Origin of the sequence: Evansella sp. AB-P1, assembly GCF_029688925.1 — a bacterium.
Lineage (GTDB): Bacteria > Bacillota > Bacilli > Bacillales > Salisediminibacteriaceae > Evansella.
Window position 1 is genome coordinate 1 of record NZ_JARUKY010000016.1, and the last position, 57,671, is coordinate 57,671.

The 57,671-nt window shown below is 35.5% G+C and carries 51 protein-coding genes (1 of these 51 running past the window's edge); 50 read left to right on the forward strand and 1 reads right to left on the reverse strand.

The genetic code is table 11. The features are described from left to right. Positions 1–197: 197 nt before the first annotated feature. From rimP to hfq, 48 genes are all read left to right on the forward strand, one after another. Positions 198–668, forward strand: coding sequence for a ribosome maturation factor RimP (gene rimP, locus QA612_RS16140; RefSeq protein WP_278284845.1), 471 nt, complete (start codon positions 198–200; stop codon positions 666–668). Between the two features lie 256 nt (positions 669–924). Beyond that, positions 925–2,061 (forward strand): transcription termination factor NusA, encoded by a 1,137-nt coding sequence (gene nusA, locus QA612_RS16145; RefSeq protein WP_278284846.1) that lies wholly within the window; start codon positions 925–927, stop codon positions 2,059–2,061. 14 nt (positions 2,062–2,075) lie between these two features. Next, entirely contained in the window at positions 2,076–2,354 is a 279-nt protein-coding gene (gene rnpM / locus QA612_RS16150; protein WP_278284847.1) for an RNase P modulator RnpM, read from the forward strand. Continuing rightward, positions 2,351–2,662: a YlxQ family RNA-binding protein gene (locus QA612_RS16155; RefSeq protein ID WP_278284848.1), complete on the forward strand. Its 312-nt coding sequence runs from the start codon at positions 2,351–2,353 to the stop codon at positions 2,660–2,662. Before rnpM ends, QA612_RS16155 begins: the two co-directional genes overlap by 4 nt. Positions 2,663–2,810: 148 nt before the next feature. Beyond that, the gene (infB, locus tag QA612_RS16160; RefSeq protein ID WP_278284849.1) at positions 2,811–4,958 is read left to right on the forward strand and encodes a translation initiation factor IF-2; all 2,148 of its coding nucleotides are present in this window, start codon (positions 2,811–2,813) and stop codon (positions 4,956–4,958) included. Beyond that, positions 4,958–5,236: a DUF503 domain-containing protein gene (locus tag QA612_RS16165; RefSeq protein WP_278284947.1), complete on the forward strand. Its 279-nt coding sequence runs from the start codon at positions 4,958–4,960 to the stop codon at positions 5,234–5,236. Before infB ends, QA612_RS16165 begins: the two co-directional genes overlap by 1 nt. Positions 5,237–5,270: 34 nt before the next feature. Next, positions 5,271–5,621, forward strand: coding sequence for a 30S ribosome-binding factor RbfA (gene rbfA, locus QA612_RS16170; protein WP_278284850.1), 351 nt, complete (start codon positions 5,271–5,273; stop codon positions 5,619–5,621). Positions 5,622–5,713: 92 nt separating this feature from the next. After that, the gene (truB, locus tag QA612_RS16175) at positions 5,714–6,649 is read left to right on the forward strand and encodes a tRNA pseudouridine(55) synthase TruB (protein WP_278284851.1); all 936 of its coding nucleotides are present in this window, start codon (positions 5,714–5,716) and stop codon (positions 6,647–6,649) included. Positions 6,650–6,686: 37 nt separating this feature from the next. Beyond that, the gene (gene ribF, locus QA612_RS16180; protein WP_278284852.1) at positions 6,687–7,625 is read left to right on the forward strand and encodes a riboflavin biosynthesis protein RibF; all 939 of its coding nucleotides are present in this window, start codon (positions 6,687–6,689) and stop codon (positions 7,623–7,625) included. Positions 7,626–7,769: 144 nt separating this feature from the next. Further along, a complete protein-coding gene (gene rpsO, locus QA612_RS16185) occupies positions 7,770–8,039 on the forward strand; it encodes a 30S ribosomal protein S15 (protein ID WP_278284853.1) in 270 nt (89 codons plus the stop codon). A 288-nt stretch (positions 8,040–8,327) separates the two neighbouring features. Next, positions 8,328–10,421, forward strand: a complete 2,094-nt coding sequence (locus tag QA612_RS16190) for a polyribonucleotide nucleotidyltransferase (RefSeq protein ID WP_278284854.1) — start codon at positions 8,328–8,330, stop codon at positions 10,419–10,421. A gap of 135 nt (positions 10,422–10,556) precedes the next feature. Further along, entirely contained in the window at positions 10,557–11,519 is a 963-nt protein-coding gene (locus QA612_RS16195) for a polysaccharide deacetylase family protein (RefSeq protein ID WP_278284855.1), read from the forward strand. Between the two features lie 31 nt (positions 11,520–11,550). Then, positions 11,551–12,792: a M16 family metallopeptidase gene (locus tag QA612_RS16200; RefSeq protein ID WP_278284856.1), complete on the forward strand. Its 1,242-nt coding sequence runs from the start codon at positions 11,551–11,553 to the stop codon at positions 12,790–12,792. A gap of 92 nt (positions 12,793–12,884) precedes the next feature. Next, positions 12,885–13,115, forward strand: a complete 231-nt coding sequence (locus QA612_RS16205; RefSeq protein ID WP_278284857.1) for a YlmC/YmxH family sporulation protein — start codon at positions 12,885–12,887, stop codon at positions 13,113–13,115. Positions 13,116–13,305: 190 nt separating this feature from the next. Next, positions 13,306–14,205 (forward strand): dipicolinic acid synthetase subunit A, encoded by a 900-nt coding sequence (gene dpaA, locus QA612_RS16210; protein ID WP_278284858.1) that lies wholly within the window; start codon positions 13,306–13,308, stop codon positions 14,203–14,205. Continuing rightward, positions 14,206–14,799, forward strand: coding sequence for a dipicolinate synthase subunit B (locus QA612_RS16215; RefSeq protein ID WP_278284859.1), 594 nt, complete (start codon positions 14,206–14,208; stop codon positions 14,797–14,799). A 255-nt stretch (positions 14,800–15,054) separates the two neighbouring features. After that, the gene (asd, locus tag QA612_RS16220; RefSeq protein ID WP_278284860.1) at positions 15,055–16,101 is read left to right on the forward strand and encodes an aspartate-semialdehyde dehydrogenase; all 1,047 of its coding nucleotides are present in this window, start codon (positions 15,055–15,057) and stop codon (positions 16,099–16,101) included. A 134-nt stretch (positions 16,102–16,235) separates the two neighbouring features. Then, the gene (gene dapG / locus QA612_RS16225; RefSeq protein WP_278284861.1) at positions 16,236–17,450 is read left to right on the forward strand and encodes an aspartate kinase; all 1,215 of its coding nucleotides are present in this window, start codon (positions 16,236–16,238) and stop codon (positions 17,448–17,450) included. Between the two features lie 21 nt (positions 17,451–17,471). After that, positions 17,472–18,338 (forward strand): 4-hydroxy-tetrahydrodipicolinate synthase, encoded by an 867-nt coding sequence (dapA, locus tag QA612_RS16230; RefSeq protein WP_278284862.1) that lies wholly within the window; start codon positions 17,472–17,474, stop codon positions 18,336–18,338. 154 nt (positions 18,339–18,492) lie between these two features. After that, positions 18,493–19,245 (forward strand): ClpP family protease, encoded by a 753-nt coding sequence (locus QA612_RS16235; protein WP_278284863.1) that lies wholly within the window; start codon positions 18,493–18,495, stop codon positions 19,243–19,245. Continuing rightward, positions 19,242–19,463, forward strand: a complete 222-nt coding sequence (locus QA612_RS16240) for a YlzJ-like family protein (RefSeq protein WP_278284864.1) — start codon at positions 19,242–19,244, stop codon at positions 19,461–19,463. The genes QA612_RS16235 and QA612_RS16240 overlap by 4 nt, the downstream gene beginning before the upstream one ends. Before the next feature lie 146 nt (positions 19,464–19,609). Next, entirely contained in the window at positions 19,610–21,979 is a 2,370-nt protein-coding gene (locus tag QA612_RS16245) for an FtsK/SpoIIIE family DNA translocase (protein ID WP_278284865.1), read from the forward strand. 596 nt (positions 21,980–22,575) lie between these two features. Next, positions 22,576–23,874 (forward strand): EF-P 5-aminopentanol modification-associated protein YfmF, encoded by a 1,299-nt coding sequence (gene yfmF, locus QA612_RS16250; RefSeq protein WP_278284866.1) that lies wholly within the window; start codon positions 22,576–22,578, stop codon positions 23,872–23,874. Further along, complete coding sequence (gene yfmH, locus QA612_RS16255) at positions 23,867–25,159, forward strand: EF-P 5-aminopentanol modification-associated protein YfmH (RefSeq protein ID WP_278284867.1); 1,293 nt, start codon at positions 23,867–23,869, stop codon at positions 25,157–25,159. Before yfmF ends, yfmH begins: the two co-directional genes overlap by 8 nt. 1 nt (position 25,160) lies before the next feature. Then, positions 25,161–25,895 (forward strand): elongation factor P 5-aminopentanone reductase, encoded by a 735-nt coding sequence (gene ymfI / locus QA612_RS16260; RefSeq protein WP_278284868.1) that lies wholly within the window; start codon positions 25,161–25,163, stop codon positions 25,893–25,895. Positions 25,896–25,977: 82 nt separating this feature from the next. After that, entirely contained in the window at positions 25,978–26,223 is a 246-nt protein-coding gene (locus QA612_RS16265; protein ID WP_278284869.1) for a DUF3243 domain-containing protein, read from the forward strand. An 883-nt stretch (positions 26,224–27,106) separates the two neighbouring features. Then, positions 27,107–27,880: a DUF3388 domain-containing protein gene (locus QA612_RS16270; protein WP_278284870.1), complete on the forward strand. Its 774-nt coding sequence runs from the start codon at positions 27,107–27,109 to the stop codon at positions 27,878–27,880. 9 nt (positions 27,881–27,889) lie between these two features. Beyond that, positions 27,890–28,795, forward strand: a complete 906-nt coding sequence (locus tag QA612_RS16275) for a RodZ domain-containing protein (RefSeq protein ID WP_481804451.1) — start codon at positions 27,890–27,892, stop codon at positions 28,793–28,795. Between the two features lie 226 nt (positions 28,796–29,021). After that, positions 29,022–29,594 (forward strand): CDP-diacylglycerol--glycerol-3-phosphate 3-phosphatidyltransferase, encoded by a 573-nt coding sequence (pgsA, locus tag QA612_RS16280; protein ID WP_278284872.1) that lies wholly within the window; start codon positions 29,022–29,024, stop codon positions 29,592–29,594. Positions 29,595–29,622: 28 nt separating this feature from the next. Next, positions 29,623–30,882 carry a competence/damage-inducible protein A gene (locus QA612_RS16285; protein ID WP_278284873.1) on the forward strand — a complete coding sequence of 420 codons (1,260 nt, stop codon included), beginning with the start codon at positions 29,623–29,625 and terminating at the stop codon, positions 30,880–30,882. 1 nt (position 30,883) lies between these two features. Then, entirely contained in the window at positions 30,884–32,473 is a 1,590-nt protein-coding gene (locus QA612_RS16290; protein WP_278284874.1) for a DEAD/DEAH box helicase, read from the forward strand. A 208-nt stretch (positions 32,474–32,681) separates the two neighbouring features. Further along, on the forward strand, positions 32,682–33,725 hold the full coding sequence (recA, locus tag QA612_RS16295; protein WP_278284875.1) for a recombinase RecA: 1,044 nt from the start codon (positions 32,682–32,684) through the stop codon (positions 33,723–33,725). 446 nt (positions 33,726–34,171) lie between these two features. After that, positions 34,172–35,734: a ribonuclease Y gene (gene rny, locus QA612_RS16300; RefSeq protein WP_278284876.1), complete on the forward strand. Its 1,563-nt coding sequence runs from the start codon at positions 34,172–34,174 to the stop codon at positions 35,732–35,734. Between the two features lie 398 nt (positions 35,735–36,132). Continuing rightward, positions 36,133–36,927, forward strand: coding sequence for a TIGR00282 family metallophosphoesterase (locus QA612_RS16305; RefSeq protein WP_278284877.1), 795 nt, complete (start codon positions 36,133–36,135; stop codon positions 36,925–36,927). 174 nt (positions 36,928–37,101) lie between these two features. Continuing rightward, positions 37,102–37,362 carry a stage V sporulation protein S gene (locus tag QA612_RS16310; protein ID WP_278284878.1) on the forward strand — a complete coding sequence of 87 codons (261 nt, stop codon included), beginning with the start codon at positions 37,102–37,104 and terminating at the stop codon, positions 37,360–37,362. A 666-nt stretch (positions 37,363–38,028) separates the two neighbouring features. Then, positions 38,029–39,771 (forward strand): 2-oxoacid:acceptor oxidoreductase subunit alpha, encoded by a 1,743-nt coding sequence (locus QA612_RS16315; protein WP_278284879.1) that lies wholly within the window; start codon positions 38,029–38,031, stop codon positions 39,769–39,771. Between the two features lies 1 nt (position 39,772). After that, positions 39,773–40,639, forward strand: a complete 867-nt coding sequence (locus QA612_RS16320; protein WP_278284880.1) for a 2-oxoacid:ferredoxin oxidoreductase subunit beta — start codon at positions 39,773–39,775, stop codon at positions 40,637–40,639. Between the two features lie 290 nt (positions 40,640–40,929). Further along, positions 40,930–41,973, forward strand: coding sequence for an L-threonine 3-dehydrogenase (tdh, locus tag QA612_RS16325; RefSeq protein WP_278284881.1), 1,044 nt, complete (start codon positions 40,930–40,932; stop codon positions 41,971–41,973). An 86-nt stretch (positions 41,974–42,059) separates the two neighbouring features. After that, complete coding sequence (locus QA612_RS16330) at positions 42,060–43,235, forward strand: glycine C-acetyltransferase (RefSeq protein WP_278284882.1); 1,176 nt, start codon at positions 42,060–42,062, stop codon at positions 43,233–43,235. A 179-nt stretch (positions 43,236–43,414) separates the two neighbouring features. Next, positions 43,415–44,965 (forward strand): tRNA (N6-isopentenyl adenosine(37)-C2)-methylthiotransferase MiaB, encoded by a 1,551-nt coding sequence (gene miaB, locus QA612_RS16335; protein ID WP_278284948.1) that lies wholly within the window; start codon positions 43,415–43,417, stop codon positions 44,963–44,965. Continuing rightward, positions 44,965–45,384 (forward strand): YlbF/YmcA family competence regulator, encoded by a 420-nt coding sequence (locus QA612_RS16340; protein ID WP_278284883.1) that lies wholly within the window; start codon positions 44,965–44,967, stop codon positions 45,382–45,384. Before miaB ends, QA612_RS16340 begins: the two co-directional genes overlap by 1 nt. A 925-nt stretch (positions 45,385–46,309) precedes the next feature. Next, on the forward strand, positions 46,310–46,882 hold the full coding sequence (locus tag QA612_RS16345; RefSeq protein ID WP_278284884.1) for an outer spore coat protein CotE: 573 nt from the start codon (positions 46,310–46,312) through the stop codon (positions 46,880–46,882). A 117-nt stretch (positions 46,883–46,999) separates the two neighbouring features. Further along, the gene (locus tag QA612_RS16350; RefSeq protein ID WP_278284885.1) at positions 47,000–48,073 is read left to right on the forward strand and encodes a putative amidoligase domain-containing protein; all 1,074 of its coding nucleotides are present in this window, start codon (positions 47,000–47,002) and stop codon (positions 48,071–48,073) included. A gap of 63 nt (positions 48,074–48,136) precedes the next feature. Then, complete coding sequence (gene mutS / locus QA612_RS16355; protein ID WP_278284886.1) at positions 48,137–50,779, forward strand: DNA mismatch repair protein MutS; 2,643 nt, start codon at positions 48,137–48,139, stop codon at positions 50,777–50,779. Between the two features lie 32 nt (positions 50,780–50,811). Continuing rightward, the gene (gene mutL, locus QA612_RS16360; RefSeq protein WP_278284887.1) at positions 50,812–52,719 is read left to right on the forward strand and encodes a DNA mismatch repair endonuclease MutL; all 1,908 of its coding nucleotides are present in this window, start codon (positions 50,812–50,814) and stop codon (positions 52,717–52,719) included. A gap of 35 nt (positions 52,720–52,754) precedes the next feature. Then, the gene (locus QA612_RS16365) at positions 52,755–53,543 is read left to right on the forward strand and encodes a class I SAM-dependent methyltransferase (RefSeq protein ID WP_278284888.1); all 789 of its coding nucleotides are present in this window, start codon (positions 52,755–52,757) and stop codon (positions 53,541–53,543) included. A gap of 9 nt (positions 53,544–53,552) precedes the next feature. Continuing rightward, positions 53,553–54,473: a tRNA (adenosine(37)-N6)-dimethylallyltransferase MiaA gene (gene miaA, locus QA612_RS16370; protein WP_278284889.1), complete on the forward strand. Its 921-nt coding sequence runs from the start codon at positions 53,553–53,555 to the stop codon at positions 54,471–54,473. A 46-nt stretch (positions 54,474–54,519) separates the two neighbouring features. Continuing rightward, positions 54,520–54,753, forward strand: coding sequence for an RNA chaperone Hfq (gene hfq / locus QA612_RS16375; protein ID WP_278284890.1), 234 nt, complete (start codon positions 54,520–54,522; stop codon positions 54,751–54,753). A gap of 66 nt (positions 54,754–54,819) precedes the next feature. On the opposite strand, the gene QA612_RS16380 is transcribed toward hfq, so the two are convergent. Beyond that, on the reverse strand, positions 54,820–55,803 hold the full coding sequence (locus tag QA612_RS16380) for a tyrosine-type recombinase/integrase (RefSeq protein ID WP_278284891.1): 984 nt from the start codon (positions 55,801–55,803) through the stop codon (positions 54,820–54,822). A 198-nt stretch (positions 55,804–56,001) separates the two neighbouring features. Here QA612_RS16380 and spoVK point away from each other — a divergent pair, with 198 nt between their 5' ends. Then, positions 56,002–56,940, forward strand: coding sequence for a stage V sporulation protein K (gene spoVK, locus QA612_RS16385; protein WP_278284949.1), 939 nt, complete (start codon positions 56,002–56,004; stop codon positions 56,938–56,940). Next, positions 56,940–57,671 carry the 5' portion of a GTPase HflX gene (gene hflX, locus QA612_RS16390; protein ID WP_278284892.1) on the forward strand. 576 nt of this gene lie beyond the right edge of the window, so the window shows 732 of its 1,308 coding nt (coding positions 1–732); the start codon lies at positions 56,940–56,942; its stop codon lies off the right edge, out of view. The genes spoVK and hflX overlap by 1 nt, the downstream gene beginning before the upstream one ends.

Genomic DNA, 57,671 nt, shown 5'->3' on the forward strand with positions numbered 1-57,671 from the left:
GGTTAAAAACCCTAATTTGCAAGGAAGTATGGTTTATGTTATAGTTATATGGAAATACTAGTAATAGAAACGGCCAGAAAGAGTGGGGATAACCCACTCTTTCTTTTGCAATAAAATTGGTACATATTACATTTTCTTTCCATTTAAATAACGTATAACGGATAGATGTATCTATTAGTAAAAAAGGAGGTAGGAAGATGGCAGGAAATGCTCGTGAAGTGACAGAGACACTTGTTACTCCAATTTTAGAGGAGCTTTCTTTAGAGCTCGTAGATGTGGAGTTTAAAAAAGAAGGGAAAAATTGGTTCCTTCGTGTATACATAGATCGTGAAGGTGGCGTCGATTTAGAAGATTGTTCTGAAGTAAGTGAACGTTTAAGTGAAAGTTTAGATAAGCATGATCCTATTGATCAAATGTATTATTTAGAAGTTTCTTCCCCTGGGGCTGAACGGCCATTAAAAAAAGAAGAAGACATTGTCAAAGCTATTGGGAAGCATGTGAATATTACTACGTATGCACCAATAGATGGGGAAAAGGTATTTGAAGGAAAGCTTTTAGCTTTTGAAGACAATATCGCAACACTGGAATTAAAAGTAAAAACACAAAAGAAGAAAATGGAAATTCCTTATGATAAAATTGCGAAAGCGAGACTCGCCGTTGTTTTTTAAAATAATGGCATTGTTATAAAATGGTTGGTTTTTAAGGCATTTGATTTTTTAGGATGATGCGAGAACGCCTGTGAGAAAAGCAAAAGCAAAGGAAGTTTATGTATTGCCGGAGCTAGGACGGCGACATTATGCCGTTGCCTACAGGACGTGGACTGCTCTTAGGTGGAATTTGTGCGCCTAGGTAAAAATCAACAACAAATTTAACACAACTTAAATAATAAAATCTTTGAACTATTGAAAGGGGGATATATAATTCATGAATAGTGAATTCATGGATGCACTAACAAGCATCGAAAAAGATAAAGGTATTGATAAAGAGGTTATTTTAGAGGCAATCGAACAAGCGTTAATTACTGGGTATAAAAGAAACTTTAATTCGGCTCAAAATGTAAGGGTTGATATTGACAGAGAGACTGGGAATATCAGAGTTTTTGCTAGAAAAGAAGTGGTGGAAGAAGTATTTGACGCCCGACTTGAAATATCAGTGGATGCTGCTAAGGCAATTCATCCTCAGTATGATGTGGACGATATTGTGGAAATTGAAGTTACTCCAAGAGATTTTGGTCGAATTGCTGCACAAACTGCAAAGCAAGTAGTGACTCAACGTGTTAGAGAAGCGGAAAGAGGAATTATTTATTCTGATTTTATCGATCGAGAAGAGGATATTATAACTGGCATTGTACAAAGACAGGATCACAGATTCATTTATGTGGATCTTGGCCGTGTAGAAGCATTAATGCCTCTTAATGAGCAAATGCCAAATGAAACATATCGACATAACGATAGAATAAAAGCTTATATAACAAAAGTGGAAAAAACAACGAAAGGACCACAAATTATGATTTCCCGGACCCACCCTGGACTTTTAAAGCGTTTATTTGAGTTGGAAGTACCAGAGATTTATGATGGGACTGTTGAAATCAAATCGGTGTCTAGAGAAGCTGGTGATCGTTCGAAAATCGCTGTGCACGCTGAAGATCCAGATGTTGACCCAGTAGGTTCATGCGTTGGACCTAAAGGGCAGCGAGTTCAAACAATAGTAAATGAGCTTAAAGGTGAAAAGATTGATATTGTTCGTTGGTCCGAAGATCCAAAGGTTTATGTTGCTAACGCACTAAGTCCTTCAAAGGTTGTGCAAGTAACTGTAAATGAAGAAGAGAAAATGACGCAGGTTGTTGTTCCAGATTACCAATTATCATTGGCAATTGGAAAACGAGGACAAAATGCAAGATTGGCAGCGAAATTAACAGGATGGAAAATTGATATAAAAAGCCAGTCAGATGCAGAAGAGTTAGGTATTTATGATCCTCATGCAGTTGTAGAAGAGGCTACTTATTCTGATGAAAATCCAGAAGAAATATCCTTATCTGCAGAAGATGAACACACTGAATAAGGGAGTTGGAAATTGTGGCTGGGAAGAAAAAAACCCCCCTTAGAAAATGTGTTGTTACTAACGATATGAAGCCCAAAAAGGAATTAATTAGAATCGTTCGTACACCAGAGGGAAATGTATTAATTGATCCTACATCAAAAAAGGCAGGGCGAGGTGCATATATTTCTTTGGATAAAGAGGTAATACTCGACGCTAAAAAAAAGGATATTTTGTCGAAACATTTAAAAGTAGCTGTCCCACTTGAGATATATGAGGAACTAGTAGCAGAGACGACGAAGGGTAAGTTTAAATGACAAACAATAAACCATCCTCATGGCTTAATATGTTAGGATTAGCTAGTAGGGCAAGAAAGTTAGTGACAGGGGAAGAATTAGTAATTAAAGCAATTCAAAAACAAAAGGTTCATTTAGTTATTGTTTCTGAAGATGCTTCAATTAATACGAAGAAAAAGGTATCAGATAAATGCACGTTTTATAACATTCCTTATATAATTAAGGGCGATAGAGGAACATTAGGTCGTGCAATTGGTAAAGATGAACGTGTTATCATCGGGATAGAGGACAAAGGTTTTTCCAATAAAATAAGCTCAATAATTGAATAACTTCGTAATTATGCCATCACAGTAAAATTAACTACTGTATCATCATAAAGTTAGAAAAGCGAAATTTTTTCTGACTTTACTAAGAAAACCAAATTTTTTGATTTTATGCAACATAAGATGGATCTGCACGAAGGTGGGAGGTAAGTATATGAAGAAAATGCGTATATATGAATATGCTAAAGAAAACAATGTTTCAAGTAAAGAAGTCATCGAGAAATTACAGAATATGGGTGTAGAAGTGGCTAATCATATGAGTGTCATACAAGGAGAAACATTAGAAAAATTAAACAGTGAAAATAAAGGGTCAAAAAAACAAGAGCAAAAGCCTTCTACAAAGGTTGAGAACAGTAATAAAAAATCAGTATCATCATCTAATAAGAATAAAGAAACAAGTAATACTGAGCAAGGAACAAAAAATAAGAATGTAAAGAGAAAACGGGAAGAAAACAACAATCGTAATAATAAGAAACAAAATAAGCGTGGAGACAACCAAAACCAACAAGGACTGCCAAACAATCAAGAAAAAACTTCTAAGAAAGAAGAGACTCCATCAAAAGTAATTTACACTCCACCTATCACTGTTGGAGCTTTTGCTGAGCTATTGAATAAAGAACCTTCTGAAATAATCAAGAAACTAATGTTTTTAGGGGTAATGGCAACAATAAACCAAGAGCTTGATAAAGATTCCATTGAATTATTAGCAGAAGATTTTGGAGTGGAAGTTGAGGAAGAAGTAGTTGTTGACGAAACGGAATTCGAAAACTTTGAAGAAGAGGATGACCCAGCATTACTTCAAGAACGACCTCCTGTAGTAACCATTATGGGGCATGTTGACCACGGGAAAACAACGTTATTAGATAGCATTCGACATACGAAAGTAACAGCTGGAGAAGCAGGGGGCATCACACAGCATATTGGTGCTTATCAAGTACAAGAAAATGATAAAAAAATCACTTTTTTAGATACTCCTGGACACGCAGCATTTACAACAATGAGAGCAAGAGGAGCAAAAGTTACAGACATTACCATTTTAGTAGTTGCAGCAGATGATGGTGTAATGCCACAGACAGTAGAAGCAATTAATCATGCGAAGGCTGCTAAAGTACCAATTATTGTTGCTGTAAATAAAATAGATAAAGAAGGAGCAAATCCTGATCGAGTCATGCAAGAATTAACAGAGCATGGGCTAGTAGCAGAGGCCTGGGGTGGAGAAACTATATTTGTTAATGTTTCTGCATTAAATGGTACTGGAATTGATGAACTCCTAGAAATGGTTCTTCTAGTAGCAGAAGTAGAAGAATTAAAGGCAAATCCAGATAAGCGAGCACAAGGTTCTGTAGTAGAAGCAGAGCTTGATCGTGGTAAAGGAGCAGTTGCGACACTTCTTATTCAAAGTGGTACCCTTCATGTTGGTGATCCAATTGTTGTTGGAAACACTTTTGGACGTGTCAGAGCAATGGTAAATGATTTAGGCCGTCGAGTTAAGGTGGCAGGTCCTTCTACTCCAGTTGAAATAACAGGATTAAATGCGGTACCGCAAGCTGGTGATCAATTCCTAGTATTTGAAGATGAGAAAAAAGCACGTTCTATAGGAGAATCACGTGCCATGAAACAACGAGAAGCAGATCGTCGTGAAACGTCAAGAGTAAGTTTAGACGATTTATTTAATCAAATTCAACAAGGAGACATTAAAGAAATTAATGTAATTGTTAAGGCAGACGTTCAAGGTTCTGTTGAAGCAATGAAAGGCTCTTTGGAAAAAATTGAAGTAGAAGGTGTAAAAGTTAATATTATTCATACAGGTGTAGGTGCTATTGCTGAGTCAGATGTTATTTTAGCTAGTGCTTCAAATGCCATTGTAATTGGTTTTAATGTACGCCCAGATGTAAATGCAAAGCGAACTGCAGAACAGGAAAAAGTTGATATTCGATTACACAGAGTTATTTATAACGCTATTGACGAAGTAGAATCAGCAATGAAAGGAATGCTTGACCCAGAATACCGTGAAAAAGTGATAGGTCAAGCAGAAGTCCGTCAAACATTCAAAGTATCAAAAATTGGTACCATTGCAGGTTCTTACGTAACAGACGGAAAAATTACTCGTGATTCAACAGTACGATTAATACGTGATGGTGTCGTTATCTTTGAGGGAGAAGTGAACGCTTTAAAACGTTTTAAGGATGACGTGAAGGAAGTTGCACAAAACTATGAATGTGGTATTACACTCGAAAACTTTAATGATGTAAAAGAAGGAGATATCATTGAAGCTTACATTATGGAGGAAATTAAGCGTTGATAATAGGAACAATTATCGTTGAAGGGATTGTTTATGAGGCACAATCGTTAAAGGAAAAAAGATCTGTTCTAAAAAGTGTCATTACAAGGATACGTCAACGATATAATATTTCCATTATTGAATCGGATCACCAAGATGTTTGGCAACGAGTTGAATGGTCATTAGTCTCCATTGGAACAACTCGTACACAGGCAGAAAAAGAGCTGCAAAAAGCATTGGCGATCATTGATAGTCACCCAACCCTTGAAGTAACAAAGGTGTCATGGGAATGGTTATAACATAAGATTTATCATCGATAGGGGTGTTGTTATTATGAGTAATGTTCGTGCCAATCGTGTAGGAGAACAAATAAAAAAAGAACTGTCAGATATTATTCAGAGAGAATTGAAGGATCCTCGTATTGGATTTATTACTATTACGGCAGTAGAAGTAACTGGTGATTTACAGCAAGCAACTGCTTTTATTACAGTCTATGGTGATGATGAACAGCGTTCTAAAACATTACAGGGACTAGACAAAGCGAAAGGCTTCATTCGATCTGAAATTGGTAAACGAGTTCAGCTACGTAAAACACCCGAATTGTCTTTTAAATTTGATGAAAGTATTGAACGGGGCAATCGTATTGAAGAACTACTCCGAAATTTAAACAAAGAAGATAAATAAGAAAAATGATAAGAAAAAGACCTTCTTTAAGCAATCATTTGTTTGAAAAGGTCTTTTCTTATGAATTGGCATAATGTTAGGTGGTGAATCAAGTGGAGCATGCAACAGGTGTAATACCATTATGGAAACCTCGAGGAATGACTTCTTTTGGTGCTGTAAAAGAAGTTAAGAAAATATTTGAAACAAAAAAAGCGGGTCATACTGGAACATTAGACCCTGATGTAGATGGAGTTTTACCAATATGCTTAGGAAGAGCAACTAAACTAGTAGAATATTTAACCGCTGACCGCAAAATGTATGAGGGGGAAGTTACGTTAGGCTTCTCAACAACAACAGAGGATCAGTCAGGTGATTTGGTTGAACAGAAACAAGTAGATCGTCCCATAACATCAGAAGAGGTTGAGGCAGTATTTGGGGAACTTACAGGGGAAATAACTCAAACTCCACCTATGTTTTCAGCAGTTAAGGTTAAAGGGAAACGATTATACGAATATGCAAGAGAAGGAATTACAGTAGAACGTCCACAACGGAATGTTACAATATATAATTTAACCTTATTATCCCCCGTTACAATAACGGAAGATGGGCTTTGTCGCTTCTCTTTTCGGACAGAGTGTAGTAAGGGAACATATATACGAACTCTGTCTGTAACCATTGGTGAGAAGTTAGGTTTCCCAGCACATATGTCATTGTTAACACGAACAGCTTCTGGTGTATTCCAAGGGAAAGATTGTTTTACCCTGCCTGAACTAATAGAGTTGAAAAATGATAATAAACTAAAACAATCGTTAATTTCGATTGAAACTGCATTATCAACTTATCCAAAAATACTGGTGGATAGTGAAATAGAGAAAAAAGTATTAAATGGTGCCATTTTACCAGCATCTATTGCAAACGGAAACGTAGACGAAACGTTAGTAGCTTTGTATAATCAACAAGAGGAATGTTTAGCACTATATGAAAAGCATCCTAATAGAATTGGTATGTTGAAACCGGCAAAAATGTTGAGATCAGCAGACTTTTCTTAACATAACAGTTTTGTAACATTTTAATGAGGTGTCAAACTTGGAAATAATACGATTGGAATATCCTCTTTCTAAAATAGAATTACCACCACTATCTATTGCACTTGGTTTTTTTGATGGTGTACATAGAGGACATCAAGAGGTAATTTTAAACGCGAAGGAAGAGGGAGACAAGCGGGGATTAAAAAGTGCAGTCATGACTTTTTTTCCACACCCTAAAGAAGTTTTAAGGAAGAAGAAAGGTGTAAAGTATTTAACAACTATAAGAAAAAAGGAACAGCTTATACAACAGCTTGGGATAGACTATATGTTCATTGTTGAATTTGATCAAGCCTTTTCCGAATTAACACCACAACAGTTTGTCGATCAGTATTTAATTGATATAAATGTTAAACATGTTGTTGCTGGCTTTGATTATACGTATGGCCGTTTAGGAAAAGGAACGATGGAAACCTTCCCTTTTCACGCAAGGGACAAGCTATCCTTTACTACAATAGATAAAATTGAAGAGGATGGACAAAAAATAAGTTCAACTGCTATTCGTTCCTATTTAGAGCAAGGAAAAATACAACAGGCAAATCATTTCTTAGGTTGGTCCTATGAAATAGAGGGACTGGTAGTTCATGGAGAGCAAAGGGGAAGGGAAATAGGTTTCCCAACTGCAAACGTTCAAACAGAAAAACAAACGTTTATTCCAAATTCTGGTGTATATATCGTTCGTATTTTGGTAGATAATGTTTGGTATGATGGTGTGTGCAATATTGGTTATAAGCCAACTTTTCATGAAATAGAAAATAGGGAACAAGTAATCGAAGTCCATATACTTAATTTTAATAATAATATTTATGGCAAAACAGTCGTTATTCAATGGTTAAAAAAAATACGCAATGAAATTAAATTTATTTCTCTAGAGGAATTGAAAGGGCAAATCGCCAATGACGTTATGCATGCATTGGAATATTTTCAATCGAAAGTTTAATAAACAAACATTATTTTGCAAAAATCCTTGATAAATGATAAAAATATTAGTATGCTTATAGTTGTTCAAGAACCATTGCTTGGCGAAGCGATTCACCAACGTTCGGCTAGGCGTATGGGGATAATAATAAAGGAGGTGGATTGGATGGCATTAACACAAGAACGTAAAACTGAAATTATTCAGGATTTCAAGACTCATGAGAATGATACAGGATCTCCTGAAGTTCAAGTAGCTATCCTTACAGAGCAAATTAATACGTTAAACGATCATTTACGTACGCATAAAAAGGATCATCACTCACGTCGTGGTCTTTTAAAGATGGTAGGTCAACGTCGTAACTTGTTAACATATCTTCGTAACAAAGACGTTACTCGATACCGTCAGCTTATTGATAAGCTTGGATTACGTAGATAAATGCAAAGAAGCGGGAGTCATCCCGCTTTTTGTTATGTATAATATCAATTATTCTAATTGCCATTATATTTAATATTTTATTAATGCGCTTTTCTAAAGTGATATTAAAATTAGACAAGTATTTCTTATTTTTGATATTATTACTGTAGGAATTAAAGGATAATCTTTCCTCTATTTCCTTCGTGAATATATAAATTTATTTTCCACAACAGGTTTACTACATAAAAAAGTTAACAATAATTTATAATAGTAAAAGAATTTAAAAGGACGAGAGGAGTACTCGTAAAGATGACAGAAGAAAAAAAATCGTATTCAATTGAATGGGCAGGTAGAACATTAACCTTTGAAATAGGTAAATTTGCAAAACAAGCTAACGGGGCAGTTTTAGTTCGATACGGAGATACAGCTGTACTATCAACAGCTACTGCTTCAAAGGAACCGAAAGATCTTCCATTTTTTCCGTTAACAGTTAATTATGAAGAAAGATTATATGCAGCAGGTAAAATTCCAGGTGGTTTTATTAAACGTGAAGGACGGCCAAGCGATCACGCAGTATTAACAAGTCGCTTAATTGACCGCCCAATTCGTCCATTATTCCCTGATGGTTTTCGTAATGATGTACAAGTCATTAGTATTGTCATGAGTAACGATCAGGATGCGCCAGCTGAAATGGCTGCAATGATCGGTTCATCAATGGCTTTATGCCTTTCTGATATCCCTTTTGATGGCCCAATTGCAGGTGTTACTGTTGGTCGAATCAATGGAGAATTTCTAGTAAACCCAACTCCGGAACAGTTAGATAAAAGTGATATTAATCTAGTTGTTGCAGGCACAAAAACAGCAATAAACATGGTAGAAGCTGGTGCGGAAGAAGTACCAGAGGAGACTATGCTAGAAGCCATTATGTATGGTCATGAAGAAATTAAAAAAATCATCGCTTTCCAAGAAGAAATTATTAGTCAGCTTAAAGTGGAAAAAATGGATGTTAAATTATTAGAAGTAGATAAAGACCTTGAAGCAGAAATTCGTGACAAAGCTGGAGACGATTTAAAAACAGCTGCGATGGTGACGGAAAAGCATGCTCGTGATGAAGCGGTAAAAGAGGTAATGAATCGAATTATAGAAGAATATGTAACGGAAGAAGAAGATCGTTCATCAGATGCAAAAGAAATTTTGGACAAACTATTTAAAGAAACAGTTAGAAAGCTTATTACAAAGGATAAGATTCGTCCAGATGGTCGAAAAATTGATGAAATTCGTCCTTTAGCTTCTGAAGTTGATGTACTACCAAGAACACATGGGTCTGGCTTATTTACACGAGGTCAAACGCAAGCTCTCAGTATATGTACTTTAGGTGCACTAGGCGATGTGCAGATTTTAGATGGTTTAGGAATTGAAGAAACAAAGCGATTCATGCATCATTATAACTTCCCTTCCTTTAGTGTAGGGGAAACTGGACCTATTCGTGGACCAGGGAGACGTGAAATTGGTCATGGTGCATTGGGCGAACGAGCTTTAGAGCAAGTAATTCCTGATGAGAATGAATTTCCTTACACGATTCGTTTAGTATCTGAAGTATTAGAATCTAATGGATCTACTTCTCAAGCTAGTATTTGTGCTAGTACCTTGGCCATGATGGCTGCAGGTGTTCCTATCAAGTCTCCAGTGGCAGGAATTGCAATGGGTCTTGTAAAGGATGATGAGGATGTTTCTGTATTAACAGATATTCAAGGGATGGAAGATGCTTTAGGAGACATGGACTTTAAAGTTGCAGGAACGAAAAAAGGTGTTACTGCTCTTCAAATGGACATTAAAATTGCTGGGATTAACCGTGAAATTTTAGAGGAAGCGTTAGCTCAAGCAAAAGATGGTAGAATGAAAATTCTAGAAAATATGTTATCAGCTATTGAAACTCCAAGAGTGGATCTTAGTCACTATGCTCCAAAAATATTAACGATGAAAATTAATCCAGATAAAATTAGAGATGTTATTGGACCAAGTGGTAAAATGATTAACCAAATTATCGAAGATACAGGGGTTAAGATTGATATTGAGCAAGATGGAAAAGTTTATATTTCCTCTGTTGATAATGAGATGAACTTAAAAGCTAAACAAATAATTGAAGATATTATCCGAGAGGTTGAAGTTGGTCAAACGTACCTTGGAAAAGTAAAAAGAATTGAAAAATTCGGATGTTTTGTAGAGTTATTTAAAGGAAAAGATGGTCTTGTTCACATTTCTCAGCTTGCGAAGGAAAGAGTGAATAAAGTGGAGGACGTTGTCTCTATTGGAGATGAAATCCTTGTAAAGGTTACTGAAATAGATAACCAAGGCCGCGTCAACCTTTCTAGAAAAGCGTTGTTACCAGAAAATAAGGAATAACCATTTACCATAAAAGACTGGGAATGCATCCCCAGTCTTTTAAAGTTTTAAGTCTATAAAATATATTATTAATAAATCAGTTCGTTCTAACTTGTCCTTTCCATGCATATTTTTATAGCTGAGGGGGGACAGTGTATGATAAAGAAGTTTGTTTTACAATGGACTACATTTTTATTGCTATTAATCATTTCTTTTTCAACTGTACACAATCCAATTACTACAAGCTATATATATGAACTTCGTGATGAAGCTCAATTTGTGATGAAGCAAGATGATCCGTTATATGTAGAGATTCAAAATAGAAAGAAGGAATATGAAGCAGAACCACAAGATGCAGTAATTGATAAAGTATGGAAAGCTATTCCGGGCTATAATGGTATAGCTGTTGATGTACAGGCATCCTTTGAAGAAATGAAGGTAACGGGAGCTTTTCAAGAGGATAAGCTCGTATATCACCAAATTCCACCTAAGACAATGTTAAAAGATTTGCCACCTGCCCCTATTTACCGTGGTCATGGAGAAAAACCAATGGTTGGATTGATGGTTAATGTTGCTTGGGGAAATGATTATTTACCAACTTTATTAAAGATAATGAAGAAGTATGATGTCACTTCTACTTTCTTCTTAGATGGTTCTTGGGTGAAAAATAATCCAAATCTTGCTAAAATGATTGTAGAAGAAGGTCATGAAATAGGTAATCATGCATATAATCATCCAAATATGAAAAATTTATCTCGAAATCAAATCAATCAACAAATAGGAAAGACAAATGATATTATTGAAACAACAATTGATGTAAAACCTCTCTGGTTTGCTCCTCCAAGTGGTAGCTATCGCCAGGAGGTTGTAGATGTAGCTCATGAATATGGCATGCATACCGTCCTTTGGACAGTTGATACTGTTGATTGGAAGAATCCTGACCCAGTTAGTATGGCACAACGTGTAATAGCAAAGTCCGATAATGGTTCATTGCTATTAATGCATCCAACGAAATCAACAGCTGAAGGTTTGGAAGCTATGATAGAAGGTATTCAGGAAAAAGAACTACAGCTAGGACCGTTAAGCGAAGTACTTAATGAAAAAAGGATTATGAAATAAAATTATTTATGAGATTGAGGGAGGATCCTTCGTGATTAAAAGATTTATTGGAAATAATGGTTTAAGAATTGTATTTGAACCAAACAATTCAGTACGTTCTGTCTCTATTGGAATTTGGATAGGAACAGGGTCTCGATTTGAAACAAAGCAAGAGAACGGAGTTTCACATTTTTTAGAGCATATGTTTTTTAAAGGAACGAAATCTAGAACAGCACAGCAAATAGCTGAGTCATTTGACTCTATTGGTGGTCATGTGAACGCATTTACTTCAAAAGAATATACTTGCTATTATGCAAAGGTGTTAGATGACCATGCAAAGCATGCAGTAGACGTTTTATCAGATATGTATTTCCATTCTACATTTGATAAACAAGAGCTTGATAAGGAAAAAGGGGTTGTCTTAGAAGAAATTAAAATGTATGAAGACACACCTGATGATATTGTCCATGATTTATTGACGAAAGCTAGCTTTGGTGACCATCCATTAGGTTATCCAATATTAGGCACAGAAGAAACGTTAGCACAGTTTTCATCTAACTCATTAATAAATTATATGGATCAATATTATAACGCAGATAATGTTGTAATCTCCATTTGTGGTAATGTGGATGAAGCCTTTGTTGATTACGTACAAGAAATATTTTCACCAATGAAAAAGGGGACAGCAGAAAAGTCTTTTATTAAGCCGTCTTTTAACTCTGATCGTATAGTAAGAAAGAAAGACACAGAACAAGCACATATATGTCTTGGGTTTGAAGGGTTTCAATTAAGTGATGAGCAAATATACAGTTTAATATTATTGAATAATACATTAGGTGGAAGTATGAGCAGTCGTTTGTTCCAAGAGGTTCGGGAAAAGCGTGGATTAGCTTATTCAGTTTTCTCTTACCATTCAGCCTTTCATGATACAGGCATGCTTACAGTGTATGCTGGTACGGCTCAGAAGCATTTAGATGAGTTGTTCGAGGTTCTTATGAATACGATTGATACAATTCGAAACGATGGAATGACAGAAAAGGAATTAATGAATGGGAAAGAACAACTGAAAGGAAGCTTAATGCTTGGACTTGAAAGTACAAATAGTCGAATGAGCCGAAATGGTAAAAATGAACTATTACTAGGGCGTCATCGTTCTTTAGATGAGATCGTAGAGGCTGTAGACAAAGTAACCTTGAAAATGGTTCAAGATACAAGTAATAAAATTTTCTCAAAAGATTATTCTCTAACATTGATAAGTCCTAATGGTGAGTTTCCAAAAGGAGTAACACATTAAAATATGGCGAAAAACATGTTGCTAACATACAAGCAGCATGTTTTTTTATTTTTTTCATACGATGATATAAAAGGAATGAGGGGTTGATTTGTATGAGATTAAGTGAGATAAGCAATAAAGAAATTATCGACTACCAAAAGGGTGAAAGGCTAGGTGTGTTAGGGCAGGCGGATTTAATCATTGATGAGAAGAATGGAAAGGTGGAAGCATTTGTCATACCAACTTTAAAATGGTTTGGGTTAGGAAAGCGAGAGAAAGAAGTAACAATTTATTGGAAGCAAATAAAAAAAATTGGTGCGGATATGATTATTATTGAAGTATGAGTTGTGGATAAATCATATAGAAAATTATTGAAAAACTCGGCAGACATGGTGCAGCCGAGTTTTTTTTATTTTATTTCTGTCCACGTTTCACACGTATTAGAGCATTCACATAAGATGTTGTGAGTTAAACATCGCAAGCAATTCCCCCTTTAAAAATTAAAAATTATCTTAGGAAAGGGGAGAATATCTTTTGTTAACAGATATGCACATAGCCATTGTTGGTGGGGATGCTAGACAGTTAGAAGTTATTCGTAAGCTATCAGAGCTTGATGGGAAGTTATCTCTTATTGGATTCGACCAGTTGGACGATGGATTTGTTGGAGCTAAAAAGCAAACCTTCCAAACGCTTGATCCAAGTACAGTAGATGCAATTATCCTGCCTATAAGTGGAATGAACCAAGATGGAGAGGTAGAATCAATTTTTTCAGGTGAGAAAACAATATTTCCTGAAAATTGGCTTGAAAGTACGAAAAAAAACACAAAGTTATATACAGGTATATCAAATGAAAGGTTAAAATCAATGGCTAGCGACGCTAAATTAGAACTATTAGAATTAATGGAACGAGATGATGTTGCAATATATAATTCCGTTCCTACAGCAGAAGGAACGATTATGATGGTCATTCAAAACACAGATATTACTATTCATAATGCCAATATTATTGTAACTGGCTTAGGGAGAGTCGGAATGACGATAGCTCGCACCTTTAAGAACTTAGGTGGAAAAGTAGAAGTTGTTGCTAACGAACCAGAGTTAAGAGCAAGAGCACTAGAAATGAATATGAATAGCTATCCGGTTGAATCACTTCCTAAATGTGTGAGAAAAGCAGATATCATTATAAATACAATTCCTGCCAAAATTTTAACAGTAGATGTATTATCACGAATGCCCCCCCATACTCTCGTTGTTGATATTGCATCGAAGCCTGGAGGAACCGACTTTAGATATGCAGAAAAAAGAGGAATTAAAGCTCTATTGGCTCCAGGTTTACCTGGAATTGTTGCTCCTAAAACAGCTGGCCAAATTATTGCAAAAGTGCTGTCAACATTACTTTTGGAGCAATGGGAAAATAAAGGAGGAAAAAATTAAATGTCACTTAAGGGGAAACATATAGGGTTTGGTATTACGGGTTCTCATTGTACGTATGAAGAGGTTGTCCCAGTAATGGAGCAATTAGTAGAAGCAGGTGCAAAAGTTACCCCATTTGTAAGTTTTACTGTACAATCCACAGATACAAAGTTTGGTAATGCTAAGGATTGGCTTGCAAAAATTCAAGAAATGACTGATGAACCTATTGTAGATACAATTCCAAAAGCTGAACCATATGGACCTCAAAAACCGTTAGATTGCATGCTTATTGCACCAATGACAGGAAATTCAACAAGTAAATTAGCTAACGCATTAACAGATTCTCCTGTATTAATGGCAGCTAAAGCAACACTTAGAACAGGTCGACCAGTTGTCCTAGCAATTTCAACTAATGATGCTTTAGGTCTAAACGGAGTAAATGTAATGAAACTAATGTCAACAAAAAACATTTATTTTGTCCCATTCGGGCAAGATCACCCATATAAAAAACCAAATTCCCTTGTAGCGGACATGACAAAAATTCCAGAAACGGTAGAATTTGCATTAAACCACCAACAAATTCAACCAGTTTTAATTGAAAGATACAAAGAATAGTGAAAAAAGTATAAACAATTGCTAAAATAGAAATATGCTGTAAGATTACTAGTGTATGTCTTACTCAATATGAATGCTTTCCGTAGTTAAGGTGGAACCTTAACTACGTATGTTTTTTCAGTTTTCCATGAAAAGATTCTTAAATTTAACAAATTTAATAATTAAACTGAGATATACTTTTCAATAATTATATGAAAAAACGAGAAAGCAAACTACATTCTATTTTAGTTGCTATTAGAAAGGGGAATTTTTGTTATGAATAATTCAGGATATCATGTAGCAGTAGTTGGTGCTACAGGGGCAGTAGGTCAACAAATGTTAAAAACATTGGAACGATTAGAATTTCCAGTTGCTTCTTTACTACCACTTTCATCTAAACGATCAGCAGGAAAAAAGGTGATTTTTAAAGGAGAGGAATTAACAGTTCAGGAGGCAACCCCTGAATCATTTGAAGGAATTCAATTAGCATTATTTAGTGCAGGTGGTTCCGTTTCGAAGGCACTTGCACCAGAAGCTGTAAAACGTGGAGCAATAGTAGTAGATAATACGAGTGCTTTCCGAATGGATCCAAACGTACCACTCGTTGTACCGGAAGTAAATGAAGGGGATTTAAAGGTACACCAAGGAATTATCGCAAACCCTAATTGTTCTACGATTCAAATGGTAGCGGCATTAGAACCAATTCGTGAAAATTTTGGTTTAACAAAAATTATCGTATCTACTTATCAAGCTGTTTCTGGAGCGGGAGCAGAAGCAATAGATGAGATGTATGAACAAACAGAGCAAGTCCTTAACAAACAAGAGATTAAAGCAGAAATTTTACCAGTAGGTGGAGACAAGAAGCATTATCAGATTGCTTTTAATGCTATTCCACAGATTGATTTATTCCAAGAAAATGGTTTTACGTTTGAAGAAATGAAAATGATTAATGAAACTAAAAAAATTATGCATGATGATTCTTTACATGTAGCTGCAACTTGTGTACGTCTACCCGTTGAAACAGGACATTCCGAATCTGTTTATATCGAGGTTGAAAAGGAAGGTCTAGGAGTTAATCATCTACATGATGTTTTACAAGAAGCTCCAGGACTGACATTACAAGATGACCCATCAGTTCAACTATACCCAATGGCCACAGATGCAGCTGGGAAAGATGGTGTGTTTGTAGGAAGAATTCGAAAAGATTTAGATAATGATCAAGGCTTCCACCTATGGGTTGTAGCTGATAACCTATTAAAAGGTGCCGCTTTAAACTCAGTGCAAATCGCCTTTTCATTAGACAAATTAGGCTTACTGAAATAATAAAAAGACAATGTTAATGAGATTTTAGGATAACAATTCAGCCGCTGCTCATTGAACGTGGGCAGCAGTTGGCTGAATGAAAGTCGATCAGTTTTTCTTCTAATTTCAAAAAAAGGTAGAGTAAGGAGAAGAATATGAAAATTGTAGTCCAAAAATTTGGTGGAACTTCTCTAAAAAATGACGATGTTCGTAATCGTGCAGCTGAGCATGTTGTTAGCGCTTTAAAAGAGGGTTATAAGGTTGTTGTGGTTGTTTCGGCAATGGGAAGAAGTGGAGACCCATATGCTACAGATACACTATTAAATTTAGTTGAGAATATTGAGACACATGTTTCAAAACGAGAATTAGACTTATTAGCTTCTTGTGGTGAAACAATTTCTTCTGTTGTTTTTTCTAATTTGTTAAATCAAAAAGGGATAAAATCATTAGCAATGACAGGAGCTCAAGCTGGCTTTCGAACAAACGAAGAATATACGAATGCTAAAATTGTTGAAATGAAAGTCGATGCCTTAAAAAATGAATTAGAAAAGTACGACGTTATTGTGGTAACTGGTTTTCAAGGAGAAACTCCTAAAGGAACAACAGCTACGTTAGGAAGAGGTGGCAGTGACACATCTGCTACAGCTCTTGGAGCAGCTTTGCAAGCAGAAGTAGTTGATATCTTTACTGATGTAGCAGGAGTTATGACAGCTGATCCCCGCATCGTTGAGAAAGCAAAACCATTGTCTGTTGTAACCTATAATGAAATTTGCAACATGGCATATCAAGGGGCTAAAGTGATTCATCCACGTGCTGTGGAAGTAGCCATGCAAGCAAAAGTACCAATACGAATTCGATCAACTAATTCCAATGATGAAGGCACGTTAATTACATCTAGTACTACAAAAACGGTAGGTAGAGATGTGGAAGAACGTCCAGTCACTGGGATTGCGCACGTTAACAATGTTACACAAATAAAGGTATTTGCCGAAGATGGAGATTATGATCTTCAGTCGAAAGTCTTTAAAGCGATGGCAACGGAAGGTATATCAGTGGATTTTATCAATATTCATCCACTAGGTGTCGTCTATACAGTAAATGATGATGTTGCCGACCATGCAGTATCAACATTAGAAGAATTAAATTTACACCCACAAATATTGAAGCATTGTGCAAAGGTTTCTGCCGTTGGGGCAGGAATGACAGGAGTTCCAGGAGTGACATCGCGAATCGTCGAAGCGTTAGCTAGTAAAAACATTCCAATTCTCCAATCTGCCGATTCTCATACAACAATTTGGGTATTAGTAAGAGGAGAGGATATGATAAACGCTGTCAATGCTCTCCATGAAATGTTCCTTCTAGAGAGATGATGATTAAAGGAGAGGATTTACATGAATTTCGGTCGAGTTGTTACTGCGATGGTTACACCGTTCGATTCTAAAGGTAATATTGATTTTCAAAAAACAACAAGGTTAATTGAGCATTTAATAGAGAATGGTACAAATAGTATTGTCGTTTGTGGTACAACTGGGGAATCACCTACGTTGTCCAATGAGGAAAAATTAGCTTTGTTTGAACATTCCGTAAAAGTGGTAAATGGAAGAATTCCTGTCATAGCTGGTACAGGTTCAAATAATACGTATGCTTCCGTAGAACTTACTAGGAAAGCAGAAGTTATAGGTGTTGATGGAATTATGCTCGTTGCACCATATTATAATCGTCCATCACAACAAGGAATGTATGAGCATTTTAAAACAATTGCTGAAAAAACATCATTACCAATTATGCTCTATAATGTTCCTGGTCGTACTGCTACCAATATGACTGCAGAAACAATTATTCGCTTGTCTAAAATAGATAATATCGTTTCTGTTAAGGAAGCAAGTGAAGACTTAGATCAGATGTCAGCTATTTTAGCGAATACTTCTGATAGCTTTCTTCTCTATTCTGGAGATGATTCGTTAATTTTACCAATTATGTCCATTGGTGGAGTAGGTGTTGTTTCGGTGGCAAGTCATGTGTTAGGAAATGAATTACAAGAGATGATTCAAGCCTTTGAAGGAGGTAATATAAAAAAAGCTGCACGTATGCATCAAACGTTATTACCAAAAATAAAAGGTCTCTTCATGGCTCCTAACCCAACTCCAGTAAAGACAGCTTTGCAATTAAAAGGATTAGATGTAGGCGGAGTCAGATTACCATTAGTACCTCTAACTTCTGAACAGCGTCATTTACTGTCAACACTCTTACAACAATAGTGTGAAAAGCTCCGTGTCTCATGACGTGGAGCTTTTGCTTTTATTGGAGAAACATTATTAAAGATGAGAAGGAGAGAATCTATGATTATCAACGGTTTATTGAATGAATCGTTCCGATAAATAACATACTATGGTTGAAAGGAGTGGGTAAGTAATGAGTGATTCTTCAAATCCACAACCATCACCATCTAATCCAAATCAAGATCAAGGCAAAGAACAAAAGGACGGTATTTTGGATAAAATACAGCAGCTTGGACAGACGAATGTACCACAAATGGATCAGTCAAACATTCATGTTTTAACCATTATCGGACAAATCGAAGGTCATATGCAGCTTCCACCACAAAATAAAACAACTAAATATGAACATATTATTCCTCAGTTAGTTGCAGCAGAGCAAAATCCAAAAATTGAGGGCTTACTAATTATATTAAATACGGTAGGTGGGGATGTAGAAGCAGGATTAGCTTTGTCTGAAATGATTTCTTCCATGTCTAAACCGACGGTTACACTTGTATTAGGTGGCGGTCATTCCATTGGAGTACCTATTGCTGTTGCCTCAAATTATTCCTTTATAGCAGAAACTGCAACGATGACCATTCATCCTGTCAGGCTAACAGGTCTTGTTATTGGCGTTCCACAAACGTTTGAGTATTTAGACAAAATGCAGGATCGTGTCATTAGCTTTGTAACACGTCATTCATCTATTACGGAAGAAAACTTTAAAGAACTCATGCTTTCAAAAGGAAACTTAACAAGAGATATAGGGACAAATGTGATCGGAAAAGATGCTGTTTCCTCTGGATTAATAAACGAAGTTGGTGGAATAGGACAAGCGATCAAAAAGCTCAATGAATTGATTGAAGAGGGCAAACCAACGACTGATGGAAAGGATGTGATTCAATGATTTTATATACGTATACTGCCGAACAATCCATCTTTCCAGTTGATGACAGAGAGTTTTTAAAACAAAAAATGATTGATATTCCTGGTGGGCATTTATTATTAGAAAAGGATGAAGGAGAAAATAATGATGGTTATCGAATCGTTCGTCTGTATTCTACGGATCCTAATATGTACTTAAATCAACAGTATACTCCTGGTCAACGATATACTCTCGAGTAAATCATGATTAAATTTTTTATCGTTATATAGTCATTTACTTAGCTTTTGTGATATAATAATGAAAACAAGCGTTCGTTAATGCATCAATAGCAGCCGGGTTTTCGGCTGCTTCTTCCATTTTTGTATTAAAATAGAGGTGGATTTAAATGGCTAGTAAGCGTAGAAGAAAACAAGAAAAATGGAAAAAACAACTTACATATGAATTAGTAGGCCTATTATTAATTATCCTTTCTTTTATAACATTTGCAAGATTAGGGATAGTAGGAGAAGGCCTTGTTCAGCTATTTCGTTTTATATTAGGAGATTTATTTATTATTTTAACTATTAGTCTTTTTGTTTTTTCCATTTACTTAATGATTAAAAGGCAGCTACCTGTCTTTTGGACGAGGAGACTTTCAGGATTCTATCTTATAATTTTTGCCTTCTCACTCATTTTTCATGTAAGTCTTTTTGGAGAATTATCAAGTCATACAGAGTTTATCGATCGTTCTGTCATTAGAAATACGTGGCATTTGTTTTGGCTACAAATTCAAGATCAAGCTATCATTGATAGTTTAGGAGGAGGAATGATAGGAGCAATTGGTTTTGCCTTTTCTCATTTACTCTTTTCTCCGGAAGGAACTATTGTCTTTGCTATAGGACTTATATTAGTTTCTAGTATGCTAATAACAGGTAAATCCATAGTTGATTTTTTGAAAAAAAGTGGAGGAGGCTCTACATCCCTTTTACAAAGGTTAAAAGATTGGTTTATTCGACAGTGTAATGAAGTGATGGAATCATTTAAAAATTGGAAAGAACGTAAGAAACAAAACAGGCAAAAAAAAGCCGTAGAAGAACAAAATACCGTTGAATCAATAGATCATACCGTTATAGATCATGGGGAAGAACCAATTATATATGATTTTTCAACGAAAGCATATAAGGAGCAACATGTACAAGATGCTGAAGTCATTGATGTAGAATCAGCTGCTCTTAAAATGGTGAATGATGGTGAGAATCGTACTGATAAAGAAGAAGTGGAGGAAAAGGAAGAGGCTCCTGTTCCTACTACATCACTCGTTGTTAGTGCCATGGAAAATGAATCGTACGAGGTTCCTTCAATGGATGTTTTAGCAAGCCCAACGAAGGCTAATCAAACGAGAGAGCATTCAATGCTGTCTAAAAATGCTCGTAAGCTTGAACGTACGTTAGAAAGCTTTGGAGTTAATGCAAAAGTAACAAAGGTTCATTTAGGTCCCGCTGTTACGAAATATGAGGTGTACCCTAGCGTTGGTGTGAAAGTTAGTAAAATTGTTAACTTAACGGACGATTTGGCATTGGCACTTGCAGCAAAGGATATTCGGATGGAAGCTCCTATCCCTGGGAAGTCAGCAATAGGGATTGAAGTTCCTAACCAGGAAGTTGCATTAGTGACGTTAAAAGAAGTGTTAGAGGCACAAGTAATGAAGGACAACAGTAATAAATTAGCCATTGCGTTAGGTAGAGATATTTCAGGGGAGGCAGTTATTGCTGAGTTAAATAAAATGCCCCATTTATTAGTTGCTGGTGCTACTGGTAGTGGGAAAAGTGTTTGTATAAATGGAATCATTGTTAGTCTTTTAATGCGTAGTAAACCGCATGAAGTTAAGCTTATGATGATTGATCCTAAAATGGTAGAGCTAAACATATATAATGGAATACCACACCTCCTTTCACCAGTTGTGACAGAACCGAAGAAAGCTTCACAAGCATTGAAAAAAGTTGTGAACGAAATGGAACGGAGATATGAGCTTTTTGCTTATTCAGGAACAAGAAACATAGAAGGATACAATGGCTATATAAAACGAGAAAATGCGAAGAATGAAGAAGAAACACACCAGCCTTTACCGTATATTGTTGTTATAGTGGACGAGCTTGCAGATTTAATGATGGTTGCTTCATCAGATGTAGAAGATTCTATTACTCGACTAGCTCAAATGGCACGTGCTGCGGGTATCCATTTAATCATCGCTACTCAGCGCCCTTCAGTTGATGTTATTACTGGAGTAATTAAAGCAAATATTCCTTCTCGTATTGCCTTTGGAGTATCAAGCTCCACAGACTCTCGTACGATTTTAGATGGTAATGGTGCTGAAAAATTACTAGGTAAAGGAGATATGCTATTTCTCCCAGTAGGAGCCAATAAAGCAACACGAATTCAAGGAGCCTTCTTATCGGATGAAGAAGTGGAAAGAGTAGTAGATCACTGTATTGAACAACAAAAAGCACAATATGCAGAGGAAATGATGCCCAAAGAAGGGGAAACCGTTTCAGCTAACGAAGTGGATGATGATTTATTTGAGGACGCAGTACAATTAGTGCTTGAAATGCAAACTGCATCTGTCTCTATGCTACAACGCCGTTTTCGAATTGGGTATACGAGAGCAGCAAGGTTAATTGATGAGATGGAAGCAAGGAACATCGTTGGTCCGTATGAAGGTAGTAAGCCAAGAGAAGTATTAATTACAAAAGGTGAAGACCAAGAAGTTTCATCATAATAAAAAAATGTCCTGTTACAGCTTGTTTGTAAACAGGACATTTTTTATTAGCCTGAAAATAAGTAATAGTTCAGGAGTGGAGGGCAGCGACTCCTGTGGGATCAGCAAGAGACGAACATCCCCTAAAAGCTTACTGTGTAAGTTTTAGGAAGTTGAGGACGTGCGCGCGGTAAAGAAGACACTATGAAGCATGAACAGATGTCGCACTTATGCCTGTGGTGAAAGCGACTGCCTGCAACGAATGAACACCTTAGAAAGAGTATTTTCATCCCCCATGGTACAAGTTCTCGCTTATATGGTGGTGTACCCTGAAAATACACAGAGGTTCTTGCCCGTTACAATCACAAAATCTCCCTTACAGAGCATTTTTGTTACATCTTTTCTTCCATTTAAAGTAAGTAGATGGAGGACACCATTAACATCTGTGATTATAGAGTAAAGCAAAATTTCTCTTATCCTATGCAGTATGAATAATTATTTTTCCATTATTTTTGCATTGACAGCAATAAAAAAGCTAAAATAATACTATGGATTATAAACATAAACTTTGACTACAATAGGTAAGATAATGATAGGAATATAAGGAGGGATTTCAATTGAAAGAAAACGCACTAAAAACGTTTTCGGTTGGTCCATTAAATGTACATGTATTACCTTCCACAACGTATAAAACGAATACGATATTGCTTCATATGCGTTCTCCATTGACACAGGAAACGGTGACAAAACGAGCTCTCCTTCCATACGTATTACAAAATGGTACGAAGGATTATCCATCAAGGCAAGAATTACGGCAATATTTAGATGAATTATATGGTGCTACATTAAACGTTGATGTAACTAAAAAAGGTGAGCATCACATTATGACATTAAGAATGGAAGTAGCTAATGAAAAATTTTTATCTGATCGCCGTTCTTTATTAGAACGAGCATTAGAGTTATTTTCCTCTGTTTTATTATCACCAAAAGGAACAGATAGGGCCTTTGATTCATCTATAGTAGAAGGGGAAAAAAGGACATTAAAGCAAAAGCTAGCGTCCGTATATGATGATAAAATGCGTTATGCAAATAAAAGATTAACTGAAGAAATGTGTGAAAACGAACCATTTGGTCTGTTTGTGTTAGGTAATGAAGAAGATTTACCATCCATTAATGAAACAACGTTGTATGAGTATTATAAAGAGGTACTAGCAAAGGATCAGTTTGACTTATACATTATTGGAGACGTTAATGATAATGAAATGAAAAAGCTAATTGAAAAACATTTTGATCTTTTATCTAGCTTCCCAAAAAGAGAATCTTCTTCAACAACAACTATACAAGAGTATTTTAAAAAGGATCACCGAGAAATTGTGGAGGAACAAGACGTTCAACAAGGAAAACTTCATATTGGATATCGAACCCAATTAACTTACGGTGATGATGACTATTTTGCTTTACAGCTGTTTAATGGAGTATTTGGTGGGTTCTCACATTCTAAGTTATTTATAAATGTAAGGGAAAAGGCAAGTCTTGCCTATTATGCAGCTTCAAGAGTAGAAAGTCATAAAGGGTTGCTTATCGTCATGTCTGGTATAGAAAGCAATAAATATAACGAGGCAACCAAAATTATATTTGAGCAAATGGATGATATGAAGGCAGGAAAATTTACTGAAGAAGATTTAGAACAAACGAAAGCAGTATTAAAAAATCAACTGTTAGAAACAATGGATGTTCCAAGAGGACGGATCGAACTGGAATACCATAATCAGCTTTCAACAAAAAATCGACCTTTAGACCATTGGATAGAGGAACTTGATAAAATCAAGAAGGAAGATATTGTTCGAGTTGCTAATAAGATTCAATTAGATACCGTTTACTTCTTAAAAGGAAAGGAGGAATCTAGTAATGAATAAGGTTAAATTTGAACAGCTTCAAGAAACACTTTATTATGAAGAGCTTCCCAATGGTTTACAAGTTTACGTATTACCCAAGGCAGGTTTTAATAAAACTTTCGCAACCTTTACTACAAAGTACGGCTCCATTGATAATACCTTTACTCCTTTAGGGAAACAGGAAAAGTTTAAAGTGCCAGATGGTATAGCTCACTTTTTAGAGCACAAGCTCTTTGAAGATGAAGATGGAGATGTGTTTCAGCTTTTTAGTAAGCAAGGTGCTTCTGCTAATGCTTTTACAAGCTTTACAAGAACTGCTTACTTGTTTTCTAGCACAATGAACGTGAAAGAAAATTTAGAAACGCTACTAAATTTTGTACAAAAACCCTATTTCACTGATGAATCTGTGGAAAAGGAAAAGGGGATTATTGAACAAGAGATTAAAATGTACGAAGATAATCCTGATTGGAGAAATTATTTTGGCTTAATTGCTAACTTGTTTGAAAAACATCCAGTAAAAATTGATATTGCAGGAACGGTTGAATCTATCCATGAAATTACGAAAGAAATGCTTTATACGTGCTATGAAACCTTTTACCATCCAAGCAACATGGTTTTTTTCGTAGTAGGAAATATAAATCCGGAACAAACCATGACCTTTATTCGAGAAAATCAAGGGGCAAAAGAATTTTCTGAACCAGAAAAGATCGAACGTTTTTTTGAAGAAGAACCAAAGGAAGTTTTTAAAAAGGAAGAAAAGATTCCAATGAATGTTAATACAGGGAAATGTTTAGTTGGGTTTAAAGATCGAGAACCTGATAAACAAGGGAAAGATCTTTTAAAACACGAATTATCCATTCAATTACTTTTAGAAATAATGTTTGGTCAAAGTAGTAAAAATTATCAAATATTATATGATGAAGGCTTAATTGATGATTCATTCTCTTTTGATTACTCAGGGGAATCGGGCTTTGGCTTCTCTGTTATTGGTGGAGATAGTGACAAACCAGAAAGACTTGGGGAACGATTAAAAGAAATGGTAAAAGCCTTCACAGAAGATTCATTAACGGAAAAATTAATCGAAGGGGTAAGAAAGAAAAAAATAGGTTACTTTTTACGTGCTTTAAATTCACCAGAATATATAGCGAATCAATTTACAAGGTATCGCTTTAACGATATGGATCTTTTTGACGTTATTCCTGTTTTAGAATCGATCAACAATAATGATTTGGAAGTTGCTTTACGTGAGCATTTTGTTGTGGATACACAAATGAGTCAATGCATTATTACACCTAAAGGAGAGTAAAATGGATGAGAAACCGGTAGCTTTTATCTCTGGTGCGACTGGTGAGATAGGCCGTGCTATTGCAGAAAAATTAGCATCTGATGGGTACAAACTAATTCTCCACTACAATAAAAATGAAGAGTTTGCTTATGAACTAAAACAAAAACTAGTAGCGAAGTATGATACTGCATGCTTTCTCATACAAGGAGATTTCTCTAATTCAAAGGATATTATTAACAAGGTGAATAATATTAATTTATCACCAGATATTGTTATCCATAATAGCGGAACATCATCCGTAGGCTTGATTACAGATGTAACAAATGAGGAGGTATGTAGGGAGTTGACTATCGGTGTTACCACTCCTTTTTTACTTACACAAACATTTTTACCAGCCATGATTCGAAAGAAACAGGGGAAGATTATCGTTATTTCGTCTATATGGGGTATAACCGGTGCATCATGTGAAGTACTCTATTCAACCATTAAAGGAGCAATGAATACGTTCGTAAAGGCTCTAGCAAAAGAGGTTGCACCTAGTCAAATCCAAGTAAATGGTATAGCTCCAGGGGCTGTAAAAACATCCATGCTAAGTCATTTGTCTAAGGAAGAATTAATGGAATTAGAAGAAGAAATACCTGCAGGACGATTAGGAACACCAGAGGATGTAGCGGCCACTGTCTCTTTTTTGGCCTCTAAGGAAAGTGAATACATCAATGGTCAAATCATTTCTGTAAATGGAGCTTGGTATTGTTAATTTTGTCACAAAATTGCTATGAATAAATTTCCTACCTTGTGAAAAACTATGAAGGAATTTTAACACAAGGAGGAGTTTAACAATGTCTGTATTAGATAACTGGCAACAATGGAAAGACTTTTTAGGCGAAAGATTAGATCAAGCAAAAAATGAAGGCATGAATAATCAAGTTATTACTGATGTAGCATACCAGGTTGGGGAATATTTATCAGAGCAAGTGGAGCCAAAAAATGAACAAGAAAAGATTCTTGCAGACCTTTGGCATGTTGCTTCTGAAGAAGAACAGCATGCTATTGCAAATATGATGGTCAAATTAGTTCAACGATAAGATAAAAAAGTGTCGCGTAATTGCGACACTTTTTTACGTTATAATAATAAGTTTTCTACCCTGAAAATAAGTGTTATCGAACTTAGCAGTATTAACAAATAAAGGTTATGTTAATCATTCGTTCCACACCACTTCGCATTCACCACAAGGGTATAAGTGCGACATCTGCTCTGCTTCACTCCGTTCGCAGTCACAGTATCTTCTTTACCGCGGGCAACGCCTCAGCTTCACACTTCGCACACTGTGCCGAAGTGCGGGATCTTCACCTGTTGCTTTTCCCGCAGGACTTTGAATTGCTTCTAAGAGTAATCCCACGCACGAAGAAAATGTGATAGCATTTTCGAGGAGTCTCGTGGGATTCCACTCATTCCAATTGGATTAAATTATATTCATCCTCTATGGTGCAAGTTTCACTTCACCTGCATGGGAAGTCTACCCTGAAAATAAGAAGCGTTCTAGAAGCCCGGAAAGCAATGAAAAAAGCAAATGGGGGATGAATGAAGCCGATTATTCTTCCCGCAAACGGTATGAGATTGGAATTGCGGGAAGGTAGTATACTTTAGAAAGAACATTTTCATCTCCATGGTGCAAATTCATACTTGCATGAGAGGTCTACAAGGTAAAGAAAATCTTTGTTAGTTTACATAAAAATCTCACGATGAAAGTCGTTACATAATACTATCGATATTTGCAAATGATAAAACATAGATTTTGGTAAATTTAGTTATAATGGTAAAATAACTTACAAGAAAAATAAAAAATATTCCTTTCTATGCGAAAGATGGAAAGAAACTTCTTTTAATGAGGAAAAAAATCAATTATGATAAGTTATGTAAAGATAGTTTAACTTGTTGGGGGTACTCTCCTAGGAAGGAGTTGAACGATGGAGGAGAAAGAATGGTATTTAGAATATCAAATAAACAAAAATCGTCCAGGTTTACTTGGTGAAATTGCTTCCTTGTTAGGTATGTTACGAATTAACATTATAACAATAAATGGAGTAGAACATCAGCGAAGAGGTATGCTGATAAAAAGTCAAAGTGACGAAGCGATTATGCGTTTAAAATATATTCTAGAAACAATGGATTTTATACAATTAAGGAAAATACGCGAACCTAAATTAAGGGATTTGCTTGCAGTTAGGCATGGTAAGTATATTGATCGAGATGAGGACGAGAAGAAGTTGTTTCGCTTTGTTCGTGATGAGTTAGGCTTGCTAGTAGACTTTATGGCCGAATTGTTTAAAAAAGAAGGACATCGCTTAATTGGAATTAGGGGAATGCCGAGAGTTGGAAAAACAGAATCTGTCGTTGCAGCAAGTGTTTGTGCTAGTAAACGTTGGTCTTTTCTTTCCTCTACTTTATTAAGACAGACGATAAGAAGTCAGTTAGCTGACGATGAGCTTTCAGAAAATCACATTTACATTATTGATGGGATAGTTTCCACAATGAGAGCCTCAGAACGGCATCAAATGTTAGTAAATGAAATTATGCGGTTATCTGCTACAAAAGTTATTGAGCATCCAGATATATTTGTTCGTGAAACAGAATACACACTAGATGATTTTGATTATATTATTGAACTAAGAAGTGAAGAGGGTGAGAAAATTACATACGAAGCCGTTGAATCGGGCTTCTCATCCTTTGATATTAGCTAAGGTTGGTAGGTGTTGAGATTGTCAGAATTAGGATCCCGATTAAAAGCTGCTAGAGAAGATAAAGGGTATTCATTAGAAGAGCTTCAAACGATAACGAAAATTCAAAAAAGATATTTACAAGCGATAGAAGAAGGAGAATTTAGTCGTTTACCTGGAGACTTCTATGCGAGAGCATTTGTAAAGAGTTATGCTGATGCAGTTGGAATTCCTTCTGAAGTATTATTTGAAGAACATCGTGATGAATTACCACAAGCGAAAAAGGAACAAGTGGATCTTCCTCCACGAGTAAAACGATCAAATCCAAAAGTAGTAAAGAAAAAATCAAAGGTTGCCTCCATTATCCCAACATTGATAGCTATTATTTTTGTTTTAGCTATTGCTTTTGGGATATGGTACTTTACACAAAATCCAGAGAGTAATTCTTCAGGCATCTCTCGTGAAGACCAACAAAGTGATGGGGAGTTTGATATTCCACCAGATGTGTTAGATGACAATGAGAACAATGAAGAAAATGAGGATAATGAAAATAATAATGAGGAAGAAGAACCAGAACCTGAGCCAGAACCGGAACCTGAACTAGAGCAAACGTTTGAGCTTGATCGAACAGAAGGTTATTATTCCTATTTCACACTTTCTAATGTAGATGCCTTAGAAATTTTAATGGAATTTACCGGAAGAAGTTGGGTTGCTGTTTTAAATGATGAAAATGAAACAGTTGTGACAGGTGAATATACCGATGGGGATGAAATTGATTTTGACCTGACTGGTGAAGAACAAGTTATTTTTAATTTAGGTAGTACATCTACTGTAGATATTTATATTAATGATGAGTTGTTTGAATATCCAGATGTTTCACCGTTGGATGAAAATCGTCAATATATTACCATTGATATTGAGTATTTAGACGAAGATTAAAACATAGGGAGCCGCATAGCGGTTCCTTCTTCCATTTACAGGTAATAGTTTTACGATATCTTTTATTATGTTCTATTCGCATTATTTTCGTGATTTTGGTAAAATTGATAAAGCTAAAGGACTTTATAATGTTATATTTAGAAATGATGTTTGTATCATTATTATTTTTACCAAATTCTTTGTAACCTACTTTTATTATTGATTCGATAGCTTAAGGGGGATTAAGGTGAACGTACCTAATCAAATTACAATTTCTAGAATAATTTTAATACCAATCTTTATGGTCTTTTTACTTGGTCCATTTTCATGGGGAACATTGCATATATTTGGTGCAGACATACCAGTTCATCACCTTATTGCAGCTATTATTTTTATTGTAGCAGCTGCTACTGATTGGTTGGATGGATTTTATGCACGTAAATATAACCTCGTCACAAATATGGGGAAATTTTTAGATCCTTTAGCCGACAAGCTGTTGATTACAGCTGCCTTTGTATCTTTAGTTGAATTAGAAATGTTTCCTGCTTGGGCAGCCATAATTATACTTAGTCGTGAATTTGCTGTAACAGGCCTCCGATTAGTTGCTTCTGGAGAGGGAAATGTAATTGCTGCAAGTGTATGGGGGAAGTGGAAGACTGTAAGCCAAATCGTAGCAGCATCTGCACTAATGTTACATAATATGATTTTTGAATTATTGTCAATCCCGTTTGATACGTTTATGATTTACGTTGCTGTCATATTAACGTTATTCTCAGGGATAGATTATTTTGTGAAAAATAAGCATGTATTAGTAAAATGAAGTTTCTATTTTTGGAAGGATGGTCTAGTTGAACGGAGAGATTATCGCTGTAGGGTCTGAATTATTATTAGGCCAAATTGTAAACTCAAATGCAAAATATCTTTCAGAGCAATTATCATACTTAGGTATTAATGTTTATCACCATTCCGTCGTTGGAGATAATGAATCACGACTTGAGGAAGTGTTAGAAATAGCAAAGGACCGTTCAGATTTAGTAATTTTAACAGGTGGCCTTGGTCCAACGAAGGATGACCTAACAAAGGAAACTGTCGGGAAGCTATTAAAGAAAAAACTTGTGTATGACACAAATACTGAGGAAAGAATTCTGCAATATTTTAACCAAAGAGATCGACAGATGACGGAAAATAACCGTAAGCAAGCTCTTATAGTAGAAGGAGCTCATGTTTTCCCTAATGATCATGGCCTTGCTTGTGGCCTTAGCGTTCCCGATGATACCGAATCATTAATAATCATGCTTCCGGGACCACCGAAAGAATTACAGCCAATGTTTGAGAAGTATGTGGTGCCATATTTACACAATCTTATTAATGAAAATACAATGATTGAATCACGAGTTCTTCGCTTTTTTGATATTGGAGAGTCTCAGTTAGTTGAAAAAATTGATGATTTACTAGTTTCACAAACGAACCCAACGATTGCTCCATTAGCATCAGATGGAGAAGTGACGTTACGACTTACAGTCAGTGGTAATGACCATGAGGAAAATAAACAACTTCTTGATACTTTACAAAGAAAAATTCTTTTTAAATTAAATGATTACTTTGTTGGCACTGGGGAAGAGACGTTAGAAGAAAGATTAGTTGCTCTTTTGAAACAAAAGGGAAGTACTATTACGACTGCTGAAAGCATTACTGGAGGTTTTTTTGCATCTGTAATTACAAAACAGCCAGGAGCAAGTAAAGTATTTCCTGGAGGATTTGTTACCTATGGAAATAAAATGAAGGAGCTTCAATTAAATATTTCTCCATCCATCTTGCAAATGAAGGGGGCCGTAAGTGGTCCTTGTGCAGTGGAAATGGCAATGGCAGCTAGAAAAATTGTAGATACTGATTATGGAATTAGCTTTACTGGTGTAGCTGGACCAGATCCATTAGAGGGAAAACCTCCCGGGACAGTGTTTATCGGTATAGCAACTCGTAATGATTCTAGAAGCTATGAAGTAAAGTTAGCAGGTAGTAGAGAAGCTATACGAGACAGAACAGTTAAATATGGAACGTATTATCTGTTACAATGGATTCGAAAGGAAATGGAAAAGGTGGATGAATAAAATGATGAAGTTTGAAGATTTTCAAATATCAGAAGATATTAAACGTGCAATAAAAGATATGGGCTTTGAAGCACCATCACCAATTCAAGAGAAAGTTATTCCTGAAATATTAAAAAAACAAGACATTATTGGACAAGCTCAAACAGGAACAGGAAAAACAGCAGCCTTTGGTATTCCTTTAATTGAGCACGTAACGGAAGAAAGGCACGTCCAATCTCTTATTTTAACACCAACTAGAGAACTTGCCATTCAAGTTGCTGGTGAGTTACAAAAGCTTTCGAAGTACAAAAATATACAGATTCTTCCTATTTATGGTGGACAATCTATTGGCCATCAAATACGTGCATTAAAACGTGGGGTACAGGTAGTTGTAGGTACACCTGGTAGAGTGTTAGATCATCTCAGTAGAAATACCTTGCAGTTAAAAAATGTTCATACACTAATTCTGGATGAAGCGGATGAAATGTTAGACATGGGTTTTATTGAAGATATTGAAAAAATATTAAAACAAGTAAATGTGGAACGTCAAACAATGCTATTCTCAGCCACAATGCCTCCTCCAATTCGAAAATTATCAAATAAATATATGAAGCGTCCAAAGCAAGTGACGATAAGTAAAGGGGAAGTCACGGCCCCTTCCATTAACCAAGTATATTTTAAAGTTTTGGAAAAAAATAAGCTAGATTCACTTTGTCGTGTTATTGATAGTGAAAGCATTGATTTAGGCATTATATTTTGCCGAACTAAAAAAGGGGTTGCAGAATTAACAGAAGCGCTTCAAGCACGAGGTTATGCAGTAGATGGACTACATGGTGATCTTACGCAATCACAACGTGATTTAGTTATGAAAAAGTTTCGTGATTCGTCTATTGAATTTCTAATAGCTACAGATGTGGCTGCTCGAGGTATTGATGTAGAAAATGTTTCCCATGTAATCAATTATGATATTCCACAAGATCCTGAAAGTTATGTTCATCGTATTGGTAGAACTGGTCGAGCAGGTAGAGATGGTGTTGCCGTTACTCTTGTAACACCTAGAGAAATGAAGCATTTGCGTTCCATTGAGTCTGAAATTAAAATGAGTATACCATCACAGCGGTTACCATCAGTGGAGGAAGTTGTTGAAAAACAACAGCACGTTTGGAAAGCTCAAATTATTGATCTAATTGAAAGTGATGAGGATGAAGTAGATCTATATGAAGGACTTGTATCAGAATTATTAGGACTTTATCCAGCAGAAAAGGTAACGAAATCTTTACTGAAGCTTGCCTTTTATAGCCACGAAGATTTAGATGATGATGGGTATGATTTTGGAGATACAGGTGCTCAACAAGGGATGACAAGATTTTTCATTAATGTTGGAAGAAACGTAGATTTAACACCAAAGAAAATTGTGGAAGAAGTTTCAATGCTTGTTGGTATTCCAGAAAAGGCAATAGGGAAAATCGATATATTTGATAATTTTACTTTTATGGAGGTACCACAAGAAGTGGCACCGTTCGTCTATGAAGGTTTAAAATATTCACGACTAAATGGTGCAAGAATCAATTTAGAACCTGCAAAACCAAGACCGAAAAGGAATCATCGATAAATAGTACAGACATTCCTATATACTTGCGAAAAACGCATGGTAACATGCGTTTTTTCTTAAGCTTTTTGAAACCTTAAGAAACCGAACGAATGTTTGCAAAAACTATTGGCAAACGAAATAAAAAGGGGTAAGATAGAAAAGAGAAATAAATTATTCATATTATTGGATTAGTAATCATTCAAATACATTAAAAAGGGAGAGAACAAGAATGTCAGATCGTAAACAAGCACTTGACATGGCCTTACGTCAAATAGAGAAGCAATTCGGAAAAGGTTCCATTATGAAATTAGGGGAGCAGGCAGAGCAACGAGTTTCTACTGTATCTAGTGGAGCTTTAGCATTAGATATTGCTTTAGGAGTAGGAGGATATCCAAAAGGAAGAATCATAGAGATTTATGGTCCAGAATCTTCTGGTAAAACTACGGTTGCTTTACACGCAATTGCAGAGGTACAACGTAACGGTGGACAAGCAGCATTCATTGACGCAGAACATGCCCTAGATCCTGTTTATGCACAAAACCTAGGTGTAAACATTGATGAGCTATTATTATCACAGCCAGATACAGGGGAACAAGCTTTAGAAATAGCAGAAGCCCTTGTACGAAGTGGTGCAGTAGATATGATCGTTGTGGATTCAGTCGCTGCATTAGTACCGAAAGCAGAAATAGAAGGAGAAATGGGAGACAGCCATGTAGGGTTACAAGCTCGTTTAATGTCCCAAGCACTTCGTAAGCTTTCAGGTGCCATAAGTAAATCTAAAACAATAGCAGTATTCATCAATCAAATTCGTGAAAAGGTTGGAGTGATGTTTGGTAATCCTGAAACAACTCCAGGGGGACGTGCCCTTAAGTTTTATTCGTCCGTTAGATTGGAAGTAAGGCGTGCTGAAACGTTAAAACAAGGTAACGATATGGTTGGTAACAAGACCAAAATTAAAGTTGTGAAAAACAAAGTTGCTCCTCCGTTTAAAACAGCAGAGGTGGATATTATGTATGGGGAAGGAATTTCTCGTGAAGGTTCTATTCTTGATATTGGTGCGGACTTAGACATAGTACAGAAAAGTGGCGCTTGGTATTCCTATAATGAAGAACGCTTAGGACAAGGTAGAGAAAATGCAAAACAATTTTTAAAGGAAAATGAAGAAATCACGAAATTAATCGAGAGTCAAATTCGCGAATTCCATAGCTTAAATACACCAACGACTGTTCCCGCGGAAGATCAGGAAGAAAAACTTCCTTTAGATTTAAAATAATAGTGAGATAATAGAGATTGTCCCTTCCAAAGTCATTCATGATGATTGATGAGAAGGACAGTCTCTTTTTTAAAATAATCTTTTACATAAACTTCTCTTTGAAAGAAAATCAATTACAAAATCTCTGCAGTTTATAGTAAGCCCTAGACTTACCATTTCGCTTCACAAACTTTAGTACTTTAAAATATTGAAAATAGAATAAAATGTCGAATGAATAGTATGATAAATTAATATAATTGAAGTAACAGAAAACTTACCAATGCTTGACATTGTTATTTATGAAGCATACAATTAGAAAGAATACTGTATTACCTAAAAACATACTCACACTGTATTATTTGTATTATCTGTGCTAGATGTGCGCATGAATGAAAATGACAAAAATGACAAAATGAAACAAATGAAACCAAGTTCCAACAAGAAATAGCATGAGGAGGTGAATTAGTTTGAATTTATTTATTCAAATCCTCATTTTGCTATTCACTGCAGTAATCGTTTTCTTTATTGGATATTTCGTTCGCAAATCCATTGCAGAAGCCAAGATCTCTAGTGCAGAGCAGCTAGCTAAGCAAACGATAGAAGATGCTAAGCGAGAAGCAGAAGCAAGTAAAAAAGAAGCGATTTTGGAAGCGAAGGATGAAGCCCACAAGCTTCGAATGGAAGCGGAACGGGAAGTCCGAGATCGCCGCAACGATATTCAGAAGCAGGAAAATCGATTAGTTCAAAAAGAAGAATTATTGGACCGAAAAAGTGAAACGTTAGACAAAAAAGAAGATACTCTTGAAAAACGAGAGAACGAATTGTCAAAACGTCAACAACAAATCGACGAGATGAATAGCAAAGTCGAGGAAATGTTACAAAATCAACAACAAGAATTAGAACGTATATCTGGGTTTTCTAAAGAAGATGCACGTGAAATTATTATGAAAACAGTTGAAGAAGAATTAACTCATGAAAAAGCAATCATGGTTAAGGATGCAGTGACAAGAGCAAAGGAAGAGGCGGATAAGAAGGCAAAAGAAATATTGTCTATGTCCATTCAGCGCTGTGCTGCAGACCATGTAGCTGAAACAACTGTTTCTGTAGTAAACCTACCTAATGATGAAATGAAAGGCCGTATTATAGGTAGAGAAGGTCGAAATATTCGTGCCTTAGAAACATTAACTGGAATTGATTTAATTATTGATGATACTCCAGAGGCTGTTATTTTATCTGGATTTGATCCAATTAGAAGAGAAATTGCGAAAACAACCTTAGAAAAACTCGTTCAGGATGGACGAATTCATCCAGCACGAATTGAAGAAACAGTGGACAAGTCTAGACGTGAAGTAGACGAACTAATTCGAGAGTACGGGGAACAAACAACATTTGAAATGGGAATTCATGGTTTGCATCCTGACCTTATAAAAATATTAGGACGTTTGAAATTCCGTACTAGTTACGGACAAAATGTACTGAAACACTCTATGGAAGTAGCTTATCTAAGTGGATTAATGGCATCAGAATTAGGAGAAGATGTCCAGTTAGCACGCCGTGCAGGCTTGTTACATGACTTAGGAAAAGCGATTGACCATGAAGTAGAAGGAAGTCACGTTGAAATCGGCGTAGAGCTTGCTACGAAATATAAAGAACATCCAGTTGTCATTAATAGTATTGCATCACATCACGGAGATACGGAATCGACATCTGTTATTGCAACACTAGTTGCTGCAGCGGATGCTTTATCAGCTGCAAGACCAGGAGCGAGAAGGGAAACTCTTGAAACGTATATTAAACGACTTGAAAAACTTGAAGAAATCTCAGAGTCCTTTGAAGGCGTTGAAAAAACATATGCAATTCAAGCAGGCCGTGAAGTTCGTATTATGGTGAAGCCTGACTTCATTACAGATGAAGATTCATATCGACTTGCTCGTGATATAACAAAGAAAATTGAAGATGAGCTCGATTACCCTGGTCACATTAAAGTGACCGTCATAAGGGAAACAAGAGCAGTTGAGTATGCAAAATAAAGTGGCGAATATGCCACTTTATTTTTTACATTGAAAAATAATATAATTATCTCTCATTTTAATTCTGATATTAAGGTGATAGAGGAATTAACAGAAGCGGCGTAGGCACTTTAGGTGAATTTGAGAACTTAGTAGCAAAAATCTATAAGATTAAACAGAGCAACTAATTAAATAATTTGTTACCCATAGTGTTATTTCGACATTTTTATTCATGCCATGTATGATAATATAAGTTAACATAGGTAAGAAACTATCTCATTTTACATACCTATATAAAAGTAATAAATGATAATATATGTACCTTTTATATTTGGAATTAGTCAACAAATGTGGAATAATTATAATATACCTAAAATTGTAAGTAGTGAAATTAGTATTTGAAATAAAGGAGTTTATAAATGAAAGTATTATTTATTGCTGATGTGGTTGGTTCACCAGGAAGAAATGCACTTAAGGATTATTTACATAAACTAAAGTTAAAACATCAACCAGATGTTACGATAGTTAATGGGGAAAATGCTGCAAGTGGTAAAGGAATTACAGAAAAAATATATCATGAAATAAAAGAAATGGGCGCAGATGTTATTACATTAGGAAACCACGCATGGGATAAAAAAGAAATATTTGATTTTATCGATAATGTAAGTGACCTAGTTAGACCAGCTAATTTTCCGAAAGGAACACCTGGAGTGGGTTATTTGATAAAAAAAGTAGGTAATAAAAAAATCGCTATAATAAACGGGCAAGGTCGAACCTTTATGGCTCCTATCGATTGTCCATTTACAGTATTAAATGATATTGTTCAAGAAGTAAGGAAAAAAACTCCATATATTTTTGTTGATTTTCATGCGGAGGCAACAAGTGAAAAGCAAGCAATGGGCTGGTACTTAGATGGACAAGTTTCAGCTGTTGTAGGTACACACACACACGTTCAAACTGCAGATGAAAGGATATTGCATGGAGGGACAGCATATATTACAGATGTTGGTATGACAGGTCCTTATGATGGAATATTAGGTGTAGATAAAGATGTGGTTATTAACAGATTTATGACAAGTTTACCTGCCAGGTTTGAAGTAACACAAGGAAGGGAACAACTTAATGGGGTTATTTTGACTTTAAATGATAAAACAGGCTTAGCAGATTCCATTCAACGAATCACAATAAATGAAGAACGTCCTTTTTTTGACTAATTCATTTAAATTAGCATAAATTCACAACATCAGAATATATTCAAACTACAGCCATTCCTTTTTAGTAATTCCATATCAGTAGTTATGAGTAATTAGTAGATAGATAACAAGTAATTACTTGATATGTTTTTAAGATCTATATACCACCAATTCATCCTTAAAGGAGGTACTGAAATGGAAGTATTAAAAGTTTCAGCAAAATCTAATCCTAATTCTGTCGCCGGAGCTTTGGCTGGAGTCATTCGAGAAAGAGGGGCAGCTGAGATTCAAGCAATAGGGGCAGGAGCACTTAATCAATCCGTTAAAGCTATTGCTATTGCTCGAGGATTTGTAGCACCTAGTGGTATTGATCTCATTTGTATCCCTGCATTTACGGATATACAAATAGATGGTGAAGAACGTACTGCTATTAAGTTAATTATTGAACCTCGTTAACTTGTAATTTTTTTCTGCTGCTTAACATATGTTAGGCAGTTTTTTTATTGTGTAGGTCTACCCTAAAAATAAGTATTGGTTCGGGAGTAAGGAGGCGACTCTTGCAGCAAAAGTAAGAAAAAGGATAAAAAAAAGGAAAAAAATTTAATTCAGTCCAAAAAATAGTAGTTTATAGTAATAATTATTGCATTTTGTGAAATTGATTGAATATTCTTGTTTAAGAAATTGTGAAAGTTATGTTACAATATAAAAAGATAACAAGAAATCAATGAGTGAAAACGTTTGCTGAAAGATGTCGTATCTTGACATTAAGCATATCCTTTGTTATCGGAACTAACGTAACCTATAATATAGGTGTCGATGAAAGATGAGGTGTTTCTTGGAACGTTTTGAGAAAAAAGCAAACCAGGATCACGACTACATATCTTTAAGATGAAGTGTGTGTACAGATTCATAGCAATAAAAAGTTCGGAGGAAACTTTCTAAAACGGTAAAGTAAACATATACTATGTTGCATATTTCTTAAGCTATTTTAGAGTAAATAAAGATGTTGCCGCAATCAAAGAAAGTAACAAGGCTGAACAACAACAAATGAATGTGTTCACATTCACAGGAAAAGGTAGTAATAGTTTACTCATTGTCATATTAAGAGGGGTGGAGTAGAAAATGATCAATCAACTTTCATGGAAAGTTGGCGGGCAACAAGGTGAAGGAATTGAAAGTACTGGAGAAATATTCTCAATGGCTCTAAGTCGTTTAGGATATTACCTATATGGATATCGCCACTTTTCATCAAGAATTAAAGGTGGTCATACGAATAACAAAATTCGTGTGAGTACCAAACCTATGAATTCCATTTCAGATGATTTAGATATTCTCGTAGCTTTTGACCAAGAGACGATAGATTTAAACCATCATGAATTACTTTCTGGAGGCGTCATAATCGGGGACAGTAAATTTTCCCCTAAACTCCCGGAAGGAAGTGCGGCAAAGCTATATGCCGTACCATTTACAGAAATAGCTTCTGAATTAGGGACATCACTTATGAAAAACATGGTTGCCGTAGGGGCATCTAGTGCATTATTAGGGGTTAAAGTTGAGTCCTTTCAATCTGTTGTTGAACAAATATTTTCTAAAAAAGGTGCTTCTGTTGTTGAAAAAAACATGGAGGCCATTTCAAAAGGAATGGAATATTTCCAAAATGAAGCGCAAGGAAATGTAGGGGATTTCCAATTAGAAAAGGCAGACGGAAAAAATCGGATGTTTATGATTGGAAATGATGCTATTGCCTTAGGGGCACTAGCAGGTGGAGCTAGGTTCATGCCAGCCTATCCAATCACACCAGCATCAGAAATAATGGAGTATTTAATTAAAAAATTACCTGAATATGGTGGAACAGTTATTCAAACGGAAGATGAAATTGCTGCATGTACGATGGCTATCGGTGGTAATTATGCAGGCGTTCGTAGTTTAACTGCTTCAGCTGGACCTGGTCTATCATTAATGATGGAAGCTATTGGTTTAAGTGGTATTACAGAAACACCACTCGTTATTGTTGATACACAACGTGGTGGTCCAAGTACGGGCTTACCGACAAAGCAAGAGCAGTCAGATATTTTTGCAATGATTTACGGAACTCATGGCGAAATTCCAAAAGTAGTTCTGGCACCATCGACAGTAGAAGAAGCCTTTTATGATACTGTTGAAGCTTTTAATATTGCAGAAGAATACCAGGTTCCAGTTATTCTACTAACGGACTTAGCTCTTTCTTTAGGTAAACAATCAGTGGAGCCACTAGATTTTAGTAAAGTAGAAATTAGACGTGGTAAATTAAATATATCTGAGGAATTACCTGAACTAGAAAAAAATGAATACTATAAACGTTATGAAGTTACTAAAGATGGCATTTCTAAGCGAGTTATTCCTGGAATGAAAAATGGTCTTCATCATGTAACTGGTGTTGAACATAACGAACAAGGTAAGCCATCAGAAGATCCGAATAATCGCATACTACAAATGGATAAGCGTATGAATAAGTTAAATGAACTTCATAGCTTATATCCAAATCCTGTATTCAAGGATGAACGACATGCGGATGCAGACCTTTTAATTATTGGTGTAAATTCAACACGTGGAACGATTCAGGAAGCTATTCCACGTCTAGAAGAAGACGGATTAAAAGTTAATCATGGGCAAATTAGATTGATTCACCCATTCCCTACGGAAGAATTGAAAAGTATGGTGAAAAATGCAAAACGAGTTGTTGTTGTTGAAAACAATGCAACAGGTCAGATTGCTCAGCTAGTAAAAATGAATCTAGCTTATGGAGATGTACAATCTATATTGAAATATGATGGGAACCCATTCTTACCATCTGAAATCTACAGCCGATGCAAGGAGTTGTTCTAATATGGCTACTTTTAAAGACTTTCGTAATAACGTTAAACCAAATTGGTGCCCAGGTTGTGGTGACTTTTCTGTCCAAGCGGCCATTCAACGAGCAGCCGCTAACGTTGGTGTAATTCCAGAGGAATTAGCCGTTGTTTCAGGAATAGGTTGTTCTGGAAGAATTTCTGGATATATTAATTCGTATGGTTTCCATGGTATTCATGGACGTTCATTACCAATTGCACAAGGTGTTAAGATGGCTAATCGTGAATTGACTGTCATTGCATCTGGTGGAGATGGGGACGGTTTTGCAATCGGTATGGGACATACGATTCACGCAATTCGAAGAAATATTGATGTGACTTATATCGTAATGGATAATCAAATTTATGGATTAACAAAAGGGCAAACTTCTCCAAGAAGTGAAATGGGTTTCAAGACAAAGAGTACTCCAGGAGGATCCATTGAATCTGCCTTAGGAGTAATGGAATTAGCTATTTCTTCAGGAGTTGGTTTTTTAGCTCAGAGCTTCTCTAGTGACTTAAAAGAATTAACTTCACTAATTGAGCAAGGTATTCAGCATAAAGGTTTTTCATTAATTAATGTATTCAGTCCATGTGTAACATTTAATAAAATTAACACATATGACTGGTTTAAGGAGAATCTTACTTCTCTATCTGATATTGAAGGATATAATCCAGAAGATCGATTGGGAGCAATGAATACTTTAATGAAGCATAATGGTTTAGTAACTGGGTTGATCTATCAAAATAAAGAGAAACCTTCTTATGAATCGTTAGTTAGTGGATTTAAAGAAGAAGCGTTAGCAAAACAAGATCTACAAATGGATCAAAATGAATTTGATAAACTTGTATCAGAGTTTATGTAAATGATAGAAAAAGCACCCCGAGGGGTGCTTTTTTTATTGCCTTTTAATATTAAATAGACAGGGTATTACAAGGATAGGTGATAAATGAAGATAATAACAATTATAGTTCAAATATTATAGTATGACCGAATATTAATGATACTAGAGTAAGGATAAATAAACTCTACTATGGGAAAAAAAGTGTGCAATTATAACGGACAGTACATTGTGGAGAGACACTCTAAGTGATAAAATAAACATGAAAAGAAAAAAGAGATTAATTATATAATCACAATAAGGGTGAATAAATAATGAAAAAAAATTATATGAAAGCTATTGTAAAAGATACAAGGGCTCCAGGTGCAAAACTAAAGGAAATGCCAATTCCCAACATTGGAGATCATGATGTACTAATTCAAGTAAAGGCAACGTCAATATGTGGAACAGATGTGCATATTTATGCTTGGGATGAATGGTCTCAGAGTAGAGTGAAACCACCATACATTTTTGGACATGAATTTGCAGGAATTGTTGTAGAAAAAGGGAAATATGTCAATAACGTTGAAGTAGGTGATCACGTTTCTGCAGAAACACATATCGTTTGTGGTCATTGCCCACAATGTTTAACTGGTCAAGCACATATTTGTGCCAACACGCAGATCATTGGTGTAGACCGAGATGGTTGTTTTGCAGAGTATGTTGCATTACCTGCAGAAAATATGTGGAAAAACAACCCTGATCTTCCTTTTGAAGTAGCAAGCGTTCAAGAGCCTTTTGGAAATGGTGTTCATACAGTGTTAGCTGGGGATATAGCAGGGAAGTCAGTGGCTATCATTGGATGCGGTCCTATTGGAATTATGTCCGTTGGCATCGCAAAAGCAGCCGGAGCATCTCAGGTAATAGCATTTGATTTAAATGAGTACAGGTTAGATTTAGCGAAAAAAATGGGTGCAACAACTATTGTAAATTCTGGGAAGGAAAATCCTTTAGAAGTTGTTTCTAAATTAACAGCTGGAAATGGTGTAGACGTCGTATGTGAGATGAGTGGTCATCCAGTTGCAATGAATCAAGGCTTTAAAATGGTAACAAATGGAGGCAGAGTTTCTATTCTTAGCCTACCTGTAAAACCAGTTGAAATTGATGTGACGAATGATATTGTATTTAAAGGGATTACTGTTCAAGGAATTACTGGTCGCCGTATGTATGAAACATGGCAGCAAGTATCCGGTTTATTAGGATCGGGTCAGGTTGATGTAAGACCAATGATTACACATCATTTCCCATTAGAAGAGTTTGAAAAAGGCTTTGATCTAATGATCCAAGGAAAATGTGGAAAAGTTGTTCTACATCCATAAAACAAACAAGACTCGTTAAGCAAATAAAGAAAAGGTTGCTTTAAAAAATATTTTTTACTTTATGGACTTTTAAGGGAGGCGGAATAATGAAGGGATTTGAGTATTTAGAAGAAGAACTTCAACAAATGAAAGAAGAAGGTTTATTTCGTACACTTGTTCCACTAGAGTCAGATCAAGGTGCAAAGGTAACAATCAATGGAAAAGAAGTAATCCAACTTTCATCTAATAACTATTTAGGTTTAACAAATCACCCTAGAATGAAGGAAGCTGCCATTAAAGCAGTGGAAAATTATGGTGCAGGTACAGGTTCTGTTCGAACAATTGCAGGGACATTTTCCATGCATGAACAATTTGAAAGGAAGCTTGCAAAATTTAAACATACAGAAGCTACCCTTGTTCTACAGTCTGGCTTTACTGCAAATCAAGCAATCCTTTCATCCATATTAACAAAGGATGATGTTGTCATTTCCGATGAATTAAACCATGCATCTATTATAGATGGAATTCGATTAACAAAAGCAGCTCGAAAAATATATAAACACGTAAATATGGCGAGTCTTGAGACTGCATTAAAAGAGTCAGCTCATTTCCGTAATCGTCTCGTTGTAACCGACGGTGTTTTTTCAATGGATGGAAATATTGCTCCACTACCTGAAATTGTTCAATTATGCGAAAAATATGATGCACTTGTGATGGTGGATGACGCCCATGCTAGTGGAGTACTTGGAAGAAATGGAAGAGGAACGGTGGATCATTTTGATTTAAATGGAAGAGTTCATATACAAGTAGGTACATTAAGTAAGGCTATTGGAGTATTAGGTGGTTACATTGCTAGTACACAAGCAGTACGAGATTACCTCATTCATAAAGGACGCCCTTTCTTATTTAGTACATCTCATCCGCCGGCAGTAACAGCTGCATGTTCAGAAGCTATTGATATATTATTAGACGAACCAGAAAGAATAGAACGTCTTTGGGAAAATACGAAGTTTTTAAAAGACGGTTTACGTAAACTTGGGTTTGAAATAGGAACGAGTGAAACTCCTATAACTCCAGTTCTTGTTGGAGATGGAGCAAAAGCACACCAGTTATCTGACAAACTTTTATCCTATGGAGTATTTGCTCAAGGAATTGCTTTTCCAACAGTACCGAAAGACTCTGCGAGAGTTCGAACTATTGTAACAGCAGATCATACAAAAGACCAATTACAAGAAGCACTAAATGCCTTTGAGAAAGCAGGGAAGGATTTAAATATAATTTAAAACATAGAAAGCTGTTCGAATTGTTCATTAAATAAAATGAAACATACTAGGACAGCTTTTTAAAAATATTATGAAAATAGATAGAATTGGACAAATCATAAATAGTATTGTTTGTTTTCATACAAGGGTTTATAATGGGTAGTTGTATGTCTACAATACAAAAATGGAAGGGGATTAAAATGAACGAAGAGCAGCGTAAACAGCAAAATCAAAGAGATGAGGTAAATTATTCTGCGGACAAAAAATCCGACCAGGGTAAAAAAGACTTCTCTCAATATTTTCAGACAACGTATATACCCCCAGATTTAAAGCGAGCAAAAAAACGGGGAAAAGAAGACGTAGAAATTCATTACGATTTTGAAATACCTGAAGATATGAGGGGAATTGGTCAAGGAAAGAAATTTCTTATTAGAACATACGGATGTCAAATGAACGAGCACGATTCCGAAAACATGGCTGGAATCTTATTAAACATGGGCTTTGAATCGACAACAGAAACAGAAGATGCTGACATAGTCCTTTTAAACACATGTGCCATAAGAGAAAATGCAGAAAACAAAGTTTTTGGTGAGATTGGTAATTTAAAACCGTTAAAGCGGGAGAAGCCAGAACTTATTATTGGTGTATGTGGTTGTATGTCTCAAGAGGAATCTGTCGTTAATAAAATTTTACAAAAGCATCAGCATGTAGATCTAATTTTTGGTACTCACAACATTCACCGATTACCAACGTTAATAAAGAATGCTATCTTTAATAAAGAAATGGTGGTTGAAGTTTGGTCTAAAGAGGGAGATATAATTGAAAATATGCCTCGTGCTCGAAAAGGCCAAATCCAAGGCTGGGTTAACATTATGTATGGCTGTGATAAATTCTGTACGTACTGTATTGTTCCTTACACACGTGGAAAGGAACGTAGTCGACGACCAGAGGATATTATTGAAGAAGTGCGTCATCTAGCTCGAAATGGGTATAAAGAAATTACTCTTTTAGGTCAAAATGTTAACGCCTATGGAAAAGATTTAGTAGATATGAATTACGGACTTGGAGATTTAATGGATGAAATTCGAAAGATTGATATTCCACGTGTCCGTTTTACAACAAGTCATCCTAAGGATTTTGATGATCACCTTATAGAAGTATTAGCAAAAGGTGGGAACCTTGTAGAGCATATACATTTGCCAGTTCAAAGTGGTAACAGCGATATTTTAAAGCTTATGGCAAGAAAATATAGTCGTGAAGAATATGTAACGCTTGCTAAGAAGATTAAGAATGCAATTCCACATGCATCCTTTACAACGGATATTATTGTAGGGTTTCCAAATGAGACAGAAGAGCAATTTCAGGATACATTGTCACTAATGATAGAAATGGAATACGATAGCGCCTATACGTATGTATATTCTCCTCGTGAAGGAACACCAGCAGCAAAAATGGAAGATAATATTCCATTAGAAGTGAAAAAGGATCGTTTACAGCGATTAAATGCTTTAGTGAATGATATTGCAGCAGAGAAAAATAAAGCTTATCAAGATCGTATAGTGGAAGTATTAGTTGAAGGGGAGAGTAAAAAGAACCCTGATATTCTGGCAGGGAGAACGAGAACTAACCGTCTTGTAAACTTTAAAGGACCTAAATCATGTATTGGTGAGATTGTTTATGTTAAAATAATAGAAGCGAAATCATGGTCTCTAGATGGTCATATAGTCGAAACTGCCGAGGTGAATAATTAATGTCAAACATGTATACAAAACAACAAATCGTCGATAAAGCGAAAGAATTGGCAAAAATGATTGCAGAAACAGAAGAGGTTGATTTTTTTAAGCGTGCTGAGCTTCAAATTAATACCCATCTACGTGTACAAGAAATTATTGGTCAAATGAAGTCTCTTCAAAAGGAAGCTGTAAATTTACAACATTATGAAAAGCATGAAGGCTTAAAAGCTGTTGAAGAAAAAATTGATGCATTACAGGATGAACTGGATGAGATTCCATTAGTAAGAGAATTTAAGCAATCCCAAACAGATGTAAACCAATTACTACAGCTTGTAAGCACAACAATTTCAAACAATGTTACAAATGAAATTATTAAATCAACTGGCGGAGATGTTTTAAAAGGAACAACTACAAAAAATCCATTACACAAATGCTAGTAAACATGGAAACCATCACATACAATGTGGTGGTTTTTTAGTTTGCATGTGCGGTCTACCCTGAAAATACGATAGAAGACTCGATATTGTTCCCGCAAACGATGGAAAAACAAAAATGCGGTGAGAATGAAGACGCTAGATAGAAATATTTTCATCTCCCATGGTGCAAATCTCCACTTGCATGGGTGGTCTACCCTTAAAATAGAACCGTTCAGGAGTGGAATGCAGCGACTCAATCGACGAAACTTCAAATCCACTACCCGTTGTCTCGATGGATGAAGTTACAGGGCAACACTATACATAGGTAGATAATAAAGTGTGCACTACAACTGGCAATTCTAAAAATTCATGATATGTGATAGGGAAGAAGACGGCTGTACGTTCAAGATCCTGCGCATTGTTGATTTTCTGGTTCATTGGACGTCTTCTATGTGCCTGCAAATTTGCTTTTTCCCTCCTTTGTTCCTGTAAATGTTGTTTTTCCTATTGCGGGAACATTGGCCGACACTTTCTTTCGTCTCCCCTGAAAATATAAATAAATCCAGTAAATGTTTTAGTTTTTCTCATATTATTTGTAGTTTTTATAATTTTTCACGTACCGTATCTGAATTTTATTGAGAAAATATACACTTCTCAATCATGAACCACATATCTATGACATATAAATAATTGAACTATTAGTATTAGAATGAAAACTTATGAAATGAGGAGTGTAATACGTTTTATGCATTAGGAAAAAGCTTTGGCATTTCACAGCTGAAGTAATATTTGGAACGAAAGAAACGAAAAGTGAATAGTTTGCAGTAGTCAAACATTTAATTAATCACATTGGTTATATGTCTTGCATAGTATGCAAGTGAAACCGTCTTGATTTCTAGGATTTTCGTTTGCTGCGCATCAATCAATTGTTTGAGGAGGGAAAAGTATGTCACCAGCAGACAAAGAGCTAAATTACAGAGAGATTATTACGAAAGCCGTATGTGGGAAAGGAAGAAAGTTTTCGCAAGCTAGTCATATTATTACACCAGCACAGCAGCCTACAAGTATACTAGGTTGTTGGATTATCAATCACAAATACGAAGCAGCAAAAAAAGGGGATGCCATAGAGGTAAAAGGAAAATATGATATTAATATTTGGTATTCCTACAGTAACAATACAAAAACAAACGTAGCAACGGAAACAGTAACGTATACAGATGTTGTTCCTCTAGCAATGCAGGACAAAAATGTCCTTTCAGATCAATTAGAAGTAGTTGCTAGAGCAGTTCAACAACCTAACACACTAGAAGCAACAATTGCTACAAATGGTTGCGATGTGAACGTTCAAGTAGAACGTGAATTTTTAGTGGAAGTTATTGGGGAAACAAAAGTATGTGTTTACGTTAATCCAGAAGGCTGTGTTGATGATTGGGATGAAAAGGTTTGGGATTATGATGTAGAAGATGAAGATTTTGAAGACTTAGATCCAAACTTCCTCATGGGTGATTTAGAAGAATAAGATGATTAGGAAGAAGATAGCCTTCTTCCTTATTCTTTTTTACACAGTAAATTGTATTTTAGAGGTGTCTCATCACTGAGGCACCTTATACATTTAAAAGCTAAAGGGGATATCCTTATGAATAAATATCCTTGGGAGAATCATTACATCAGAACATCAGTATATGACGAGAAATATTTTCAACTTTTCGTTATAGGTAAGGAATATTTTCCAATTAAGGTTAAGATTAAAGAACCTTATAGAAAAGAAATAGGTTTAAGCGATATAAATGATTTACGTAAATATTATCTTGGACAAGAAATGTTAGATTTTGCTATGATGACTGCTTATTATTGTAATGCTGTTAGGTACAACGTCCATGTTCAACGAAAAGGAAAAGAAATAACAATCGTTACTGTAAAAAATAACAGTGATCAAACTCCAGTGAATCGTATAAGGTCTAATGGACTACATACTTATTCAAAGTCGTTATTAGGAGCAGATTTGGAAGTAATGTGTCAGAAAAGAAATGGGAAGTTTGTTGCAATTCCTTTTAAAGAAGATCATGATAAAGAAATCGGTACGGATAGAGCTCTCATTCGTAAAGGAAATACTTTTTATCAGCCCATTATTGAGCTTAGAGCAAATCCTCAAAAAACGGGGGAATTGTTACAGAAAGAATTTGTTAGATTAAAGGGAGATTTGGAAGAAAAGGTAAAGGAACGTAACCTCACCATTGTTTCTACGGATAACCCTAAAGGTAGATTTTTTCTCGGAGGACATTTTCACATTTCGAACTCCTTTCCTACTTACAGAAAAACTTCTTTATTAGATGGGCTAGTTACATTACCATTAGTTAGTATAAAGAAAGGAAATAATATGCTTCGTCGAAAGGGATACGGAAGACTAGGTTCTATTAGGTTAAATAAATTTAATGGTTTTGAGTATCGAACTTTACCAACTTGGTATTCCTTAATTGATGAAGGAAAGCCTTTTTTTAATTGGATTGAAACCATATTTTTTAATGATACGATACCACCATTAACGTTTTCCGAAAAATTACTAACTTCTTATTATGATGGTGACAATGAGACATTAAAAGAAGAAGTAAATAGATTTTTAAGAAAAATTGTACCATTTTTAACAGAAGAAGAGGAAAAAACGTTGCTTGATTGGATAGATTGGCTACGTATGATGGAAATGAAGGATTAGCAGGAAAGAGAACGTATGTTATAATATTTTCTATAGAAATTGTGTATAAGTTGGAGGATTATGATGGCAAAACAGACGCCGATGATTGAACAATATTTAAGAATTAAGGCAGAGTATGAAGATGCCTTTTTATTTTTTCGTTTAGGTGATTTTTATGAATTGTTTTTTGAAGATGCTATAAAGGCTGCAAAGGAATTGGAGATTACGTTAACGAAACGGGGAAAAGCAGACGATAGTATTCCAATGTGTGGTGTACCTCATCACTCTGCTGAGCAGTACATCTCTCAATTAATAAAACGAGGATATAAAGTGGCTATTTGTGAACAAACAGAGGACCCTCAACAAGCTAAGGGGGTTGTTCGCCGGGAAGTTGTACAAGTTATTACCCCTGGTACTGTTATGGAGGGAAATGTAATTCATGAAAAGGAAACGAATTATCTTTTGTGTATCACTCCATTTAATAATGAGACATTTGGATTAGCTGTAGTAGAAATGACTACTGGTGAGTTCCTTGTTACAGTTTTAAAAGGAGGGTTATCGGAGGTTATACATGAAGCAGCAGCTTTTCGTCCGAAAGAAATCGTAATTCCAACTGATTTTTTGAAGGAAGGACAAAGAGAATTAACACAAAAGCTTGGTGCCGTTCTTTCATATGAGGATGATTTGGCAACGGAGGAAGATAGCGAACGTCTCCTATATAAACTTGAGGCATCAGAAGCAAAGGAGACATGTAGAAGATTAATTCGTTATTTATATAGGACAACGAAGCGGAGCTTAGATCATATACAGCTAGTAAGCTACTATGAATCAAATGATTATATGGGTATCGATGTACACTCAAAACGGAATCTCGAATTAATTGAGTCGTTAAGAGAAAAGAAGAAGCAAGGATCACTACTATGGATTTTAGATGAAACAGAAACGGCCATGGGAGGAAGACTGCTGAAACAATGGATCGAACGTCCTCTTGTTTCAAAAGGGTCTATTGAAAATCGATTGAGTTTTGTTGAATCTCTCATTGATCATTTTTTTGAAAGAGAAGCATTAAAGAATCAATTAAATGATGTTTATGATTTAGAAAGACTTTCAGGAAAAGTTGCTTTTGGGAATGTAAACGGACGAGATATGCTCCAATTAAAAAGATCATTACAGGCTGTTCCTACTATTTTTGAAACAATCAAACAAATGGATAATCCGTATGCCTTATCATTAATTGAGAATATAGATCCATGTCATGAACTAACACAGTTGTTAGGGGAGAGTATTAAAGAAGATCCTCCAATAACAATTACAGAAGGAAATATTATAAAAGATGGCTATAGTCCTGAATTAGATCAATATCGAGATGCTATGCGTAACGGTAAATCCTGGATTGCTTCTCTAGAACAAAAGGAAAAGCAAGTAACAGGGATTAAATCCTTAAAGGTAGGCTTTAATAAAGTATTTGGATATTACATTGAAGTAACAAAAGCAAATATTCCAAATCTACCAGAAGGGCGATATGAAAGAAAGCAAACGTTGGCCAATGCAGAAAGATATATAACGGAAGAATTAAAGGAAAAAGAAGCTCTAATTTTAGAAGCGGAAGAAAAAAGTGAGAAACTCGAATATGAATTATTTATGGAAATTAGAGAAAAAGTGAAAGATTATATTCGTCCTCTTCAAGAATTAGCTATAATATTAAGCACGATCGATGTCCTTCAAAGCTTTGCTGAAGTAGCGGAAAAGTATCATTATGTAAAGCCACAGTTACTTGAAGATGGGGAAGTGAATATTGTAGATGGAAGACATCCTGTTGTAGAACGGGTAATAGATGGCGGTGACTACGTAGCAAACGATATCCTATTAAATGAAGATAATCAAATGCTATTAATTACAGGGCCAAATATGGCTGGTAAAAGTACGTATATGCGACAATTAGCCTTAATATCTATCATGGCCCAAGTCGGATCTTTTGTCCCTGCACAGCAAGCAAAGGTCCCTATATTTGATCAAATTTTTACTCGAATTGGTGCTGCAGATGATTTAGCTCAAGGTCAAAGTACTTTTATGGTGGAAATGCTAGAAACAAAACATGCTGTATCCCGTGCTACAAAAAATAGTTTAATTCTTTTAGATGAAATAGGTCGAGGCACTTCTACCTATGATGGTATGGCATTAGCTCAAGCAATTATAGAATATATTCATCACAATATTGGTGCCAAAACATTATTTTCAACCCATTATCATGAACTGACTATACTTGCTGAACAGTTACCGCTACTAAAAAATGTCCACGTGTCCGCAATGGAGGAGGATGGGAAAGTAGTTTTCTTACACAAAGTAGTGGATGGAGCTGCAGATCGCAGTTATGGAATATATGTTGCAGAATTAGCGGAGCTTCCCTCAGAGCTCATTGCTCGAGCTAAAAATATTTTACAGGATTATGAGCAAGGTACCGAAAAGAGAAGTCATTTAAACATTTCAAATGAATTAAACAATAATAAGAGCTATGAAGAAGTTGCTAGTACAACAATAGATGAAAATCATCAACTGACATTATTTCACGACGATTCGATTTCGAATAATAATGAAAATAAAAAAGACTTATTAAAAAAAGAAAAACAAGTAATACAAGATTTACAAGCATTGAATTTACTTCATATTACACCAATTGAAGCTATTCAAGTGTTAGATAGTCTTCAACGTAAGCTACTGAAAAAATAAAGTATTCATGGAAATAAAAGGGTGGAAAAGATATGGGGAAAATATATCAATTAGATGATCAGCTTTCAAATAAAATTGCAGCTGGAGAAGTAGTAGAACGCCCTGCTTCGGTAATTAAAGAGCTTATTGAAAATTCTTTAGACGCTAATAGCAAACACATCCGTATCGATGTTGAAGAAGGTGGACTTTCTCTTATTCGTATTTTGGATAATGGGGATGGAATAGAGGAAGAAGATGTTGAAACGGCGTTTTTTCGCCATGCAACTAGCAAAATTAGAAACGATCAAGATTTATTTCGAATTGCAACTTTAGGTTTTCGTGGAGAAGCATTGCCCAGTATTGCATCTGTATCAAAGCTCATTTTAAAGACGAGTGATGGAACGAATAAGGGAACCGAGATTCGTTTAGAAGGTGGAAGAGTAACGTATAGAGGTTCTACATCCCCTCGAAAGGGGACAGAAATCACAGTTACAGATCTCTTTTATAATACACCAGCAAGGTTAAAATATTTACGGACTATACACACAGAGCTAGGTCATATATCAGATGTAGTAAATCGAATGGCACTAGCCCACCCAGATGTATCCTTTCACTTAACACATAATAACAAAACGTTATTAAAAACAGTTGGTAACGGTGACCTACTTCGGGTCATTACATCTATTTATGGTTCTGCAATAGGGAAAAAAATGGTTCGAATCGAAGGACAGTCACTAGATTTTACTATCAATGGGTATATAGCATTGCCAGAAGTATATCGTTCCAATCGTTCCTATATGTCAACGATTATTAATGGAAGGTTTGTTAAAAACTATCCATTAACTAAAGGAATTCAGGAAGGGTATCACACCCTTTTACCAATTGGGAAATTTCCTGTAGCAGTTCTTCATATAAAAATGGATCCAATTTTAGTGGATGTGAATGTTCATCCAGCAAAACTAGAAGTAAGGATAAGCAAAGAACAAGCATTACAAGACTTAGTGACAAAATCCATAAAAGAAGTCTTTCAGAAAACAAGATTAATACCTGAAGTTTCAAATGAGAAAAAACAAAGTAAAGCACGATCTGAGCAGCTTTCTTTTTCTATTCAACATGATTTAAAAGATAATCACCTTTTTAATGAACAAGGTTCATCTATGAAGAATCATACTTCTAGTTTTAATGAAGATGAAGTAGATGATATTCCTACAAGAACGAATTTGTTAGATAAAAGTATAGAAACGAAATTAGAGAATACAAATATTCCTAATCCTGATTCTCAACAACCTATTACGGTGTGTGAGGGGAAAGAACAGCAAGAGGGGGAACAATCAGCTCAATCAGTTCCTAACACAAGTAATGAAGAGGGAAACGAATATGCTGTCCCTACGTTATATCCTATCGGTCAACTCCATGGCACGTATATTTTAGCGCAAAATGACCAAGGATTATTTATTATTGATCAACACGCAGCTCAAGAAAGAATTAAATATGAATACTTTCGGGAAAAAATAGTAGAAGTAGATCCTACTTTACAAGATTTATTAATACCTATAACCTTTGAGTTTACTCAAGAAGAAGAGGAAAGAATAAAGGAACGGGGCAATTTATTAGAAACAGTAGGAATTAAGTTAGAAAACTTTGGAACGAGAACATATCTTGTACGTGCTCATCCTACTTGGTTTCCAAAAGGACAAGAAAAAGAGATAATTGAGGCAATGCTAGAACAATTAAAAGAAGAAGCTTCTATCGATTTAAAAAAGCTTCGTGAGGAAACAGCCATTTTAATGTCTTGTAAAGCATCGATAAAAGCGAATCATTATTTAACAAAAGATAATATGTTTCGTTTATTAGAAACATTACGGACGTGTGATGACCCATATACATGTCCTCATGGTAGGCCAGTCATAGTACATTATTCCACCTATGAAATGGAAAAAATGTTTAAAAGAATTATGTAATGAAAGGTAAATGTATGTTGAAAGTAGGAAACACTATGGAAGCTATCGTTACAACAGCTGGGCGTCCTTCCCTTTATACAATTGTGCAAGCAAAAGAAATAGCTAGAAAATTAGCTATTCCTTATGTAGAAAGAAATAAAAGGTCAGTGTCAGCTCTTATTAAAAACTATAAGGTTGGCGTTATTGTTGTAGGAAAGGACAAAGTATCATTTCAGTCTGAAACAGACGAGCAACCTTTTTTCTTTCACCCTAATTCTGCTATGTTTAGGGCAAAACGCTGGTTAAAATCAATGGATGATCCTTTCATTCAAGCCTGTCGATTAGAAGAAGGAGACTATTTTTTTGATGGTACACTAGGATTAGGCTCCGATGCTATCCTTGCTAGTCTTGCAGTAGGGGATTCTGGAAAAGTTATTGGAACAGAGCTTTCCCCTATTATTGCCTTTATCGTTCAAAATGGTTTACAAACATATGAAAGTCCTGTCACAGCTATTAACCTAGCACTAAGAAGAATTACCGTGTTACATATGTCGTATATGGATTGTCTAAAAAATATGGCAAACAACTCTATGGATGTGGTATATTTTGACCCTATGTTTGAGAATAAAGTAGTAGGTTCTGATGGATTAGATAAGATGAGAGCTTTGACAACAATAACTCCGTTGACGAAAGAAACTATAGTAGAAGCAAAACGTGTCGCTAGTAAAAGAATTGTTTTAAAGGATCACTTTCGAAGTGAACGGTTTTCACAATTTGATTTCAATGTTGACGTAAGGCCTTCTGCCACTTATCATTTCGGTACGATTGAGTTAGAAGAGAAATAGGTGAAGAATATGGAGAAATTAGTAGTTATTGTAGGACCTACAGCAGTTGGTAAAACAGCTACGGGAATAGCCTTAGCAAAAAAATTTCATGGGGAAATCATAAGCGGAGATTCTATGCAAGTATATAAAGGAATGGATATTGGTACTGCAAAAGTTACACCGCAGGAAATGGAAGGAATTCCTCATCATCTAATTGATATAAAACATCCTGATGAAGCATTCTCTGTTGCAGAGTTCCAAGAACGTGCTAAAAATTGTATAAAGGTCATAAATGATAAACACAAGTTACCTATAATTGTTGGCGGTACAGGGTTATATGTGAATTCTGTCATATATGATTATGATTTTTCCTCCTCTGATGGAGATGATCAATTACGAGATGAATTAGAAAGATACGGAAAAGAGCACGGTAACGAAGCATTGCATGCTAAATTAAAGGAGATTGATCCAGAAAGCTACTCTGAACTCCATCCTAACAATACCAGAAGAGTTATAAGAGCCTTAGAAGTTTATTATTTAACGGGAAAAACCATAGGCAACCGACCGAAGCAACCAGATATCTCCCCATACGATGTTGTAGTAATTGGACTAACTATGGATAGAGAAGCCTTATATGAACGTATTAACTTACGTGTTGACATCATGATTAATGAAGGTCTTATAGAAGAAGTTAGAGCATTATACGATAGAGGAATACGAGATTGTCAATCAGTCCAAGCAATAGGCTATAAAGAAATTTATTCTTACTTAAATGGAGATTTAACAAAAGTTGAAGCGGTGGAGCTTCTAAAAAGGAACTCAAGAAGGTATGCAAAGCGACAATTAACGTGGTTTCGAAATAAAATGAACATAACCTGGTTTGATATGACGAAAGGTCGCGAAAAAAAGCTTGAAGAAATTAATAAATTTATAGAAGGAAAGATGTTTTAAATAGCGAATATAGATAATAATGTGAAAAGAGGGAGGCCAACATAACATGAAACAACAACCAGTAAATATTCAAGATCAGTTTTTAAACCAGTTGCGCAAAGAGAACATACCAGTAACTGTCTTTTTAACAAACGGATTCCAGCTTAGAGGATTTGTAAAGAGCTTTGATAATTTTACAGTTATCCTAGATACGGATGGAAAACAACAGCTTGTGTATAAGCACGCTATTTCAACTTTTTCACCACAACGTAACGTACAGTTGAATCAAGAAAATTCGTAATTGGATAACATAATGATGAACTATAAGAGAAGGTGCCTCCATGTTTAGGAGGCACCTTCTCCACATTTAACTTTTATAGTCTAATGAATATGCAAGCTTCTCTTTACTTAATCTACTTGCCACTAGTTCAAGACGATCCAAAGGCTGTTTCGTTTCAAAGGCTAACTTATGTTGAATAGCTTCTTTGCTTACTCCATTTAAAAAAAGATTAATAATATATGATTTTCTTAAATACTGACAACTAATTTGACCTGTGAAACCTGCTCGTTTCATTTCTTGTCTAATCATTTTTTGAATAGCTACATCTGATAATCGTTTTCCACAATCATTTTCTATGTCCCATCGATATGTTCCCCTCTGATAATCGAATGCAATAAAAAAATGATGGGAATCGTATCGATTAGGTCGTAAAGCGATAGGTATTTTCATATAATATTCAAATAGCTTTCTTCTAGCATCCTGAGAAATGTCAATTTTCCTTTCCTTACCCTTACGACTAGTTAACTCCAATTCATTGGATGTAAAATGAATATGATTTATTGTTAATGATGTTAATTCTTGAATGGTTAATCCATAATGGAGGATAAGAAGAAAAATAGCTTCGTTTCGATCTTTGATCATATGTCGATATTGTTTTTGTTTGTCCGTTAATCCATTGTAGGATCGGAGAGTTTGAAAAATCCTTTTTATTTCATGCTTATTAAAAAAATGTATACTCTCATTTGATGAGGATTTTCTATTCGTTTGTTCAATTAATGATGAAAGTATGGTCACTTGCTCTTCTAATTGCTCATGTATAAACCAATTTTTCATTACTGATAAAATACGTCTTATTGTGTTTTGTGAATATAATTCTCCAGTGTTTAAATATGTATAGTAAGAGGAAAGTTCTTCAGTGGAAGGTAGACTAGTTGAGGAAGAACAACCTCTTATAGATTCAAGCCAACGGATAAACTGCATAAGATCATAACGATAACGCTTTAATGTACTTGGCTGTTTGTCATAGGATAAAATAATAATAAACTGGTCAACCTTTTTTACCAATTCCACCTTTTATCACCACATTTCAAGTATATTATATCTATTATAGTTGAAGCAGTTCCTTTTGTCTTACATGTAGAACTCGTACAAAAATAAAATATTGTAGGCAATTGTCACGAGTTCGTTTCAATTGCGTATAGTAGTTGTGGGTATATTGTTATAACTATACAATAGAGGATGGTGACCTCGTTGGAACAAGCAGCAAGAATGAGAAAAAGAGGGCAAATTAATATCGTTCTAAAAAAACAGACAGAAGAAGATCCTCTACTCTCCCATCAAGAATCGGACATGTTAGAAAAACCAGAACACATGGCTTATAAACAGGTTCAACAGGAATTAGATGAGTTTATAGGTCTATCTACAATTAAACAATTTATGAAGGAAATCTATGCATGGATTTACTTAAACCAAAAACGCCAAGAAGAAGGTTTAATTGCAGGGAAACAAGTATTTCATATGGTTTTTAAAGGGAACCCTGGGACTGGGAAAACAACGGTAGCTCGTCTAATAGCTAAGCTTTTTCGTGATATGGGTGTACTTGAAAAAGGACATTTAATCGAAGCAGAACGTGCTGATCTTGTTGGGGAGTACATTGGCCATACAGCACAAAAAACGAGAGAATTAGTAAAAAAAGCTATAGGTGGTATTTTATTTGTAGATGAAGCTTACTCATTGGCGCGAGGAGGAGAAAAAGACTTTGGAAAGGAAGCTATCGATACTCTTGTAAAAGCAATGGAGGATCAACAGCATTCGTTTGTTTTAATTTTAGCTGGTTATCCTAAAGAAATGGATCGCTTTTTAAAATTAAATCCTGGTTTACCTTCTCGTTTTCCAATGAAGGTTACATTTCCGAATTATACAATAGATGAATTAACAAAAATGGCTAGAAAAATGGTTAAAGAAAGAGATTATCAATTAGATAGTCGCGCAGAAGCTACTTTACAGGATATTTTAAAAATAACGAAAGATAAGGATGAAGAACATTTTAGTAATGGACGTTTCATTCGAAATTTATTGGAACGATCCATTCGAAACCAAGCTGTTCGTTTATTAGAAGAAGGGAAGTATAAAAAAGAAGATCTTATGACATTAAAGGGTATAGATTTATCTCACGCTTACTTTGATACAGATGTAAAGATGGACTAATGGAGGGACTTATCTTGGAAGATAAATCGATTTCAAAAAAAGAACGAGTACTAATCGTAGGATTAAAGACACAAAAAACGGTTGAGGAAGATTTTCTCTATAGAATGGAAGAATTAGAAGCACTCACAAGTACAGCAGGTGGAGTCGTCGTAATGGAAATGACACAAAATCGTGAGCATCCAGATAAAGCCACGTATATAGGTAGAGGGAAAGTCGAGGAGTTAGAGCTGATCATAGAAGAGAAGGAAATAGAGCTCGTTATTTTTAATGATGAGCTCTCTCCATCCCAGCTTAGAAATCTAACGACAAAAATTGATGTGAAAATAATAGACCGAACCCAGCTTATTTTAGATATATTCGCAAAGCGTGCGCGATCAAAAGAAGGTAAGCTTCAAGTGGAATTAGCTCAACTTAACTATTTACTGCCAAGACTTAGAGGTCAAGGTCATATGTTATCGAGATTAGGCGGTGGAATTGGAACGAGGGGTCCAGGTGAAACGCAATTAGAGGTAGATCAGAGACACATTCGGTCTAGAATGACAGATATTCGTCATCAATTAGAACAAATTGTTTCCCATCGTAATCGATATCGCAGCCGAAGGAAAAAGAACCAATCCTATCAGATATCACTTGTTGGTTATACAAACGCAGGGAAATCGACACTATTACATAAACTGTCTCAAGCTGATGTATACGTAGAAGACCAATTGTTTGCAACCCTTGATCCTACG

Bases quoted from the DNA above. Each gene is read 5' to 3' on its own strand.
- QA612_RS16265 (WP_278284869.1), top strand. From the start codon at position 25,978: ATGTCTGTATTAGATAACTGGCAACAATGGAAAGACTTTTTAGGCGAA.
- dapG (WP_278284861.1), top strand. From the start codon at position 16,236: ATGAAAATTGTAGTCCAAAAATTTGGTGGAACTTCTCTAAAAAATGAC.
- rimP (WP_278284845.1), top strand. From the start codon at position 198: ATGGCAGGAAATGCTCGTGAAGTGACAGAGACACTTGTTACTCCAATT.
- rpsO (WP_278284853.1), top strand. From the start codon at position 7,770: ATGGCATTAACACAAGAACGTAAAACTGAAATTATTCAGGATTTCAAG.
- QA612_RS16240 (WP_278284864.1), top strand. From the start codon at position 19,242: ATGATTTTATATACGTATACTGCCGAACAATCCATCTTTCCAGTTGAT.
- infB (WP_278284849.1), top strand. From the start codon at position 2,811: ATGAAGAAAATGCGTATATATGAATATGCTAAAGAAAACAATGTTTCA.
- hfq (WP_278284890.1), top strand. From the start codon at position 54,520: ATGAAACAACAACCAGTAAATATTCAAGATCAGTTTTTAAACCAGTTG.
- miaA (WP_278284889.1), top strand. From the start codon at position 53,553: ATGGAGAAATTAGTAGTTATTGTAGGACCTACAGCAGTTGGTAAAACA.
- tdh (WP_278284881.1), top strand. From the start codon at position 40,930: ATGAAAAAAAATTATATGAAAGCTATTGTAAAAGATACAAGGGCTCCA.
- QA612_RS16345 (WP_278284884.1), top strand. From the start codon at position 46,310: ATGTCACCAGCAGACAAAGAGCTAAATTACAGAGAGATTATTACGAAA.
- QA612_RS16245 (WP_278284865.1), top strand. From the start codon at position 19,610: ATGGCTAGTAAGCGTAGAAGAAAACAAGAAAAATGGAAAAAACAACTT.
- asd (WP_278284860.1), top strand. From the start codon at position 15,055: ATGAATAATTCAGGATATCATGTAGCAGTAGTTGGTGCTACAGGGGCA.
- nusA (WP_278284846.1), top strand. From the start codon at position 925: ATGAATAGTGAATTCATGGATGCACTAACAAGCATCGAAAAAGATAAA.
- QA612_RS16320 (WP_278284880.1), top strand. From the start codon at position 39,773: ATGGCTACTTTTAAAGACTTTCGTAATAACGTTAAACCAAATTGGTGC.
- QA612_RS16330 (WP_278284882.1), top strand. From the start codon at position 42,060: ATGAAGGGATTTGAGTATTTAGAAGAAGAACTTCAACAAATGAAAGAA.
- ymfI (WP_278284868.1), top strand. From the start codon at position 25,161: ATGGATGAGAAACCGGTAGCTTTTATCTCTGGTGCGACTGGTGAGATA.
- mutL (WP_278284887.1), top strand. From the start codon at position 50,812: ATGGGGAAAATATATCAATTAGATGATCAGCTTTCAAATAAAATTGCA.
- rbfA (WP_278284850.1), top strand. From the start codon at position 5,271: ATGAGTAATGTTCGTGCCAATCGTGTAGGAGAACAAATAAAAAAAGAA.
- QA612_RS16350 (WP_278284885.1), top strand. From the start codon at position 47,000: ATGAATAAATATCCTTGGGAGAATCATTACATCAGAACATCAGTATAT.
- QA612_RS16195 (WP_278284855.1), top strand. From the start codon at position 10,557: ATGATAAAGAAGTTTGTTTTACAATGGACTACATTTTTATTGCTATTA.
- QA612_RS16270 (WP_278284870.1), top strand. From the start codon at position 27,107: ATGGAGGAGAAAGAATGGTATTTAGAATATCAAATAAACAAAAATCGT.
- QA612_RS16190 (WP_278284854.1), top strand. From the start codon at position 8,328: ATGACAGAAGAAAAAAAATCGTATTCAATTGAATGGGCAGGTAGAACA.
- QA612_RS16305 (WP_278284877.1), top strand. From the start codon at position 36,133: ATGAAAGTATTATTTATTGCTGATGTGGTTGGTTCACCAGGAAGAAAT.
- QA612_RS16315 (WP_278284879.1), top strand. From the start codon at position 38,029: ATGATCAATCAACTTTCATGGAAAGTTGGCGGGCAACAAGGTGAAGGA.
- QA612_RS16340 (WP_278284883.1), top strand. From the start codon at position 44,965: ATGTCAAACATGTATACAAAACAACAAATCGTCGATAAAGCGAAAGAA.
- recA (WP_278284875.1), top strand. From the start codon at position 32,682: ATGTCAGATCGTAAACAAGCACTTGACATGGCCTTACGTCAAATAGAG.
- QA612_RS16205 (WP_278284857.1), top strand. From the start codon at position 12,885: ATGAGATTAAGTGAGATAAGCAATAAAGAAATTATCGACTACCAAAAG.
- QA612_RS16310 (WP_278284878.1), top strand. From the start codon at position 37,102: ATGGAAGTATTAAAAGTTTCAGCAAAATCTAATCCTAATTCTGTCGCC.
- QA612_RS16365 (WP_278284888.1), top strand. From the start codon at position 52,755: ATGGAAGCTATCGTTACAACAGCTGGGCGTCCTTCCCTTTATACAATT.
- QA612_RS16215 (WP_278284859.1), top strand. From the start codon at position 14,206: ATGTCACTTAAGGGGAAACATATAGGGTTTGGTATTACGGGTTCTCAT.
- QA612_RS16235 (WP_278284863.1), top strand. From the start codon at position 18,493: ATGAGTGATTCTTCAAATCCACAACCATCACCATCTAATCCAAATCAA.
- QA612_RS16155 (WP_278284848.1), top strand. From the start codon at position 2,351: ATGACAAACAATAAACCATCCTCATGGCTTAATATGTTAGGATTAGCT.
- QA612_RS16290 (WP_278284874.1), top strand. From the start codon at position 30,884: ATGATGAAGTTTGAAGATTTTCAAATATCAGAAGATATTAAACGTGCA.
- mutS (WP_278284886.1), top strand. From the start codon at position 48,137: ATGGCAAAACAGACGCCGATGATTGAACAATATTTAAGAATTAAGGCA.
- miaB (WP_278284948.1), top strand. From the start codon at position 43,415: ATGAACGAAGAGCAGCGTAAACAGCAAAATCAAAGAGATGAGGTAAAT.
- yfmH (WP_278284867.1), top strand. From the start codon at position 23,867: ATGAATAAGGTTAAATTTGAACAGCTTCAAGAAACACTTTATTATGAA.
- spoVK (WP_278284949.1), top strand. From the start codon at position 56,002: ATGAGAAAAAGAGGGCAAATTAATATCGTTCTAAAAAAACAGACAGAA.
- dapA (WP_278284862.1), top strand. From the start codon at position 17,472: ATGAATTTCGGTCGAGTTGTTACTGCGATGGTTACACCGTTCGATTCT.